This window comes from Ruegeria sp. AL2, from assembly GCF_056540845.1.
On the sequence record NZ_JBQFXM010000011.1, the window covers coordinates 55,757 to 109,965 of the forward strand.

Sequence of the window (54,209 nt, forward strand, 5' to 3'; positions counted from 1 at the left end):
GGATCGCCAAAGGCGTCTTTCAAAGGTGCGGCCAACCCTTCGACTTCTATTCCCCGGTAATCCGGTACAGGCGCAAACTCTGCACCCGCAAGATGCTGGAATTCCAGTGTCGTATACGGTCGTTTCCACAACCACTCGCGATTCTCGACGGCCCACAAATCGGCGTTTGGAGGGGTTTCGTCGGTAAAGGCATAGAAATGCAGATCAAAGCCATGGGGGGCCACCTCCTGCATTGACAGCAAGGACATACCTTGCGCGCGCCAAAACGCGTCCTCACCCGCGATATCACCGGTCCGAAGGGTTATCTGACCGATCCGGGCCTGCGCAAACGGAGCATCCGGATCTACCACCTGCGCCGGTTTGTTGCCTTCGAAATCATATTGCAGCAATTCGATGACAAACCCATCGGGATCAGCCAGATGGCACATGTACCCGATATCCAGAAACTGGCTCGGCGCGCTTACCGCAGTACCCAGCGCGCGCAAATGCGCTGCCGCAAGATCGACATCAGGGACGGTAATTCCGATCTTCCAATATCTTTGGCCCCGGTCATGGGTGTATCCGCCGCCACCCGGCAGCAGCAGAAGGTCCGCATCTTCCGAGTTGTAGCCGACGCGGCAACCTGACACCTGCGGGTCAACCCGCATACCCAGAACGTCGCGATAGAATACGGCCAGTCTTTTCGGGTCAGTGACCCGCAACCGAATGGCCGAAATCCTCATGAACACATCCTTGCGATGTCCGCGGCGATAACGGGGTCAGCGTTCACGCTGTCTGTCACAAGCTCACGCGCGGTTTGCATCAGGTGATCGGGTTCGACGATCCGATCAACCAGACCAAAGTCATACGCCTCTTGCGCGGTGATCTTCTGACCTGCCATCAGGATCAACTTGGTTCTGGCCGGACCCACCAATGCCGCCAACCGTTTCGGATCGGACGGTTGCGGCAGAAACCCCAGCTTCATCACCGGATAGAAAAACTTGGCTGTCGGCACCGCAATGCGAAGGTCACAGGCCAAAGCCATGCCATTGGCCCCACCAGCCAAAGTTCCGTTCAACGCGGCAATGGTCAGGCAGGGCAATGCGGCGATGGCACCGGACAGTCTTTCCCAGACGTCAGAGGTGGCCAGACCGGCGCGCGCCTCGTCCAGATCGGCCCCGGCGCTGAACACTTTGCCCGCGCCCGTCAGGATCAGCGCCCGCGCGCTGGTTGCGGCCTCGGCAATCCCGGCCAGTTCATTCAGCATCGCTCCAGTCAGGGCGTTTGCCTTTTCGGGATTGTTGATCGTAACGACCCACAGGCCATCCTGTTTCGTCAGGTCGATCATATCAGCCCGACCCTTTTTCGGATGTCTTCCAGGCGCAGCGAGATTTCCTTTCCCAAGTATTCATCCGCGTCCTTGGAACACATCCACAACAGGGCACGCGCTGGCCAGTCTGCGGGAATATGCGCGTCCCAATCCAGTTGACTGACCGGATTGATGCCGCTTGCCTTGATGGACCGCTGCATATCCGTGGCAACCGTCCCCGGCGACAGCCCCATTGCGCGAATGCCGTGTTGGGCTTCTTCCAGATGCAGGCATTCCGTCAGCATTTTTGCCCCGGCCTTTGACGCGCAATAATGGCTCCACGCCTCAACCGGGTTGGACGCCGCGCCGGACGAGACGGTCAGAATGCTTCCGCCCCCGGCGGCCCGCATCACCGGCAATGCCGCACGCATCCCGTAGAAAACGCCTTTGAGGTTGATGTCGATGGCTTTGCTCCAGGCCTCAGGATCGGCGTTGGAAAGATGAAAGATCGGATCGATCACACCGGCATTGCCAATCAGAACATCCAGCCCGCCGAACCGATCCACACATGTGGCCACAGCCTGCTCGACCTGCGCGAAATCGCTGACATCGCAGGCCAGCGCGATGGCCTGATCACCCAGTTCAGCGGCCAAGGCGTCTATCTGATTTCGGCTGCGGGCCACCAATGCGACATTGGCACCGGCTGCGGCAAAAACGCGCCCCGCTTCGGCCCCGATGCCGCGGCTGGCCCCGGTTATCAGAACTGTTTTCCCCTGCATTCGCCTCTCCTCACGCATTGTTATTGATCCCGGCAACAGCCGTAACGCGGAAACGGGGAAATGGTCCAGCCCTTGCCCCCTTGACGATAGGTGCCACAACCCCGACCATGCGCCGCAAATTGATCAAGAAGGGTTACCTTATGTCCGTTTTCCTCCACCGCAGCTGCGGTGCTGTTCTGGCCTATGCCGTCGCGACCCAGGGCGCGTTCGCCGACCTTACAGCAAATGATGTCTGGTCCGACTGGCAAAGCTATTTCACATCAATGGGCTACACCGTTACAGGAGACGAAAGCATCGCCGGTGACGTCACCACAATTTCGAACATGACACTTTCTTTGACCTTTCCGGAAGAAGACGGACAGTTCCAGATGGTCATGCCGGAAATGACGCTGACCGAAAATGGTGACGGAACCGTTACCATCGGATTGCCCGAGAGCTTTCCCATGGACGTCACGGGAACAGCCGACGATGAAGAGTTTGCAGCCAAAGTGATTTATTCGCACAGCCAGCTGAACATGGTCGTTTCGGGTACACCCGAAGACATGACTTATGACTACACCGCTGACAAACTGGGCATTGCGCTGGATTCGATTGAAGTTGATGGCGAACCGCTGCCGAACGAGGTTTTCAGCATCGCGGTCGAAGCAGGTGATCTGGCCGGTCGGTCGCGGATGCAAATCGGCGAACACCGAAACATCACTCAGACATTCAACAGCGATACGCTGACCTATAACCTGAACTTTCAGGATCCGGAAAGTGGTGAAAGCGGGCTGATCAATGGCCAACTGGGCCAACTGGCCTTTGAAGGCGAAAACGTGATCCCACTGGATTTTGACATGTCTGATCCGCAGGCGTTTTACCAAGCGGGTTTCGCCTTTGATGGCACGTTTACCTATGCATCCGGCAGCACCGATCTGAGCGGGACCAGCGAAGGACAGGCGTTCTCGATGAACAGCACCTCGGAGGGTGGGCACTTTGCCGCCAGCATCGACGCCGAGCGCATCGCCTATGACATCGCGCAGAACAGCACCAAACTGGCGGTGACAACAGCGGATCTGCCGTTCCCGATCGAGTTGTCCATGGCCAGTGCAGGGTTGAACTTCGAATTCCCGATCCAGCAATCGGACGAAATACAGCCCTTCGCCTTTGGCCTCAACATGACCGATTTCACCATGTCTGATGTCCTGTGGGGCATTTTTGACCCGGCAGGCGCGCTGCCCCGCGATCCGGCGACAATCGCGCTGGAAACGACCGGCACGGCAAAAGTTCTGATGAACATCTTCGATCCGGAAATTGACGTTGAGTCGGATGAGACTCCGGGTGAGTTACATTCGCTGAAAATCAGCCAGCTTCTGGTTTCGTTGGTTGGTGCCAAACTGACCGGTGATGGCGATTTCGCCTTCGACAATTCGAACACAGAAGAGTTTGGCGGAATGCCTAGCCCAAGCGGCGTGGCGAACCTGAAACTTGTTGGCGCCAATCAGCTGATCGATACGCTGATCGGCATGGGCCTCATTTCGGACGACGATGCACTGGGCGCGCGGATGATGATGGGTCTGATGGCTGTCCCCGGCGATGAGCCTGACACCCTGAACTCGACCATCGAATTCACGGAAGACGGTCAGATTTTGGCGAATGGCCAGCGTATCAAGTGATACCTATCTGAAAGGGCCGCGCAGTGCGGCCCTTTCCATTCCTGTGAACCTTGTGCCAAACCCGGTAGCGGCATGGATTTATCCCGATCCACACAGCACAATCCGGTCACAGGTCTTGCGGGGCGGGCGGTGCAAGGCTAGGTCCTTGGCAATCAACCCGGAGACCTCATGACCCGCTCACCAGAAGAAATCAGCCAACAATTGCTCGATGTTGCTCGCCGGGCAGGCGCAGAAGCGGCAGATGCCATCGTTCTCGAAGGGTCCTCGGTCTCGGTCGATGTGCGGGGCGGAGCACTGGAACATGCGGAACGCTCGGAAGGCGCTGATCTGGGGTTGCGTGTGTTTCTGGGCAAGCGGTCAGCCATTGTGTCCAGCTGTGACAGCCGCCCGGAAACCCTTGCGGCGATGGCCGAACGCGCCGTGGCCATGGCAAAAGAAGCGCCCGAGGACCCCTATTCCGGGCTGGCGGACAAAAGCCAACTGGCCTGTGACTGGGATATTCAGCCACTGGAATTGCTGGACTCCGCCCCGGCCCCGTCCGCAGAAAGCCTGATGCAGGATGCGCTGGCCGCCGAGGCCGCAGCACTGACAGTAAAAGGCGTCACGCAGGTGTCGGATGCCGCTGCAAGCTACGGAACGCACCGGGTGCATCTGGCGGCTACAAACGGGTTTTCCGGTGGGTATGAGCGCAGCAGCCGATCCATCTCATGCGTTGCGATCTCGGGTGAAGGCACCGGGATGGAGCGCGACTATGACGGTGACAGCCGGACGTTTCAATCCGACTTGCGCGACGCGGCTGAGATTGGGCGCAAAGCAGGGGAACGCGCTGTGCAACAGGTTGGCGCGCGCAAACCGGCGACCGGCAGTTTCCCGGTGTTGTTTGATGAACGTATCTCGTCTTCGCTGATCGGGCATCTTCTGGCCGCCAGCAATGGGGCCGCGATTGCGCGCGGCGCGTCTTGGCTGAAGGATTGCCTGGGGCAAGACGTGCTGCCCGCGCATCTGTCACTGATCGAAGATCCGTACCGCCCGCGTATCTCTGGCTCGCGCCCATTTGATGCCGAAGGTCTGCCCACGCAGCGCCGGGTGATCGTGGAAAACGGTGTCCTGACGGGCTGGACACTGGATCTGTCGAGTGGCCGCAAGCTGGGAATGGACTCAACAGGCAACGCTGCGCGCGGTGTGTCCGGCCCACCCTCACCCAGCAACTGGAACCTGAGCCTTACGCAGGGAACCCGCAGTCGCGACGATCTGTTGCGCGATATGGGCACCGGTTTGCTGGTCACGTCCATGATCGGATCGACGATCAACCCCAATACGGGCGACTATTCCCGTGGTGCATCAGGTTTTTGGGTCGAAAACGGTGTGATCACGCATCCCGTCAATGAATGCACAATCGCAGGCAATCTGCGTGATATGCTGCGGCGGATCATTCCCGCCAATGACGCCCGCCCATATTTGTCGCGCGTGGTCCCGTCGCTGTTGATCGAAGGAATGACACTTGCCGGCAACTGATCTGCCCCTTCTGATTGAGGCCGCGATTGAGGCCGGCAAGATCGCTACACGCTATTCCGGGACGCAGGCACAGCGTTGGGACAAACCCGGTGGCGCCGGTCCGGTGACCGAGGCCGATCTGGCCGTCAACGCGATGCTGGAAGAAAAGCTGTGCGCTGCGCGACCGGGCTATGGCTGGCTCAGCGAGGAATCCGAGGATTCGCCCGAGCGGCTGGACCGCAGCAATGCCTTTATCGTCGATCCGATTGACGGCACCCGCAGCTTTACCGAAGGCGCGCGCACCTGGGCGCATTCGCTGGCTGTTGCAGTGGATGGCATTGTGACTTCCGCCGTAATCTATCTGCCGATGCGCGACTTGCTTTATGCTGCCGCGCAAGGTCAGGGCGCAACTCTCAACGGGCAAAAGATCACGACGTCGAAAACGTCTGAGTTATTGCAGTCGCAGGTTCTGGCCGCCAAACCAAATCTGGACGCACAGCACTGGCGCAATCAGAATGTTCCAGCCTTCCACCGCGCGTACCGACCCTCGCTTGCCTATCGCATGGCGCTGGTCGCGCAGGGGCGGTTCGACGCCATGCTGACCCTTCGCCCCAGCTGGGAATGGGACATTGCCGCTGGTGATCTGATCATCCGAGAGGCAGGCGGCGTCTGTTCAGACCGTTTGGGTCAACCGCTGATCTTCAACAATGCCCACCCCAGGCTGAATGGCGTTATCGCCGCCAGCACTGCGATCCACGCGCAACTGTCTGCTCAGCTGGACCCGATCGGGCCCGGAATCGGCGCATGAGCAAACCGCGCTCATTAAGCCTTGCCGCTTATCGGGTGCTGTCCTGGAGAATGCGGAACGGCGTTGGTGTAAAAACCGACCTGCCACGCCCCGAAGGCGAGGTCGTGTGGATGCACGTCGCCACGCCAGACCGCCTGCGGGCGGTGAGTGATTTTTGTCGCCGGTTGCTTCAGTCCCGATCCAAGCTGCATTTTCTACTGACCGCTCCGCCGGACGCGGATCTGTCTGCCTGGCCGGAATGCAGCTTTCCCCTGATCAACCTGCCTCAGGAACAGAGCGGGGCCGCGCGTGACTTTATCGAGTACTGGCGCCCAGGTATCGGGATTTGGGTCGGCGGTGATTTGATGCCCAACATCATAACCCGAGCCGATGAACAGGCTGTACCCCTTGTGTTGTTTGACGCCCAGTTTACCGTTGCACTGTCCCGGAACGCGCGCTGGCTGCCAGACATAACCAGAGTGACCTTTAGCTGCTTTCGCAAGATACTGACTGCAAATTCTGAAACCGCCCGTCACATCCGGAGACTTGGCATCCCGTTTTCAACAGTCGAAGAATCGCCGCCTTTGCGCATCAGCCCAAATCCAAGACCTTGGCCAGAAGACGAGCTGATCGAAACCAACCACACGCTTGCAGGGCGACCTGTTTGGTTGGCTGCCTGGGTGCAGGACAAAGAGTTCATTTCGGTTCTGACAGCACATCGTCAGGCATTGCGCCTTTTGCACCGGCTGGTTCTTGTACTTCACGTCGCCGACGTTCACGAAGCTGCCCCCCTAAAACGGAGGCTGGAGGCGATGGATCTACGCTGTGTTAACTGGGACGATGGCGACTTGATCGAAGACAGCACGCAGGTCGTTCTGACTGCGGACCCAGAAAATCTGGGGTTGTGGCACCGTGTGTCGGCAGTGACGTTCATGGCCAGTTCACTGGAACGCGGTGCAGGCGGTCAGGACCCGTCCGACGCAATCGCGCTGGGGTCTGCCATAATTTCAGGACCATTCGTGCATCGCCATCACGAGCTTTACGCCCACCTGCAACAGGCAGGCGCAGCCAAGGAGGTCAAGTCAGCAACCGAGTTGGGCGATGCCGTCGTACAGCTTCTGGCACCGGACCGCGCCGCTGAAATGGCTTTGGCAGGATGGCAGATAATCACCGAAGGTGCGCCGCAGGCAGACACCCTCATCGAAATGGTGCAGGATATTCTGGACGAGAGGAGCGCAGATCATGCGGGCACCTGATTTCTGGAACACTCCTCCGGACCAGCCGGATCTGAGGGCACGGCTGCTGGCCCCGCTGGGCCGCCTTTATGCAGCGGCGACTGCCCGCAGGATTGCCTCGAAATCAGGGGAAAATCCCGGTGTGCCCGTGATCTGCATCGGCAATCTCAATGCAGGTGGAACCGGGAAAACGCCCACCGTGATCTGGACCCTCGAACAGCTTGGTAACGCCTGGCACAAGCCGCATGTCGTGACACGAGGACATGGCGGGTCACTGGAAGGCCCGGTGCAGGTCGATCCGGGCAGGCATACCGCAGCCGAGGTGGGGGACGAGCCGCTGTTGCTGGCGATGTTTGCCGAGGTCTGGGTTGCCAAGGATCGGGCGGCGGGTGCGCGTGCAGCGGCCGCGGCGGGGGCAACGGTGATCGTTCTGGATGATGGTTTTCAGAACCCTTCGGTCGCCAAGGATTTCTCGATTATCGTTGTGGACGCCCAGCGCGGATTTGGAAACGGATTATGCCTGCCAGCCGGTCCACTGCGAGAGCCGGTCGATATCGGCCTGCAACGGGCCGACCTTGTGCTGTCCTTGGGTGAAGAGGCGGCACAAAAGGTGTTTGCCAACAACTGGAAAGACCGGTTGACCGTTCCTCATGTCACCGGGGCAGTCGAACCCCTGCAAACCGGTATGGATTGGTCAGAAACGCGTGCGTTGGCGTTTGCAGGAATCGGCTATCCCGAAAAGTTCTTCCAAACCCTGCGTCGGTTGGGTGTGGATCTGGTCCGGGCCGAGGCGTTGGACGATCACCAACCGTTGACACAGGCCCTGATGACCCGGCTGGAAAACGAGGCGCGTTTGCTGAGCGCTCAGATGGTCACCACCGAAAAAGACGCCGTTCGCCTGCCGCCCGCTTTCCGAAGCAAGGTGATCACTTTGCCGGTTCGGCTTCAGATTTCAGACGCCGACGTGGTCAGGGACATGCTTTTGAAAACCGTCCCTTCACCAAAGTAACTCAGGCTGGCCCCCGGTGGCGCCAGCCGGGTTCGGGTCAGCTGCCGAGCTCTGCTTCGATCAGCTTTTTGAAGTCCGCGTAGGACTGATTGTCAACTTTCTTGCCGTTCACGATGAAGGACGGGGTTGCCTGAATTCCATCGCGTTCAGCGTTTTCCTGATACCACGCGGCCAATGTCCGCGCCTTGGTGCCATCCTGCAAACAGGCCTCAAGCTGGTCGCCATCAATACCTGCCAGACGACCAATCTTGCGCAGTTCATCGACGATCTCGGCCGGGCCACCTGCGCGCGTCCATTCTGCCTGACCTTCGTAAATCAGATCAGTGATGCCAAAGAATTTCTCGGGGCCGGCACAGCGGGCCACCATCGACGCCCACAGACCGTAGCGATCAAAATAGACCTCACGATAGGTGAACTTGACCTTGCCGGTGTCAATGAAATCCTTCTTGAGCTGTTTATACGCGCTCTTGTGGAAATTCGCGCAATGCGGGCAGGTGTAGGATGCGTATTCGATGATTTCGACAGGCGCCCCTTCGGCCCCCTGAACCATGTCAATGATTGTGGATGTATCCAGGTCCGCCTCTTGCGCCTCGGCGGCACTGACCAGCGGAAAACTTGTGTTGGAATTTGACAGCGACACCCAATAGCCGCCAGCGGCCACGGCGACGGCCGCGCAGATTACGGTTGCAATACGGCTCATTCTCAGCCCTTTCTCAGCGTTTCTGTTTGGATAAAACGTTGCGCCCAAGACGTTCAAGGGCCGCGCGCAAATCTTCATCATTTACACTGCGTGACACTTTGTCTGCCTCGGCAGCAATCTCAGGTGCAATCTCGGGTATTGCCTGTTTCGGTTTATGGTCGAAACTGGCCTGCCCCTCGGCAAATCCGGTCGGAGCGGTCTGGGTGATCCGGACACGGCTGATGGCATTATAGCCGTAGACCGCGTTCACTTTACCACGCAGCTGTTCCTTCTGCATTTCCAGCATCGGGGCCTGCGGGCCTGTGGTCAGAACGGTCAGGGTCGCGCCGAAACCGCCTTTGCCATAGCCGACACTGACTGGGCGCGCGATGGCGGCGGTATCCTGACCCACGATCTCGGCCCAATGGGTCAACAGACGTGAGACAGCAAAGCCCCGGCTTTCCCCGGCGCGCCTGATCTGGTCATTCAGCAAAGACGCGGTGCGCTTGAACCCGCGGGTTGACGAACGTCTGCGTTGCATCTGGTTTCCAACTCCTGCGCCGCTATTGTAATAGGCAGAACACCGGGTGCCAGCGAAACCTGACAGGGAGACGAATAAAACTTGCGTGATTCCTTTGAATTCACCGCCAGCGCTGCGCTTCTGGAGTGGTATGACCACAACGCTCGCGCCATGCCATGGCGCACAGGACCGGCAGAGCGCGCCGCCGGGGTACGCCCTGACCCCTATCGGGTCTGGTTATCCGAAGTGATGTTGCAACAGACGACTGTAGCAGCGGTGCGGGATTACTTTCTGCGCTTCATGACACGTTGGCCTACGGTTCAGGCGTTGGCCGCCGCGCCGGATGAGCAGGTCATGGGGGAATGGGCCGGTCTTGGCTATTACGCGCGTGCGCGCAACCTCTTGAAATGCGCCCGCGCTGTGACACGGGATCACAATGGTCATTTCCCCGATACATATGATGCGCTGCTGACGTTACCCGGCATCGGCCCTTATACGGCTGCGGCAATCTCGGCCATCGCCTTCGATCAGCCTGAAACGGTTCTGGATGGCAATGTCGAACGCGTCATGGCCCGATTTTACGACATCCACGCGCCGCTGCCCGGCTCGAAACCCCTGCTGAAGGAAAAAGCCTCAGCGCTGACACCTTCTACTCGGCCCGGTGATTACGCACAGGCGGTCATGGATTTGGGGGCCACGATATGCACGCCGAAATCCCCGGCATGTGGCATTTGCCCGCTGCGCGAACCATGCGAAGCGCGGATCGCGGGAACACAGGCTGATCTTCCCCGAAAAACACCGACAAAGCCCAAACCCACCCGTCGCGGTCACGTTTATATTGTGCGCATGTCAGATGGGGCCATGCTGCTGGAGCGCCGACCGGACAAAGGTCTGCTGGGCGGAATGCTGGGCTGGCCCGGAACGGAGTGGGCTGACGATCCGGTCGAGCACCCCCCGCTTGCGGCAGATTGGAAAATGGTGCCGGGCGAGGTGCGCCACACCTTTACGCATTTTCATCTGATTTTAAGAATCTGGGCCGCGGAAACCACCGGTCAGGATGTTCCCGAACACTTGATCGCAGTGGGAAAGCACAGCTTCCAACCCAGCGACCTGCCCACGGTGATGCGCAAAGCCTATGATCTGTGGAAAGGACAATAAGACCGCTGTGCATTCCTTGGCCTCGCGGCTAGGCTGTTCCCATCTAGCAGGAGCACCAGAGATGACCGCAACAGTCTCGTTGGCACGCTGGCAATCAGCATCACCCTTCTGGGTGTCCCTGCTGTTGATCCCGCTGATCTGGTTCACTGCTTTCGCGGGCGGATGGTGGGTTTTGCTGATCCCGATCTCGACCTGGTGGGTCTTTGCCGTGCTGGACCGGATCACCGGGCTCAACGTGGAAAATGCGGACCCCGAGACGCCGGACGGCGATCTGCAACGGTACATCCTGCTGACCAAGCTTTGGGCACCCCTTCAGTTCCTTACCCTGTTTGGCCTGATCTGGTACGCGAGCCACGGCAGCCAGCTTTCGACGCCTGAGAAAATCGGCCTGTTCTTTGGCATGGGTGTTATCTCGGGTACGGTCGGTATCAATTACAGCCACGAGCTGATGCATCAGAAAAGCCGTTGGGAACGCTGGCTGGGCGATATCCTTCTTGCAATGGTGCTTTATTCTCATTTCCGGTCCGAGCATCTGCTGGTCCATCACCGTTATGTAGGAACGCCACGCGATCCGGTGACGGCGCGATACAACGAAGGGTTTCACCGCTTTTACCCTAGGGTGTTGCGGCAAAGTCTGGTCTCGGCCTTCATCGCCGAACGCGGAAAACTGGCCCGCAAGGACCGACCCTGGACCGACCGCTCCAACCCGTTCTGGCGGTACTGGGCGTTGCAATTGGGGATGCTGGCACTGGCGTCGCTGATCGGAGGCTGGTCAGGTCTGGCCCTGTTTCTGTTGCAGGCCGGTGTCGCGATCTGGCAGCTGGAATTGGTCAACTACGTGGAACATTACGGCCTGACCCGGAAACATCTGGGGGACGGGCGGTATGAGCACGTCCTGCCCAGGCATTCCTGGAACGCCTCACAGAAGGCTTCAAACTGGTTGCTGATCAATCTGCAACGCCATTCGGATCACCACTACAAACCAAACCGCCGGTTTCCGCTGCTTCAACACCACACGCCCGAAACGGCACCGCAACTGCCCTATGGCTATCCCGTCATGACTGTGGCTGCGATGATCCCACCGCTGTGGCGGAGGGTCATGAACCCGCGGGTCCGGGAATGGCGACGCCAGTACTACCCCGAGATCACCGATTGGCACGCGTATAACAAGGCCCTGAACCCGGTATCTGATGCGTAACCGATGCGCAGCCCTGCCCATCAGGCTCGACGCTTAGGGTGCTGTTCTGGTGGGGTGTACGGTCCTCAGCCTTTCATCACCCAGATATCCATCGGTGTTTCCACGCCGCGCACGGATTGATCGGTAAGCTCTGCAAAACCAGTCATGGCGACCGACGCAGACTGGTTTTCCTCTGCAATCCGCACGCGCACGGCATCACTGACCACGATACGCGCCTGTAAATCACGCGTCAGCGCCTCGAGCTTGGCTGCGACGTTGACGGCATTCCCGATGACTGCAAATTCAAGCCGGTTCGCACCAATGTCGCCCAATACGACCGAGCCATAATGCACCCCAATCCCGACGCGGATTTCAGGCTCTCCCGCCCGGCGGCGTTCCAGATTCCATCGATCAATCACGCTGACCATCGCGCGTGCGCATCCCAGCGCGTTGCTTGCATCCAGCGGCGTGGGCACCGGGGTGCCAAAGGTCGCCATCAGACCATCCCCCAGGTACTTGTCTAGGGTTCCGTGGTGGCGAAAAACCTCGGTCTCCATGCGGGCGTGAAAGCCTCGCAGCACTTCGATCACATCATAGGGGTCACGCCCGGCCGCGTATTTTGTAAACCCGACGATGTCGATGAACAGAACGGCCACATTCTCTTTTCGGACCCGTTTCAGCGGCTCGTCATTCTGACTCAGCTCCTCTACCACGTTGGGCGAGAAATAGCGTGACAAGTTGGCCCGTTCCCGTTCCAGCCCTGCGTTGCTCATCAATAGCCGGTTCAGCCGCTGCATCGAAAGGCCCAAAGTCACGGCCACCATCATGAACACGGTCACCTGCTGGATGCGCTGAGGCGCCATGAAACTGTTCGGATCCAGAAGCTCGGCAACATCCGGGTAGCCTTGCAGGGCGGCAGCAACTTTTTCGCTGATCCCCGGAATAGGCGTTGCGACCCACGACGCAACGATCCAACCGATCGTCCACATAATCGCCGTCCAGGTTCCGATGGCGATCACGGTCCGCCAGGAATAAGCCAACGTGCCTGCGGCCAGAATGACGAAGAAGTACTGAAAGTTGTCGAACCGGTATTGCATGGCCAATGGCCTGACATCATCGCTGAAGGGATTGGGCACGATCATCCCGAGCGTCATGATCAGCAGGTCGACGAAAATCAAAAACAACTCGCCCCGCGATTGCCCGACACGACCTGCACGGCGGATCAACCACCCGTTGCCGCAGATCAGCAGCAGAATGAAGTGATACCAAAGCACCTCCCATTGCGGGTTCAGAAAAATGAGCAGCACCGCAGTCAGCGCCATCGCCACCCATCGCGCACGCACAGCCAGTTCCAGACCCTCGCGCTTGTGCCGTTCCAACGCAGCCTCGGTATATTTGTTGTCCAGATCAAACGCATCGGGCTGGGTGAAAAACAGGCTTCGGCGGGGCTGTGCGGTCGTCTCGGTCATGGCCGTGGTCTTTCTTGCAGAGGCTTGGCAGCCTTATGCAATCACTGTTGAAGGCAAAACAAAAGACCCCGCCGATTGATCGGCGGGGCAAGGCATAGTGCCATGTGTCAGGCCACAGGCACCGGCGGTGTTCGTGAATTCAATTGTGCATTTCTGCGCGGATCTGTTGCCGCAGGATGTCAATCGGTACGGTCTTGCCGTCCCGTTTGAAGCACCAGTATGTCCAGCCGTTGCAGGACGGTGCGTTTTCCAGATGCGCGCCGACCTGATGGATTGACCCTTTGACATTGTCACCCACCAGCGTTCCGTCCGCACGCACCTTCGCCTTGTGACGTTGGTTCATGGAATAGAGCTCTTCACCCGGGCGCAACATTCCGCGTTCGACCAGCTGACCGAATGGCACGCGTGGCTCGGCACGTTTGCTGGCACTGACTTCCAGAGCTTCGCGATCAAACTTGCGGACCTTGGCGATGCGTTTTTCAGCCACCTTGCGATAGCTTTCCTCTCGCTCGATACCAATGAACTCGCGCCCCAACATCTTGGCGACGGCCCCGGTGGTTCCGGTACCAAAGAACGGGTCCAGCACCACATCGCCGGGGTTGGTCGAGCCGACCAGCACGCGGTGCAACAGCGATTCCGGTTTTTGCGTCGGATGCGCCTTGTCGCCGTTTTCGTCCTTCAGGCGCTCATGCCCGGTGCAGATCGGCAGCACCCAGTCGCTGCGCATCTGCACACCTTCGTTCAGAGCTTTCAGCGCCTCATAGTTGAAGGTGTATTTCGCGCCTTCGCGCTTGGACGCCCAGATCATCGTTTCATGCGCATTGGTGAACCGCTTGCCGCGGAAATTCGGCATCGGGTTCGACTTACGCCACACAACGTCGTTCAGGATCCAGTATCCGGCATCCTGCAGCGCTGACCCCACGCGGAAAATGTTGTGATAAGACCCGATCACCCAGATCGCACCATTGGGTTTCAGCAGACGATGCGCCGCCTTCAGCCATTCGCGCGTAAACTGGTCATACGCTCCAAAACTTGCGAACTGATCCCAGTGATCATCCACCGCATCGACCTGCGAATTATCCGGACGATGCAACTGACCTTTCAATTGCAGGTTATACGGCGGGTCCGCAAAAATCAGATCCACGGACGCCTCGGGTAGACTGTTCATCACATCGATGCAGTCCCCGGAGAGAATCGTGTTTAAAGGGAGCGCTTTTGCGCCCTTTTTGGTGGTTGTTGTCATATCACTGCCTCAAGTGTCCACGGCGCTTTTGCGCTCATTTGGTTGAGACAAGGATGAGTCAAAGTCGATTCGCCGTCAAATTCTTTTTTGAATCAGCAACTTACGATTTACTCTTGATACAAGATATTGTGCACCGGTTTGAACGAACGCCTATGGTGTGGGGTCACGCCAAGATTTCGCAGCGCTTCCTTGTGTTGTTTTGACGGATAGCCCGCGTTGGTTTCCCACCCATAACCCGGATGCTGTTGCGCTAAATCCACCATCACCTGATCGCGCCAGTTTTTCGCCAGGATCGAAGCAGCCGCGATCGACACCGATCGTGCATCGCCCTTCACAACGGCCTGTGACGGAATTCTCAGACCCTGCGGTATCAGGTTGCCATCAATCAGCACAAAATCAGGTGCCGGGGTCAACGCCTCCACCGCGCGCATCATCGCCAAGTGCGACGCCCTCAGAATATTGACCTCATCAATTTCGGCGACAGAAGCTTCGGCTGCCGCGAACTCAGCAGTGTTTCGAATCTCAGCGTCCAGCGCAGCCCGGCGTTTTGCGGTCAGCTTTTTTGAGTCATTCAGGCCATCAGGAAAGTGCTGCGGGTTCAGAATCACGGCGGCAGCCACAACCGGCCCGGCCAATGGGCCGCGCCCGACCTCATCCACGCCGGCGATACGGATGTGGCCCATGTCCAGCAGCGCCTGCTCAAGTTCGAAGTTTGGCATTGTCATTCCCTTGGAAAACCGCGTTTCGCGTAGCACCGCAAGAAGAAAAGAGAGGACGGCCCACACCACCCTCTCTCTCACGGCACTTCTTTGGCACCGTTCCTGCTCAACCCAAACTACTGATAAACGACGCGGTATCCCTTCTGGCGCAGGCATGCAGGTTCATAGGCCTGCCTGACCTTTTTGCCATTCCAGAAACCGACCTTGCACTCTTGCGGCAGGCTATTGGCATGTTTGTAATGTTTCTCGAGACATTTCGGCCCAAGCAGCGGATGATCCTGCGAATACCCATCATAGGTGCGCAGGCAGCGCTGGGGCAGGTCGTAACGCGCCACATGCGGCGGCAACGGGCGCACTGGCTGCGCCACATATGGTGTATGGGAATAGGTCTGTTGACGCGTCGCCCGGTCCTTTTTCTTTTCCTTGTTATAGTAATGAACACCGGCACCGATAATTGCGATGGCCGCCAGCCCCCCAAGAATGTCCTTTGCGTCGGCCGCCTTCGCCTGAGAAGCTGAAACACCGGTAATCGCAACTGCGGTTGCAATGATCAAAGCGATGAATTTCTTATGCATGATGCCTGTCCTTTCGGATGTTCGTGCGACCGTATGACGGACCGCGTGCTGATTGCCCTGAAAGTGGGGGCACCTGCCCCAGACAAGCAATAACGGCCCGGTGTTATCGGATATCAGGGGCCGCAAACCCCTTGGGTTATTGAATATCGCGACAACTCATGCGCAGGATGCGGCCTATGAAACAGATCCTCTCTTCTCTGACCTTTGCGGCCCTGTTATCGCTTGGTTCTGCTGCGACAGCGGCAGATTGTTATGCGGACTACAAAGCCAAGAAGGACAACCCGCTGCGTTTGCATTACGGCGTCATGCAGGTCACAAACTGCGACAAGGGGCAGGCCCGGGCAGAAATCGCCCAGCGCCTGGGCGCATCAGGTTGGACCTTGCTTGAAGTGCAGTCCGTTTTCGGGCCGGAAGGGTTGGATCAGAGGAAAGGCAATGCCGGACAATTCTATCTCCGTTTCTGATGCACGCCGGTCGGGTGTCCGCCTGGTTGTGCTGGGCATCGCGGCCATTGTCGTCATTCTGATCACCGCTGCCGTTTTCCTGTTCTGGACCTTGCCGGACGCAAATGCGTTCAACGCTCGTGTCGAACGGCTGTTTGTCGAGGCCGATCTGACGTCACAGACCGAGATTCGCCTGCTTGAAATTCTGGCCCAATCGGGCACCGCCTTTGCTGACACCCTGTCCAGTTACCGGATGGTGATCTATGTGTTGCTGGTTTTTGCCAGCGCGATGATGATCTCGGCGTTGGTCTTTCTGGTGATGCTGGTCTTGTTGAACCGGCGCATGGCGCAGATCGAACGTACCGGCATTCAGGTGACGTCGCTGCTGATCAGTCGCGAAGAAAACACTGTCTACCTTAACAACATGGATTTCAAACTGACACCCGCCGCCATGGAAACCCTGTCGATTCTGGCGGAATCCCGGTTGGATGACGAGGTGTTGTCCGGCGCCCAGATCGAGGCCATGATTTCCGGTCGCGATGCTGCCGATTGTGACGAAGCCGCTGGCGCAACACGGATCAAACGGTTGCGCGATGCGCTTGGCAACCAGATGGTTAGCGAACTGCTGGTCAAGAATATTGCCAAGAAGGGGTACATGCTGTCGATCGAGAAGGACGTCATTCAAATGGTCTGATGTTTTGACGCGTCGCTCGCACCCGGTAAATTCCCGTTGCAGCCTCTTGGAATGTCAGATGGAAAACCCCATTCTAAACAAACCCCAGGCAGAGGAGGTCGCTTATGAACGTCCACGCCGCGCCACAGATGAATGGATATGGAATCTCGGTTGAGTCGCTGGATGGCAGGATTGCCATTTACCGGAACGACATTCTTTTGGCTGAAAGCACAAACGCAAAGGTGATGTATGAAACGCGTTTGCCGCCAACGATTTACGTTCCCCGCGCAGATGTATGTGTGGATCTGAGCGAAGAAACAGACCTGCAAACATTCTGCCCGTTCAAAGGCACCGCTACTTACCACGACATCCAATTGGCCTCGGGGCCTCTGACCAATTCCGTCTGGGCTTATGAACAAGCCCTGCCGGAAAGCGCGGATATCCGGGGATGTATCGGGTTTGTGTCCGGCGCCTACACCCGGATTGACCTGGGCGACAATCGCCTGCGCGAGCCGGACGACGGCAATATCAGCGGACCTCTGATCGACTGGCTGATGCGCGGTGCTTCGGCCGCGACTACGCCCGAAAGCTTTACCAAGGCATTGGCCGAGAAGATGCTGGAGCACGGCATCGCCATCCAGCGGCTGAGCATTCTGGCATGGTCCTTGCACCCCCTGATCGCGGGCAAACACTATATCTGGGAAAAGGATCAGGACGAGATTCTGACCCGCGCCCCGACCTACGAAATCTATGATCACCCGGCTTTCATCAACAGCCCGTTGCGCCATGTCTCGAACGGGTTAGGCGGCGTACGGCAAAGGCTGAACGACGATAACCCGCATAACAGCTTCCCGATCATGGAGGAGTTGCGGGCCAAGGGTGCCACCGACTATGTCGCGATGCCGTTGCCCTTCTCTGACGGGCGGACCAACGTTCTGACGCTGACCTGTGACCACCCCAACGGCTTCACCACCGAGAATCTGGGCCTTGTGTTCGAATGCTCCTCGGTGCTCGCCCGCTTTTACGAAGTGTTCATGCAACGCGAGAATGCGCAGGTTTTGCTGGAAACATATGTTGGAAAACGCTCTGGCGCACGCGTTCTGGGGGGCGAGATCCGGCGCGGTGACGGGGATGAGATCGACGCGGCAATCATGTTCTGTGACCTCCGCAACTCGACGAGCCTCGAAGAGAAACTGGGTCGGGGCACGTATATCAGTGTTTTGAACGAGTTCTTTGAAACCGTCTCGGGTATCGTTCACGAGAACGAAGGCGAAGTTCTGAAATTCATTGGTGACGCTGTTCTGGCGGTATTCCCGGCAACCGATGAAAACGCCAGCGCGGCCCGTGCCAACGCACAGCGCTCGGCAATCAATATCGTCGAAACATTGGGTGAGTTGCGCAAAGCAGGTACCGGCTTACATTGCGACTGTTCGATTGGCGTGGCTTATGGGCGCGTCACTTATGGCAATGTGGGCTCTCGTGAACGTCTTGATTTTACGGTTATTGGACAAGCGGCCAACATAGCCGCGCGGTTGGGCGAATATGGGAAAACCGAAGGGCATCGCATAGTCGTTTCCGAAGATATCGAGCCTGCCTGTTCCAACGCCTTGCCATTGGGCGCGGTCAACCTGCACAACGTGTCTCGACCCGTTGTATGCTACGCTTTGCACACCACGGCCGACGAGATTTTGAACGGTTAACATGTGGTTTGTGCAGGTTAAACGAGAGACGTCGGATACTTGATTGCGGCCCGGGCTTTTGCCCCGCGTCTTCTGATCACACAGCCCCAAGCAAGATCAAAGCGGTCTGCGCTGGCGAGATCGTACTCTGAAGACCCGCGATTTGACTTCTGGCCAGATAGGTGTCGGTCAGTTTCTCAACTGCTTTCTGGTCCGAAAACTGTGCCAGATCATCCGATCCAGTCAGATGGAATAGCCGGCTTTTGAACTCGACCAATTGTTTGTCGATATCCAGTTGGGCGAATGACTGTGGCAGCCCAAGCGCCGTTTCCATCATTTTGCGCAGTGGTGGCAATCCCATAAGATCGAACCATTTCGTATCTGTACTGCTTCCGCTTTTCGCCAGATCAGACAGCTCGCGCTGGGCATAGAGCGAAATGCGCATCGTCTCATCCGACTGTCCGACCGCAACCTCAAACCGCGCAGACAGATTGGCCTGGGCTATCTTTTCCATATTGGTAACCAGCACCGTTTTTCGAACAGCCCCCGGGCCAAACCCGAAAGCATCCGAAAATTCCCGGTACCGTTTATCCGCCAAACGATTGGACAAAGCGTCCTCCGCCTGTGTTCCATCCTCCAGAATTTTCCGGATAAAGAACCGGTTGTCCACATCCGCCTCCAACCCAAAGGCACCCAAAGCGACCTGCAACAATCTGCGGTTCGAAACCAACTGTTCGGCGGTCTTCACTTTCCCAATGTTGTCCAGGAAATACTTCGTCTCCCTCTCATTCACTGCCGAAGACGAGAAACTTTGAAACTGACCTTGATAAGTACGTTGCAGAAACCGCCAGCCGACGATCCCGCCAGTGGGGATGACCGGTTGAAAGCTCATTGCTGATAAGCCATCAACCGTTCTTCGCGCGGAAGAAGCGAGCGAAGTGACTTGAGGCATTTATAGTATTGCTCGGCCACCAGCGCGTCTGTTGCCTCGGACAACACACGGCGGCTGTCTGTATCTGTTAAAACCTGGCTCAGCTCTTCCACGCTGCGCAACAGGTGTTGACGTGCCCGAACCGGATCCATGTCTCCGGACAGAACAAGCTGTGCGGCATAGCAGACACGGCGCACCGGAGTATTTACTTCATCCGGATGTATCGCATCGCGCAGCCGCAGGACATTGGCCTGCGGCGTCATGATCGAAAACCGGCCACGGCGGTCGCCGTTTTCAATCACAACACCATTGATCAACACCCTTTCCTTCGGGGCGAGTTTCAGAACCAGCCCGCTCATCACGTTGCGCTCATCTGGCGCAATCCGCGCAAAATCGCCGTGTTTATTTCAAGCAATGGTTCGATGGATGCGCCGTCCGCTAAAATGCGGCTGCTGTGCAGTTCCGTAAACTCGGCAAGGTAGAAGATCCTGGCGCGAATATCGTTTGGCAACGCGTTTGCCGAATCCGCGACACCTGTTGCCATCACGCCCCATAACCGGCGGTTCTCGTGAACGGCTTGAACAAACGCTGAGAAATCCGTTGCCTTGCGTGCGGTAGCCGCCTTGAGACGCCGCGTAATCCTGGAAATTGCCTCATATTCAGTGTCACGGGGCGTTCGCGTCGGCGCGGCGGCTTGCGCATAAGTGTATTGAGCGAGGGTTTGCGGGGTCACTTGAATTCCTTCCAAAAAGCCGTCGTCAGGTGGTCACGACCGGGGTGCGATAATCGCGCCCCGGACCGCGTTGCGTATTAGCGGAACAGCGACAGGATCGACTGCGGAGCCTGGTTGGCAATCGAGAGCGACTGTGTTGCCAGCTGCTGCTGTACCTGAAGGGCCTGCAAACGCGCCGAGGTTTCTTCCATGTCAGCGTCGACCAGCGCGCCGATACCGGATTTGAACGAGTCAGAGAGATTCGAAATGAACTCTTTCTGGGTCTCGATACGCCCCTGCGCCGAGCCAAAGGCGGCCGAAGCATCAATCGACGTATCGATAAGCGATTCGACGGCCGCCAACGCAGCGGTTGCCCCCGCACCTGTCGACACATCAATACCTGCCAGCGCGCCCAAACCACCGGCACCCGCATTCACGAACTGAGCCGAGAACGAAATGTCAGATCCTGTGCCGTTTGTAAACGACAACGTACCCGCAGTTCCGGAGTCGTAATCGACGGTCAGACCGGTAATTCCAAGCTCTTCGATCTTCGATTTCAATCCGACGGCAACAAGGTCACCGGTCGTTGTCGCGGCAGCATCTTCCGCAGAAACGGTATAGGACACAACCTGATCGTTAATGGCGACGACAACCTTATCTCCGGCAGCGAAAGCGCCACTGGATTCATCGGTAACCAACGCCGTCGCAGCCGTTGCACCATTGTCAATGGTTGCCCCCACGCGGTCGTTGCCGGTCGATGCACCGGTAGAGCCGTCGAAAACCTGTTTGGTGACATACCCACCGGTCGACAGGTTCTGCCCCGAGACCGAGATTGACGACGCAGTCACCGCCCCGGTGTTGTCACGATCCAGCGATGCAAGGATCGAGGCAGAGCCGGTCGAGCCGTCAACAAGGTTCAGACCGTTGAACTGGGCAGCGCTGACAACCGATGCGATCTGATCCTTCAGTGCGGTCACATCGTCATTGATCTTACCGCGATCAACGTTGTCTTCCTGCGCCGCGACGATCTTGCTTTTCATCTGAGTCAACAGGTCGGTGACGGTTTCAGACGCATTTCGCGCAACAGCTACTGTCGATTCGCCCAGCGCGAGGCTGTCTTTGATCGCGTTGAAGCCCTTGACGTCGGATTCCATCACTTTCGAGATCGCCCAAACCGCCGAGTTGTCCTTGGCTGTCGCGACGTCCTTACCGGTCGAAATCGCGTTCAGGGTCATTGCCAGGTTCTTGTTGACCGACTTGAGAGTTTGCAGCGCAACCATCGCGCCATTGTTTGTCAGAATGCTGGACATAGCTTTTATCCTTTTGCCTTCGGGCCATTTTCGCCCATGTTCACCCCACAGTATCTGCGGGCATTGGTGTCTTTCTGACTTGTGCGACGCGCCGCGTGGCTGTTCGCGCCACCTGATGCTTCCAGGTGCAGCATCACTTTTGAGCCCGATCCCCTAACGGAGTGCTAAAACGCCCGAACCAGAAGTTTCAGATTTGAATCAAACCCAGGCCTATGCGCGCTTTTCCAGCTTTGCCGTGTTACGAACGGGAAATTCACTTCGTTGCCCATCCGCGCCGTAAGCGCTGAATTCCTGCCGAACCCGCCGCAGTTCGGCCATGCGGCTGGCCACGGCCCGAATCCCGTCGGCGGCACTGTTCAGCAATGCCTGATTGCGTTCGACTTTCTGCTGCACCCGCATGAGTGCATCGCTGTTCAGCACCTGAAGGTCGTTGATCGCGCCAATCAGTTTTTCTTTTTCCGGCACCATATGCGTCAGACGATCCAGATCACCCTGGACAAGCGCCGCACGCTCCAGATCCAGAACTTCTTCCAGAGATTTGATCAGTGCCATGTCGACCTCAGACGTCATCGGTTTTCTCCATCAAAGATTTCAGCAGAATTTCTGATAAGCCCACTCCGCCAGCCCGGGCCAGTTGCCGGGCCTGATGCTGAACTAGAAACGAAGAGAACTGGTCTTCACCGGCCCCGCCACCAAAGGACTGGCGCGTTTTGCCCAATCCGGCGGACTTCATCATTTCGCTGAGGAATGCGGCCTCCAATTCGATGGCCGCTTCTTTTAGTCGGGTCTGGGTCAAGGGCGTTTGAACCGCCTGGGGAAATGTCGAAACCTGCATGGTATTCTCCGAAAATGCTTCGAACTTTCTCGATCAAAGGTGAAAGCGGTTAAAATAAACGTAACTTCCTGCGGGCAGAGTTCTGATCAGTCACACGGAGCCAGAGCAAAATGCCCAACCCACTAACGCTGGCGACCGCAGCGCCAACAGCAACTGCGAAACCCAATTCGCCCGCAAAAGAACCGGGTCGTGCTGCCGGGGTGGGCAGTTTCGAGGACATCCTTGAACAGGGAAACGAAACAAGTCCCGCCACTGACAATACGGTTTTGGACGCTTCTATCGAAACCACCGACGAAACTGCCGAGATTGAGGTGGAGGCCATTCTGCCAAACACGGCTGAGGCATCTGTCGTGGCGATTTCACCTCGGGCACCAGAGTTGGCAGATAACATTTCACCGCAGACCGAAATTGTCGGAACGTTTGAAACGCCTACGGCGAATACGGTGCATCCCGCGCCGTTTATACCTGCTAGGGCGGATATCCCCGCAACGGGCACGACAGAACCGGAACAAACCGTTGCGTCAACGGGTTTACCCCGTCAGACCGACATTCAACCCTTTGTGCACGGACAACCAACCGAAAGGCAGGTTCACGCCGCTTCGACCCAGGTCGTGCCTGCCCAAAAACCCACAGAGGCTTTGCCTGTTTTGGGCCAGCCACCCCAATCTAAGGACCAGACAACCGGGGTGAAAACCGAACCGCTCCTTGAAAGCACAAAGGCGGCGCCCGAGACAGCAGAAATCGCTGCCACGCCCAAGCCGACAAATCCAAACCGCGCGACACCCGTTGCGCAGCTTCAACTGATCCTCAACTCAATCGAAGCGGAACAGGCGGCACCGGCGCAGGAGGTTGACGCGGGGTCCATCGCCTTAGACGAACCCGTTCAGCAAGCCCCCCGCGAGGTGGCACAACACACGGCGATGCCCTCTCCGTCCGCCCGTGCTGAAATTGCTCGTGCTATAGCCGGGCAATTGGCGGCAACGATTCAGACCCGACCGGGAACCGGCATCATGGAAATCTCGCTAAGCCCCGAAGAACTGGGGCGTGTATCCATTGTGCTGAACGGTAGGGATGACGGGCTCCAGATGACAATCGCCACCGAACGCCCGGACACGATGGAACTTATACGCCGCCACCTGTCCGTTCTTACGGAGGAGTTTCAGAAACTGGGCTATGGAAACCTGAACATCGATCTGGGGACTCCGTCGGATTCAGGTGCACGGGATCAACCGGCAAATGAATTCGACGCTCAGGCCACACCGGAATCCGAACTGGTTCGGAACGTACACCTCGCGCAAGCCACGCCACATCCACAAACTCCTGCTCCGGTCAGGGGCATCGATATGAGATATTGAAAGATGATCACACCCGTCACTGCCACACAGGCTGCCACATCTCAGCAAACTGCCGGTCCGTCCCGAAGTTCTGCGATCACTTCGGATTTCGAAACGTTTCTGTTGATGCTGACCGCGCAAGCCCAGAATCAGGACCCGCTGGAGCCGATGGACTCAACCGAATACGCATCGCAACTTGCGCAGTTTTCGATGGTTGAACAACAGGTTCAAACCAATGACCTGCTTTCCGCCCTGACCAGCACGCTTGGCAGTGTCAATCTGAACGACCTTGCAAGCTGGGTCGGAATGGACGTCAGATCTGCCGCGGGTTTTCATTTCAACGGCCAGCCAGTGACCCTGTTTTCGCGCGCGGATTCTGACGCGGACGCAACCAAACTGGTGATCCGTGATCATGAAAGCACAGTTGTCGACACGGTTTCTGTTGCCACAACGGCGACGGAGTTTGCTTGGGCAGGTGTAAGTTCCTCGGGTGATCCGATGGCTGCTGGCAACTACACCGCGACGCTTGAAAGCTACAAGAATGACCGGCTGATTTCCGAGAAACCCGTCGCTGCCTATAACCGCGTCGTCGAGGCGCAGGTGGGAGAGGATGCTGTTCTGCTGACCCTGCAAGGCGGTCAGGTGATTCCCGCAGATCTGGTCACGGCTGTTCGAACGGGCGCTTGATCTGTTGGGCTGGACGGGCCAAAGGTTGGCAACTTGACTCGCCAGAAGAAGTGAAAAGACCTCTGCCCAACCTGCCTGCCCCCCCTCATGATCTGGTTGAACACCTCAGCTCTCTTGGGCTGGTCAACATGTATGCGCAGTTCGAAATCCTGTATGGCGGTCGGACCAACAGGGTTTGGAAAGTGCTGGGGGACGACGGCGACAAAGTGCTGAAGCTTTACAGCCCGACCCTGCGCAACCCCTTGTTTCGAAATGATGCAAAGCTGGAAACCCTCTGCCTTAAGGCGCTTGGTCCGACCGGTTTTGTGCCAAGGCTGCGCGCCGCAGGACAGCACAAGGACGCGCATTGGGTGTTTTACGACCACGCACCCGGAACACCCTGGCGGAATGGCTCGGACAAGGTTGGTGAACTGCTGCGCAGGCTGCATTCGCTGCCCAACACCATTCCAGCGCCTGCCGGGTGCAACGGCAGCGCGGATCTGATGGCCCATGGGTACAGAATTCTGCAAGGGTGCAGGTCAGAAACCAGAAACGAACTGGCAGTAATGCAACCCTCGATATCTGTCCCTTCCACGACCAAGACTTGCCTGATCCATGGCGACCCGGTCGCTGGGAATATTCTGGTTGCATCCCGCGGCCTGACCTTGATCGACTGGCAATGCCCTGCCTTTGGCGACCCGTGCGAAGACCTTGCGATGTTTCTGTCCCCGGCGATGCAAAGGCTTTACCGGGGCTCACCTTTGTCGGACGCGGAAGAAGTTCAGTTTCTGTCCGCCTATCGCAGACCTGAGATTGTTTCCCGTTATCAACGGCTCAAGCCATGGTATGCTTGGCGCATGGCCGCTTATTGCCTGTGGCGCGCGGAAAACGGTGCACCCGACTATTCCGAAGGCTTGAAACTGGAAATCGAAACCCTGAAACCGAACGAATTCACCTGAGGTCCGAAAGCGCAAACAAGGCGTATGCCGGTGGCATCAATGCGCGACGCCAGCGGCCCAACGGAAACCGTTCAGGAGTTTGCCTCATCGGGGCTGGCAAACGGGCATCCTTGCCCAAAGCCAGCCGTGCCAATGCGCGTCCGCTGTATGTGCCCATAGCGACGCCGTTGCCATGATACGCAAATCCGGCAAACATGCTTGGCTGCATGGGCACGGCACCAACAAAAGGCATCAGGCTTCGCGAGAGGCACACCATACCTGACCAGATATGAGTCGCCTCAACCGCCGCCCAGGCCGGGAACATGCGTTTGAAATCCTGTTGAACCTTTGCCCGGATCGCGGCCTCGGACCGGGGCGACGATAACAAACCGCCTCTCATTCCGAACAAAAAGCGCCCATCCGGCATCAGGCGAAAATAGTGCAGAAGATTACGCGTGTCGTAACATATCTGGTCCGAGTTCCAGCCCTGCGCCGATAGTTCAGCCTGGCTAAGCGGGCGCGTTACCATCACGGTCGATTGCGCGGGCAAGTAGCGTCCGGACATCCAATCGGGGATGTCTTCGCTAGAATACCCGTTGGTACAAATCAGCACGACCTGAGCGTTAACCTGCCCTGCGCTTGTTTGCAGTCTGAAGCCGGTCGTTGTTTTTTCAATGTTCAGAACGGGGCTGTTCTGAAAAAAATTCACACCCGAAGCCGCCGCAGCGCTTGCCAACCCGAACAGGTATTTCCGGGGATTGAGCCCAAAGCCGACCGGCAGAGTATACCCTCCGAAGAATGCACCACACATACCAAGCGCTGGCAAATCAGCAGCTTGGTGCAGAATGCCGGTCTCGTCCGCGTGTCGGCGCAGGACATCCATCGCATGTCGCGAATGGGCCAGTTGGGTCTCACCATTGGAATGCGTATCCGCATCTATCCGATGCCGCGCCAGCAGATCGGCAACCAGCTGGACCGCGTCCTGTTCAGCCGTCTCATAGGCCTGCGCCGCTTCGCGGCCATAGCGGCGCACCATGGACTTTTGCCCTAGCTTCGATCCGCCAAGACAGCAGAAACCGCCATTGCGACCTGATGCGCCCCACCCCGGTGGGCCTGCCTCGAGCACAGCAACCGAGGTCGCGTTTTCAGCCAGATGCAAAGCCGCTGAGACCCCTGTAAAGCCGCCACCGACGATGGCGACATCAACGTTCAGATCGCCCTGAAACTCTGGCCAGTTCGGGTTTGCAATGGTCTCGTCCCACCAGCAACCATCACGAGGACCCGCACCATAGGTGTATTCGGGAAATATCCGTTTCATTCGGTGCGCGCAGCGGCCTGCTCGTCCTGCCGTTGACGCATCATGGCGCGCTTGGTCACAAGTGAGGCCGTTATCACCCCAACCGTCACGACCGCAATCATGATCGTCGACAGCGCGTTTATCTCGGGGCTGACGCCCAGCCGCACGGCCGAAAAGATCTTTATCGGCAGGGTCGTCGCCGACGGGCCCGATGTGAACGACGCGATAACCAGATCATCCAGCGACAATGTGAAAGCCAGCAGCCAGCCCGAGATTACCGCAGGCGCGATAATCGGTAGGGTGACCAGACCAAAGGCCTGCGCGGGTGAACAACCCAGATCCAAAGCGGCTTCTTCCAGCGATTTGTCGAATGTCACAAGCCGTGACGAGACGACAACCGACACAAAACACATCGAAAATGTTGTGTGAGCCAGAACGATGGTCAGGATACCCCGGTCCAGCCCGATCCCGATAAAGAGCAACAGCAGCGACAGGCCGGTGATCACCTCGGGCATCACAAGCGGAGCGTAGATCATGCCGGAAAACAGTGTCCGACCAAAGAACCGCTTGCCCCTGACAAGCACATAAGCGGCCGCAGTCCCCAGAATGGTTGCCAATGTCGAAGAAAACACCGCAACCCGGACCGTGACCCATGCGGCATCCAGAAATGCCTCGTTCTGAACCAGTTCGCCATACCATTTGGTCGAAAACCCGGCCCAAACCGTGACCAGCTTGCTTTCGTTAAAGCTGAAGATGATCAGGATGATCATCGGAATATACAGGAACGCAAAACCCAGCGTCAGCGAAACCGTATTGAACCAGCTTAATCTGTTCATCCGTCAGCCTCCGCCTGTTTCTGCTGGTTGCGCTGGAATAGCACGATGGGAACGACCAGTATAAGCAACAGCACGATCGCGACGGCACTTGCCACGGGCCAGTCTCGGTTCGAGAAGAACTCTTCCCACAACACCTTGCCGATCATCAGCGTGCCGGACCCACCCAGCAGTGACGGGATCACAAACTCGCCGATCACGGGGATCATCACCAGAAAACAACCTGCGATGATGCCCGGTCTGGACAGTGGAACGGTGACCAGCCAGAAGGCTTGTGCCCTCGAGCAGCCCAAATCCTCGGCCGCCTCGATCAGCGAGCCGTCCATACGTTCCAATGACGAATAAATCGGTAGGATCATGAACGGGAGATAGGTGTAAACAATACCGATATAGACGGCAGTCGAGGTGTTCAGGATCGTCAAAGGCGTCGAAATGATACCCGTCCACAGAAGCAGTTGATTAAGGTACCCTTCATTCGACAGAATGCCCATCCAAGCATAAACCCGGATCAAGAATGACGTCCAAAAAGGCAGGATCACCAGCATCATCAGCGTTGGGCGCCATTCCTCGGGCGCACGGGCCATCCCATAGGCGATGGGATAGCCAACCAGCAAAGTCAGGAAGGTTGAGATCAAAGCGATCTTGACGCTGGACAGATACGCTTTCCAATACAGGTCGTCCTCGGTCAGCCAGACGAAGTTTTCAAGATCAAGCTGGCTGAAGAACTCTTTGATCCCCGCCCAACCAGCGGAAAAATCCAGTGTCGGTGTGTAGGGCGGGATCGCAAGCGCGGTATCCGACAGCGAAATCTTCAGAACGATGAAGAATGGCACCATGAACAGCGCCAACAGCCAGACATAAGGTATGGCGATCAGAACAGCGCGGCGCATCAGTCGACCAGCAGAACCGCAGCGGTGGCCGTCCAGGACAGCCAGACCGGGTCTTCCCAGGTGAATGAACGGCGCGAGATGCGGCGGGTGTTGGCCGTCTGCGCCTTGATGATTGTGCCGTTTGCAAGTTCAACGTGATAAGTGGACAGATTGCCCAGATACGCGATGTCATGAACCTTGCCTTGCACCGCATTCACTGCATCCGCCGGACGCTCAGCCGAGATTGTCACTTTTTCCGGCCGGATCGCCAGATGACACAACTGACTGTTTTCAAAGTTCTTCGCTGACGCGGCAGTCAGCGGCGCTTGCCCTTCGGCCCAGTCTACCTGATAGGTATCTTCTCCGACAGATGTCGCGCGCCCTTCAATGATGTTCACGTCCCCGATAAAATCAGCGACATAGACCGAGGCAGGATTTTCATAAATCCGGTCCGGAGTGGCAACCTGCATAAGCTGACCCTGATCCATCACCGCCACACGGCTGGCGACTGTCATGGCCTCTTCCTGATCGTGCGTAACGATCACGAATGTGGTGCCGGTTTTTTCCTGAATATCCATCAGTTCGAATTGGGTATCCTGGCGCAATTTCTTGTCCAGTGCGCCCAGCGGTTCATCCAGCAGCAAAAGCTTGGGTGCCTTGGCAAGCGAGCGCGCCAGCGCCACACGCTGCCTCTGCCCACCCGAAATCTGATGCGGTTTACGGCGGGCGAACTGTTCAAGCCGGGTCAGGCGCAGCATTTCTTCGACCCGGTCTTCCAGATCATGTTTGGGCATTCTGTCCCGGCGCAGGCCAAAGGCGATGTTTTCCCAGACGCTAAGATGCGGAAAAAGGGCATAGGACTGGAACATCATGTTTACGGCACGCTTATTGGGCGGGATTGGGTCGATATCCTTCCCTCCAAGCAGGATTTGGCCTTCGGTCGGTGTTTCGAACCCGGCCAGCATCCGCATCATCGTCGTTTTGCCACATCCAGACGGACCAAGCAGGGCAAAGAACTCTCGCTCGAAGATATCCAGAGACAGGTTGTCGATGGCAGTAAATTCACCAAAACGCTTGGTCACGTTTCGGAACTGGATCAAGGGTTTCGCCTGCGGGTCATCCCATGGCGCAAAGACGTCAGAATTCACTACGGCCCTCGTTCGAATAGCTGAAAAGAGAGGCAAGGCGGCGGCGCCGCCCTGCCGGTGCAATTCGGATCAGGTGCCCGATTTGACCTTGGTCCACAGACGCGTCACGACCCGCTGCGTTTTCGCCGGATAAGGTGTCGTGATGTACAGGTTCTGCATCGTGGCATCATCCGGGTAGATGGCCGGATCGCCGATCACGTCCTCTTCCAGAAATTCCTGAGACGCTTTGTTGCCGTTGGCGTAATACACATAGTTCGATGCCGCCGCCATGTTGTTGGCGTCCAGAATGAAGTTAAGGAACGTGTGTGCGCCTTCGGGATTTGGAGCATCGACAGGAATTGCCATCTGGTCGAACCACATCAGTGACCCTTCGGCGAAGGGGTGATACTCGATCTCCACCCCGTTATCTGCCTCTGCGGCACGGTCGCGTGCCTGAAGGATGTCACCCGACCAGCCAACAGCAACGCAGATGTCGCCATTTGCCAGCGCATTGATATATTCCGAGCTGTGGAATTTCTGGATATGCGGGCGGACTGCTGTCAGAACCGCTTCGGTCTTGCCGATCACGTCCGCGTCGTGGCTGTCAGGGTTTTCTCCAAGGTATTGCAGCACCATGGGAATGATCTCGGCCGGGGCATCCAGGAAATGCACACCGCAAGTGGCCAGCTTTTCCATGTTCTCGGGTTTCAGGACCAAGTCCATGCTGTTCAGGGCAATGTCGTCGCCCAGAACCTCTTTGACCTTACCGACATTCACGCCGATCCCGGTTGTTCCCCACATATAGTTGATCGAATACGCGTTGTCCGGGTCATAACCGGCAGTTCGCTCTTCGATTACATCCCAAAGGTTTCCGGCGTTCGAAAGCTTGCTTTGGTCCAGCTGCTGAAACGCGCCGGCCTGGATCTGGCGCTGAAGGAATGTACCTGACGGTACAACCACATCATAGCCCGAGCCACCGGCCAGCATCTTGGTTTCCAGAACCTCGTTGCTGTCGAACACGTCATAGATCAGGGTCAGACCTGTTTCTGCTTCGAACTTGCTCAGCAGTTCTTCGTCGATGTAGTCGGACCAGTTGTAAACACGCACCTCTTCGGCAAATGCCGCCGAAGTCCCCAATGCGATGACCGCTGTCATGGTCAGCGTTTTGATTGTCATATTCTTCTCCCTGCAAGTGTACGGGTATTTTCCCGTTTTTTTGGATTTGATCAAGTTTTGCGTTTTCCCTCGATCCAGCGTATGGTTTCACGTGGCCAGTCACCTGACAAGTCAGGCTTAGTCGAAATAGGAAGAACCAATTGGATTTGATCAAAAATAAGGCATATGCGCCGTCGACCGAAGGGGGCAAACAACCCGCGCATGAGCAGGTTTACCAAACACTCAGATCACAGATTCTGTTCGGTGAACTGGTCCCAGGTCAGCCCGTCACAATCCAGGGTCTGACTGATTCGCTGGGTGTTGGGATGACTCCGGTCCGCGAAGCGATTCGCCGGTTGATCTCGGATGGAGGGTTGGTTTTCCAGGGCAATCGGCGCGTCAGTGTACCGTTGTTGAACTCCAACGATATTGAAGAGATGATCTTCGCCAGAATTTCAATAGAATCAGAGCTTTCCAGACGTGCAACCGCCAACCTGAAAACGCAGGACATTGATCACTTGGAACGCCTGGACAGGCATTTGGATCGCATGATCGCCGATGGAGATGTCGGTGGCTATCTGCGTTTGAACCAGGCTTTTCACGAAACGCTGTATTCTTACGCAAACGCGCCGATCCTCAGTGACCTAGCCGAAAGACTTTGGTTGCGGTTTGGCCCCTCTTTGCGTGTTGTCTGCGGGCGCTTCGGCACGCAGAGCCTTCCGGATCGGCACAAGGACATTATTGCCGCTTTGCGCGTCGGTGACGCTGAAATGACCGCAAAGGCAACCGCCCAGGACATCGAACAAGGCATGGACCTGATGGCGGAAGCATTGACGTCCGTCTGATTCAGCCTGATTCGATTGACACGAAAAAATTTGATCATATTGTGTTCGCCAACTGCGTTCTTGAAGGAGATTCTCCGATGTCTATCATCACCAACCATATGCCGACCGCCGAGTTGCAGGCGCTGGATGCGGCGCATCACATTCACCCCTTCTCGGCCAATGGTGCGCTGGGGAAGGAAGGGGCGCGCGTGATCACACGTGCCACTGGCGTTTATCTGACTGACAGCGAAGGCGAAGAAATTCTGGACGCGATGGCGGGCCTGTGGTGCGTCAATATCGGGTACGGGCGTGATGAGCTGGCTGATGTTGCCGCGCGCCAGATGCGCGAGCTGCCCTATTACAACACCTTCTTCAAAACGACCCACGTCCCGGCGATTGCTTTGGCTGCCAAGATTGCAGAACTGGCTCCGGGCGACCTGAACCATGTCTTTTTCGCAGCAGGCGGGTCCGAGGCAAACGATACCAATATCCGCCTCGTGCGCACCTACTGGGCCCAGAAGGGCCAGCCTGACAAGAACATCATCATCAGCCGAAAGAACGCCTATCACGGCTCATCCGTGGGCTCGGCCTCGCTGGGTGGTATGGCCGGGATGCACGCACAGGGTGGCATTCCGATCCCGAACATCCACCACATCAACCAACCCAACTGGTGGGCCGAAGGCGGCGACATGTCGCCCGAAGAATTCGGTCTGGCCCGCGCGCGCGAGCTGGAAGAGGCGATTGAGGAGTTGGGCGAAGACCGGGTAGCCGCCTTTATCGCCGAGCCGGTTCAGGGTGCAGGCGGTGTGATTGTCGCGCCCGATACATACTGGCCGGAAATTCAGCGTATCTGCGACAAGTACGATATCTTGCTGATAGCTGACGAGGTCATCTGCGGATTTGGCCGGACAGGCAACTGGTTCGGCTCTGAAACCGTTGGCATCAAACCGCATATCATGACCATCGCCAAGGGCCTTAGCTCGGGCTATGCGCCCATCGGCGGGTCCATCGTGAACGACGAAATCGCCGAAGTAATCGGCGGTACCGAATTCAACCATGGCTATACCTATTCCGGCCACCCGGTCGCGGCTGCCGTGGCATTGGAGAACCTGCGCATCCTCGAAGAAGAGAAGATCGTTGAGCATGTGCGCGACGTTGCCGCCCCCTATCTGAAAGAGAAATGGGAAGCACTGGCAGATCATCCGCTGGTGGGTGAGGCTAAGATCGTTGGCATGATGGCATCTATCGCGCTGACCCCGGACAAAGCAAACCGCGCCAAATTCGCATCCGAACCCGGCACGGTCGGCTATATCTGCCGTGATCGGTGCTTTGCCAATAACCTGATCATGCGCCATGTCGGCGACCGGATGATCATCTCACCCCCGCTGATCCTGACGCCTGCGGATATCGACGAGATGTTCGTGCGGATCTACAAGTCGCTGGACGAAGCACAGGCCGAGATCATTGCGCAGGGGCTGATGAAAGCCGCATCCTAACTCAGCGATTTATGCATCTTAAAAGGCGGTCCATATGGGCCGCCTTTTTTTGTCATCGCAACCGCTCCAGCAGGTTTGGCGTGGGGTATCCGTCCGGGACCAACCCTTGCGCCAGTTGATACGCTCGAACCGCGTTGATCGTATTTGGTCCAGTGCGCCCGTCGACACCCTTTGTGTCAAAGCCCGCATCCGTCAGACGTGTCTGAAGTTCCTTTTTCTCGGCAAAGCTCAGCACCCGATCGCCGCGCGGCCAGTCAGATTGAAACGGTGCGCCCCCCGCAAGCCGGTCGGACAGATACCCGATGCCGATCACATAGGCATCGGCCCCGTTATACGCCTCGATCACGTTGAAATTGTCAAAAATCATCAGCGCGACGCCCTGACTTCCAGCCGGAAGCAGGATCGCGGCCTTCCCATGATCCGGCACGACGGTGCCATCCCGCGCCACGACACCCCTTGCAGCCCATTCGGACGGCATCAGCGTAAAATCACGACGGGCTGAGGCGTAATCGAAATCCGTGGGCAGACGCACCTCCACGCCCCACGGCTGACCCTTCGTCCAACCTTGCCGCGCCAGATAAGACGCCGCCGAAGCCAGCGCATCCGTCGGGTCATCCGACCAGATGTCGCGCCTGCCATCACCGTCGAAGTCTACCGCGTGATCCAGATATGACGTGGGCATGAATTGCGTATGCCCCATTGCGCCCGCCCAACTGCCAAGCATGTTGCCGGCACTGATATCACCAGCCTGCACAATCCGCAGGGCAGCGACCAACTGCGTTTCAAAGAATTGTGCCCGCCGCGCATCAAAGGCTAGCGTCGCCAATGAACGAAGCGTTGGACTGCTGCCGCGATAAGACCCGAAAGAGGTTTCAAGTCCCCAGATGGCTGTGACCACCTCTTTTTCAACGCCGTATTCAGCCTCGATCCGGTTCAACACCTGCCGATGCCGCTGCAGGGCGGCGCGCCCATTCGACAGGCGCGTTTCCGAAACTGCGGTCTCAAGATACTCCCAGATGGGTTTCGAAAACTCCGCCTGATCACGATCCCGTTCCAGGACATCTTCGTCATAGCTCATGCCCGAAAACACCTGAGTCAGTGTTCCCTGCGAAATGCCCTGCCGTCGCGCGCGGCCCTGAAACGCGCCGAGCCAGGTCTGAAACCGCGCTGCTGTCGCAGAAGCCACGGGCAAGGCCTCAATCATCGGGCGCGGGACCGGACGGATTGATACGGTCACATCCGCCGAAACCAGTTGCAGCGCATCGCGCGATATCCCGCTGTCTGCCCATCTGGTGTTCTCTGTTGTTTCCGCCTGCACTATGGATGCCCACAATGCGACGGTCATGACGCCGCCTACGCATTTTCGCATTCCGTTTTTCCTGATTACTGCTCGACCACAGGGTAGCGCAAAATCGGAAATTCACAAAGAGCTCAGACGTTCGCCTCACGCTCCTGCGCGGCACGCTCTGCCCGAATGCGTTCCAATGCTTCGCGCAGCAGGGGCACGCGGTTCGGCCTGAAACTTTGTTCCGTCACTGACATGTCCTGCAAGCGATCCAACCGGAAAACGCGGAAATCCTGTCGCAGGTGGCACCAGCCCAACAACACGTTCGAGTGATCCAGATAGACGATGCTCAACGGGTTGACGCGCCTGTGCGTAGCATCGCCTTTCGCGTCCGTATAGAAAAACTCAACCGCGCGCTCATCCCACGTCGCCTGCCGCAGAGTGGCCACGTCAATCGTGGGTTCAGGCGGGCGGTTGAACCGCGTAGCAGCCAGAACCGCATGGCTCAGCCGGTGGGACTGGCGTTGCGGCAAGCGTCCCTGAAGTTTCCGCAGGGCCGTGCCCGCTGCGCCCGACAAAGCCGGATCGCCAATCACCTGAACTTCGCGCAGGCCCAGAACCAACGCTTCAAGCTCATCATCAGTGAACCCCAATGGGGGCAGGGTTGCGTCCTCGATCAGCGTAAAGCCAAACCCCGCTTCGCCATCGATCACGGCACCCAGTCCGCGCAATGCATCAATATCCCGATGAATTGTTCGGGCCGAAACACCCAAATCCTGCGCCAACTGTTCGGATGTTCTGGGCGAAGGGCCAGAACGCAGGGCTTGCATCAGTTGGAACAAACGGGCGGTGCGGGACATGATGTATTATAGCTTATCCCTAATGACAGAAACTGTCATTAGGCCCCGATACTCAGTCAGCACCCCATAACACGGAGCCTTATAATGCTGACCCTTCTCACCTTCCCCTCTGCCTTCGGCCTGTTCAGTGCCAGCCCCTTCTGCGTCAAGACAGCATTGATGCTTCAGCAGTCCGGCCAGACCTGGCAGCGCTCGGACATGCTTGACCCCCGTAAGATGCCCCACCAGAAGCTGCCCGTTTTGCGGACGCCGGAACGCCTGGTCCCGGACAGCGACCTGATCCGCGATTGGTTGGAACAGCAGGGCGCGGATTTCGACAAAGGGTTGACGGATGTCGAAAAGGCGCAGTCTCGCGCCCTGGTGCGCATGGCCGAAGAGCATCTGTATTTTCACATCGTTCTGGATCGCTGGGGCAATGACCAAGTCTGGCCAATCTTACGCGATACGTTCTTTACCGGAATTCCGGCTTTGATCCGAAAACCCGCATCCAATGCGATCCGGAAATCCGTTCTGAAGGGAATTACGTCACAGGGAATCGGGCGATTTTCGCTGTCCGAACGGCTGGACCGGATCGAACGTGACCTCGAGGCGATCTCGGCCTATCTGTGGCAATCCTCTTTCCTGCTTGGGGACCGGCCGACATCGGCTGACATGAGCGTTGGTCCAATGCTTGCCGCGATGCGCGCCACACCTGCGGACACCCCCCTGACCCGCCGGATCAAACAGGATAACCTGCTAAACAGCTACGTGGATCGGTTGGAACAGGCGATACCAATTGCATGAAACCCTTTGAAAACCCTTTGGTCGCTTCGGCCTTTGAAGCCCTGCCCCCGCAAACCCGTGCGGGGGCTCTGGCCTTGCGGGCGCTTGTGTTTGACACGGCAGCCTCTCTGCCTGCCGCCCCCACGGTGCAAGAGGAACTGCGCTGGGGTCAGCCCGCCTATCTTGCGCCCAAGGGGTCAACGATCCGGCTGGGCGCGCACAAGTCGGCAAGTTTCGCCTTGTTTGTGCACTGCCAAACCCGGTTGATAAGCGATTTCACATACGCCTTTCCGGGCGAGGACCAGATAGATGGGAACCGTGCCGTTCTGTTTGATGACACTACACAAATCGATCCAACACGCCACGGATGGCTGATTGCCCGGGCGTTGGCCTATCACCTCTGACGGCGTTTGCGTTCGACCTTGCGCTTGATCTTGTCCTTCTTGCGCTTGGTGCTGATCGCTTTGCGCCGGGATGATCGCCCTTTTGGCCCCTGTCCGCGCGGCAGGGTCTGGTCGTCAATGGACAGCAGCTCCAGCTCCAACCCGCCGGTCACTGGTGTCGCTTCGGTCAGTCGAACGGTGACACGTTGACCAATGGCGATAGTCAGCCCCGTGTCCGCCCCCATAAGTGTCCCGGCCTCGCGGTCGAAATGGAAAAACTCGCGCCCAAGTGATCGCACCGGAACCAAGCCATCCGCACCGGTTTCGTCCATTTTGACAAAAGCACCAAACCGGGCAATTCCGCTGATCCGCCCTGTGAATTCATTGCCGACCCGCTCGCTCAGATACGCGGCCAGATAGCGGTCAGTCGTGTCCCGTTCAGCCATCATCGAGCGGCGCTCGGTGTCCGAGATATGAGTGGCCGTTTCTTCGAGCCGGGTAATCTCGTCTTCTGTCAAACCGTCCGTGCCCCAACCGTGGGCCGAGATCAGCGCCCGATGCACGACCAGATCGGCATAGCGCCGGATAGGAGAGGTGAAATGCGCGTAGTTCCGCAGCGCCAGCCCGAAATGGCCGAAGTTTTCTGGGTTGTAATATGCCTGTGCCATTGACCGCAGAGTGGTCAGGTTGATCAGTTCCGCATCCTCGGTCCCGGCGGCGGCGTTCAGCAGCGCATTCAGGTGGCGGGTTTGCAGCACCTGCCCCTTGGCGAGGTTCAATCCGGCAGCCTGCGCCGTTTCCCGCAGGCTTTCCAGTTTCTCGGGCGCGGGTTCCTCGTGCACGCGGAACAGCAGCGGACGGCGCTTGGCGATCAGTGTCTCCGCAGCCGAGACATTGGCGAGGATCATGAACTCTTCGATCAACCGATGCGCATCCAACCGGTCACGGAACGCCACGCTTTCAACATGACCCGTTTCGCTGAGCACGATCTTACGCTCGGGCAGGTCCAGTTCCAGCGGCTGTCGCACAGCCCGCGCTTTCTTCAGCGCGGCATAGGCGGCATAAAGCGGTTTCAAGACCGTCTCCAGCAATGGCCCGGTGCGGTCGTTCGGGTTGCCGTCGATGGCCTCCTGCACTTCGGCATAGTTCAGCGACGCGACCGAACGCATCAACCCCCGCACGAAACGATGACCAATCTTGTTACCGTCCGCGTCAATCTGCATCCGCACAGCGATACAGGCACGCGGGACGCCTTCATGGAGGGAACACAGATCACCCGACAGCCGATCAGGCAGCATCGGGACCACACGGTCAGGGAAATAACTTGAATTGCCCCGCTTGCGCGCCTCGCGGTCCAGGGCCGAGCCGGGCAGCACATAAGCAGCAACATCGGCGATAGCGACCCAGATCACATGTCCACCAGGGTTCTTGGGGTCTTCATCCGCGTGCGCGTAACAGGCATCATCACGATCGCGCGCATCCGAAGGGTCGATGGTCAGCAGCGGCATGTCCCGCAGGTCCTCGCGGCCCTTCAGGCCAACGGGTTTGGCATTGTCTGCTTCTGCAATGACCTTGTCGGGAAAGTCATCCGGGATACCGTGCTGGTGGATCGCGATCAGCGAAACAGCCTTGGGCGCGGTCGGATCACCCAGCCGTTCAACGATGCGCGCGCGCGGCAGGCCCATACGGTTTTTCGGCCCGGCCTGTTCGGCCTCGACTAATTCGCCGTCTTTGGCACCATGCACCGCGCCATCGGCAACCAGCCATTCAGTCTGGCCTGCCTTGTCGATAGGAACGATTCTGCCCCCTTCGGCCCCTTTACGGAATATGCCCACGATCTTGCGCGGGTTGGTCCCGATTCGGCGGATCAGGCGGGCTTCGTAATTGTGATCTTCTTCGTGCACGACGGTCAGGCGGGCCAGAATGCGGTCACCCTCACCCAGGGCCGGGTCGCTGGCCCGCGCGATGATGAGAACGATGGGCTCGACGCCTTCGCCATGCCATTCCAGTGGACGGGCAAACAGATCACCATCGGCATTCGGGGCCTTCACCTGCAAGACACTGACAGGTGGAAGACGGTCTGGATCGCGATAGCTGCGCTTGCGTTTTTCAAGATGTCCTTCGGCCTCAAGCTCTTTGAGGATGCGCTTGAGGTCAATGCGATCCGCGCCCTTGATACCAAAGGCTTTGGCGATGTCGCGTTTCGAGGTCAGGGTGGGGTTCGCCGAGATCCAGTCAAGGACCTCCTGCTTGGTGGGGATGCGAGTCATGCTTCCGGCGTAGCACGCGTTTGCGACCGCGTCATGACCAAAAAACCTCAGGGTTTCAGATCAGCGACCGTATCCACATCGCGCAGCTGGTCCAGCAGGGTCACACGGCAGTTTGGGATTGAGGCAAGTGTGTCGGCCAATGCATGTTCTGTGGACCAGCGCACATCGTGGAACAGACCTGCGGGCAGCGCGCCATAGCGCTGCGCACCGACCAGCCAATAGCCGCCATCCGGCGCGGGGCCGAACACCATCTGGGTTCGCCTAAGCGCTCCAAAAGCGCGGGCAATATGTGCACGCGAAATACCCGGAATATCCGCTCCGATCAGGCAAACCGGCCCCTTGGGCATTCCGCGCAACATCCGTCTCATCCGGTCCCCCAGATCGCCGGACCCCTGCGGCGCGCGCGGCAGATCAACGGGCCAGATACGGCTTGCAAGACCTTCTGCATCGGGCGACACGGCCAGCACGATCTGCCAGCGAGGGTCACGCAGCTTTCGGATCAAAGCGCGGGTCTGGTGCCGAAACCACCACGCGGCACCAACCATGCCGATATCACGCCCCAGCCGCGTCTTGACACGGCCCGGTCGAGGTTCCTTGACCATGATCACCAATGTGCGCTGCATGGATCAGGCGAAATAATCCGTCAGGATACGGGTATAGATCGATTTGAGTTGCTCGATCTGCACAACCTCAACGCACTCGTCCACCTGATGCATCGTGCGTCCGACCAAGCCGAACTCCACCACCGGACAATGGTTTTTGACAAAGCGCGCATCCGAGGTGCCGCCGGTTGTCGACAGTTCAGGCGTAACGCCGGTTTCGGCTTCGACCGCTTTGGCCACCAGATCCGACAAAGGCCCTGGTGGGGTCAGAAAACTTTCACCCGATATGCTGATCGTGACACCGATGTCGACACCGTATTGGGCTGCCACCTGATCCGCCTCTGATTGCAACCAGTCACTCAGGCTGGCCCCGGAATGCAGATCGTTAAAGCGGATATTGACCGCGCCGCTGCATTGCGACGGGATCACGTTGGTTGCGGCGTTTCCGGTGTCGATGGTGACAACAGCCAGTGTTGAGGCGTCGAAATGGTCCGTGCCCTGATCCAGTTCATGGCTGGCAAGCCGATCCATCAGCCGCGCCATGGCGGGCAGAGGGTTTTTGGCCCGATGGGGATAAGCCGAATGTCCCTGCACACCTGTAATCTTAAACCACGCAGTCATTGAGCCCCGGCGACCGATCTTGATCATCTCACCCATTTTGTTCGGGCATGTTGGCTCACCCACCAGACAGACCGACATACGCTCACCCGCGCCTTCCATGTAATCGAGAAGCGCAGTGGTGCCGTCCAACGCATCGCCTTCCTCATCACCAGTAATCGCCAGAACAATTGCCCCATCCGGCGGGGTGTCACGCACGAAATCCATTGCGGCAGCCGCAAAAGCCGCAACACCGGATTTCATATCGGTAGTACCGCGCCCATACATCACACCATCCCGCACTTCGGCCCCGAAGGGCGGCGCAGTCCAGGCAGCTTCGTCGCCGACAGGGACGACGTCTGTGTGACCGTTAAATCCGAAACTACGCGCATGACCTTTCTGCCCCCAACGCGCGAACAGGTTACTGATGCCGCCGCGATCGACGCGCGTGCATTCGAAACCTGCCTCCGACAGCACTGTCTCAAGCAAAACAAGTGCTCCGCCCTCTGAAGGTGTGACCGAAGGGCAACGGATCAGTTCGGCTGTCAATTGGACGGGATCAGTCATGCGGGGACCTCTGTAACTGTGTCTGACGCGGGTTCGCGCACAGATTCAACGATTTGGCCGGTTTTCCAACCCCAATCCGTAAAAAAAACGGTCATCCGAATATGTAGATGTCAAAGCGGCACCCCAATAAAACATGGAACTTTACCCTGCGACCACCTTGCCGCCCGCCACAAATTCGCGTTACAGGGCCGCGAAACAGGTGAATTGAATATGAAGCGCGTCCTCTTCGCACTGATCTGCCTGACTTTCGCCGTCATCGCACAGCAGAGCCTGGCACAGTCCCTTTCGGTCACAACAGTGACCCGCCCGCCGTTTTCCTATGTCGAGGGCGGCCATGAAACCGGTTTTTCCATGGATTTGCTGGCGGCCCTGGCCGAGGCTCTGAACTGGGACTACACGGTCAACCGCGTCGACGCGTTTTCTGACATGTTGGGTGCCGTGCAGAGCGGATCTGCAGACCTTGCCATCGCCAATATCTCGATCACCGCCCTGCGCGAAACGCAAATGGACTTCTCTCAGCCGATCTTTGAAGCGGGTCTTCAGATCATGGTGCCCTCGGACGCGGTACGAAAGCCTTCGATTTTGCAGGCTCTGCTATCGAAAGAACTTTTCATCGCTATCGGGCTGGCCTTTGCCATTCTCCTCGGTGGCGGCATGCTGATGTGGAGCTTTGAACGCCGTGCCCAACCCTATTTCGACCGCAACCTTAACGAGGCGTGGTTCCCATCGTTCTGGTGGGCACTCAATTTGGTTGTGAATGGCGGGTTCGAAGAACGAATGCCGCGAACACCGTTCGGTCGTATGCTGGGGGTTACCCTGGTGGTGTCATCCTTGTTCATCGTGTCGGTGTTTACCGCCCGCATCACCTCGGTCATGACGGTGGACGCGATTACCGGCAGCGTGAATTCGGTGAACGACCTTTACGGCAAGAATGTCGGGACAATCTCGGGGTCTACAGCGGCGAGCTTTCTGAACCGGCGCGAGATCGAATTCACCGGCTACCCCGGACTGAACGAGATGCTGGACGCCTTCAAAGCCGAAGAACTGAATGCCGTCGTGTTCGACGCGCCGATCCTGTCCTACTTTGCAGCTCATGAAGGGCGGCGGATTGCATCGATGACAGGTGGCGTCTTCCTGCGCGAGAATTACGGCATCGCATTTCCGACCGGATCACCGCTGGTCGAGGATGTTAACCAGGCATTGCTCGGCCTGCGCGAAGACGGAACCTATGACGAAATCTATCGCAAGTGGTTCGGGTCGCGAAACTAAGCTTGTGCTTCGTCTTCGAAAAACGGTGTCATCTGCGCGACGATCACTGCGTTTTCATCCAATGCTCTTTGCATCAGCGCACGTTCGTCCGGCTCGATATCGTGGCCTTGCGCTTCACGCTCGGCCAATGTGCCATATCCGGTAACATCCAGCGGTGCGGTGTCTGCCTGCTTCAGGATCGCAACCGTCTCACGCACGGCCTCGGCCTCATCCACGCCGCTGGCATAACACATCAGTGCCGCGCCGGTCGCCCCATCAGGCAGGCCGTCGCCCTCCTTGCGGCCAATCTGGACCAGAAGGGTATAGACTTGCTGACGTGAGGGTTTCTTTTGCTTCTCCATGCACCGGGCCATAGCCCCGCGCCGGTTCGCGGTCAAGCAGCCAACAATTGCAGGAGCCCCGCCTTGCGCCCATAGTACCCAGAATAAACCGATCCCGGATACCAAAGGACGCCTTCATGCCCTACCCAGATTTCATAACGAGATTTCCCAGCCTCGACGTACCGTTCCCCGACGACGTGGTGCAAACGGCCGTGATCCGGTCGGATGCAGGATTGGTGGCGTTCTTCACGTTTCTTCAGGATTTCGAATTGCCCTTACATTCTCACAAAGCCCAATGGGGCACAGTGGTGGAGGGTGAGATTGAATTGACCATCGACGGGCAGACCCGGACCTACCGCCCGGGCGACAGTTATTCGATCCCATCGGGCGTGGAACATGGCGGCAAAATCAAGGCTGGCACGCGGGTAATCGATGTTTTCGAGGAACCGGACCGATATCCGATCAAGGGATAAGCTGGGTGAGAGACTCAGTGAACGCCAGTCTCGACCTCCCTCATTGATTGAAGGCCTCCGGCCCGAAAAACTGTTGAGTTGAATCCGGCGGCGACGGTGAAACCGAAAGTGCTGAGATAAAAACAGGAAGCACAGAAGTGGAAGCCATGCAGGGCGAGAACCGCTAAGCAGCACTTCAAGCCTGATCACGGCCACGAACCTCGTATCTGGTTCAACCGACCTGACCCAAAAAACAAAAGGCCGGAGCAGTTATGCCCCGGCCTTGCGCGTTAATCAGAACGATCAGTCCCGCAGCAATTCGTTGATGCCCGTTTTCGAGCGGGTCTTTTCGTCAACCCGCTTCACGATCACCGCGCAATAGAGGCTGACATTGTTCTTCGACGGCATGGAACCCGCGACCACAACCGAATAGGGCGGAACCTCGCCATACATGACTTCTCCGGTTTCGCGGTCCACGATCTTGGTGGACTTACCAATGAACACGCCCATCCCAAGAACCGAGCCTTCGCGGACGATACATCCCTCCACCACTTCCGAGCGCGCGCCGATAAAGCAATTGTCTTCAATGATGGTGGGACCAGCCTGCATCGGCTCAAGCACTCCGCCAATACCAACGCCACCCGACAGGTGCACATTCTTGCCGATCTGTGCGCAGGATCCGACGGTGGCCCAGGTATCAACCATCGTGCCTTCGTCAACATAGGCCCCAAGGTTCACGAAAGACGGCATAAGCACCACGCCCGGTGCGATATAAGCGGATTTGCGGACAACGCAGTTTGGAACCGCGCGGAACCCGGCAGAACGCCACTGGTTTTCACCCCAACCGGCGAACTTGCTGTCCACCTTGTCCCACCAGCCGCCGTCCTGCGGACCGCCCGGCTGGATTTCCATGTCCTTGATACGGAAGCCCAGCAGAACCGCCTTTTTGGCCCATTGGTTTACGTGCCAGTCACCGGATTCCAGCTTTTCCGCCACGCGCAACGAGCCACTGTCCAGCGCATTCAGCGTATCCTCGATCGCCTCGCGCTGCTCGCCTGTGGTGGCGGGCGTGATGGTCTCGCGTGCCTCCCAGGCGGTTTCGATGGCGGCTTCCAGTTGCGCGTTGGACATGGGGTGTCTCCCTACAGAATCTGTTCACGTTGATTTGGCCTATACGCAAGCCCGACCCATGGCGCAATGCGACGTAGACGAGCCCAATTGCGTCTGAGGCTCAGGGTCATCAGCTTGCGCGCCGGATATGGCGGGTCAGGATCGCCGTTGCTGTGGCCATTTCCTTGCGCTTCAACGCTCGCGCAATGGCCGCATGATCCGTGTCAGCCCGCTGCACCCATTTCAACCGCCATTGCGCGAACAGATGGCGTGCGCTTGCGATATGCAGATCGTCAATTGCGTGCAAAAGCCGAGGCAGCCCGCAAGGTGTCAGGATGGCGCGATGGAACGTTCTGTTCAGAGCCTCCCATTGCGGCATCGACTGTGCCTCGTCACAGGCGATGCGTGCGTTTTCGATCTTTTCCAACGCGACCGGAGACATGTTTTGTATCGATTGCTGCAACGCCAGCGTTTCCAAGGCCACACGCATTTCGATCACCTCCCGAACCTCTGCCGGGTCTAACGCTGTAACACGCATTCCCTTGCGCGGTTCATGCCGGGCCAACCCATGCGCCTCAAGCCGCAACAAGGCTTCGCGCACCGGAACATGGCTGGTATCGAAGGTTCGGGCAATATGGTCCTGCCGCAGCTTTTCACCGGCCGCTAATTCTCCGGTGATGATCCGCTGGCTGAGGCTTTGGTAAATCGTGTCGGAGATCATTGCAGTCATGGATTATAGATAAAATCCACCATCCACATCCACAACCCGATAATTCACTCAGCGAACGGGTCCGGCGCGATATTTGCACCACAAACCAGAACGGCCACGCGCTCACCCGGTTCAGGTCGATACGCACCCGAGGTCAAGGCGGCCAATGCGGTCGCGCCCGCAGGCTCTACCAGAATGCGATGCGCGCGCCAAAGCGCTTGCTGTGCCGCCGCGATGGCATCGTCTGACACCAGAACCGAACTCATACCCTGTGCCAATTCAAAACAAATTTCGCCGATCCGCCGCGCGCCCAGCGCGTTTGCGGCGATGCCCGACACGGAAACATCAACCGGCTCACCAGCGCGCAACGCTGCATTCAACGCGCAGGACGTTTCCGGCTCGACCGCCACAACCTTGCGCGCGCCACCGAACCAGGCCAGCGCCCCGGCGATCAGCCCGCCGCCACCAACAGCGACCAGTACCGTATCCGCCTGCAAGCCCTGGGCGTCCCATTCCGCAAAACAGGTTCCTTGCCCAGCCACCGTGGCCGGGGCGTCATAAGCATGGATCTGCATTGCCCCCGTCGTCGCCTCATGCTCCTGCGCTGCGGTCAGCGCGTTCGCGTATTCACCGGAAACAACGCTCAGGTCGGCGCCGGTTTGCCGGATCAGTGCGATCTTGGAAGGGCCTGCCAGTTCCGGCACAAATATCTTTGCAGGATAACCCAGCGTCTGCGCTGCATAAGCCGCCGCCGCACCATGATTGCCACCGGATGCGGCGACCACACCCGCGGGCGGCACATCCGAGCTGAGCAGCGTATTGAACGCACCCCGCGCCTTGAAACTGCCTGTATGCTGCATGTGCTCGAGTTTCAGCTCAACCGGATAGCCGGGAATGTTGCTTTCCATAACCGGGGTCACTTGCGCATATCCCGCGATGCGGTCCCGTGCTGCCGATATTTCACTTTTCCAATTCATTCTCGTCTTTCCGTGACTGGCACTCTGCCCGCGAACCCTATAGCTGTTTGTCAAACACGCAAGCAGGGATCGATCACCGATGAGAGAAGACCGTCACAGTCCGTTTCGCGATGCGCAGACCGACCGCTCGACCGCGAAAGAGGTTCCGGACACACCGCAAACACGCTCTCCGGCCTACCGTCTGGCTTTCGCGGATGACGAGTTTCTGTGCCGGGACGAGCTGCGCCCTGTACGCTTGCAGCTTGAGTTGCTGAAACCCGAAATGATCATGACCGAGCGTGAGATCGCGTCGACCATCGTAATGTTCGGCGGCGCCCGCATTCCCGAACCCTCGCAAAAGCACACCGCGCGGACAGAGACTCTGGCCAGCCTCTCAAAATATTATGATGAGGCGCGTGAGTTTGCCCGGCTGATGACCGTAAAATCAAAAGAAACCGGCTGCCGCGAGAATGTGATCGTCACTGGCGGCGGCCCCGGTGTGATGGAAGCTGGCAATCGCGGTGCACACGAAGCGGGCGGGTGCTCGATCGGGCTGAACATCGTGCTTCCGCACGAACAGGCGCCAAACAGTTTCGTGACGCCAGAGCTCAGCTTTAATTTCCACTATTTTGCGATCCGCAAAATGCACTTCCTGATGCGCGCCCGCGCCATCACCATCTTTCCCGGTGGGTTTGGGACGCTGGATGAACTGTTCGAATCCCTGACCCTGATCCAGACCGGCAGAATGGATCGCGTGCCATTCCTGCTGTTTGGCCGCGCGTTCTGGGAGAAGGTTATCAACTGGGACGCACTGGCGGATGCCGGTACGATCTCGGAGGAGGATTTGGACCTGTTCCGCTTTGTCGATACCGCGCAGGAGGCGGCCGAGATCATCGAGAACTGGGAACCCGCCCCGCCCCGCGACGAAATTCCGGGGCGCTGAGCGATGAAACCCCCAAAGACAGGCGAAATGCTCCACCTACGTGGCAACGCGTTGTCAAAAGGCGAACCCGTCGCCCTTCCACTGACGCAAAGCAGCATGTTCCATCTGCCGGGCGCGCCGGACGGTCACCCGACCTATGGCCGTGTCGATAACCCCACCTGGGTACATCTTGAGCATGTTTTGTCCCATCTGGAAGACGCGCCTTGCCTCAGTTTTCCTTCAGGGATGGCCGCAATTTCTGCGGCTCTTTTTGCAACTGTGCAAGCCGGGTCGCGCCTTCTGATTCCTTCGGACGGGTACTATGTCACCCGTCTGCTGGCCGACCGGTTCCTTTCGCGTCTTGGCGTGACAATTGAAGAGCGCCCGACCACTGCGTTTGCCGCAAGTGGTTTTGACGGGTTTGACGTTGTGTTCGTCGAAAGCCCTTCGAACCCTGGTCTGGACATGATTGACCTGAAAGCCACAGCCGAACAGGTGCGGTCTGCTGGCGGGGTGACGATTGCCGACAATACGACGATGACGCCGTTGGGTCAGCGCCCGTTGGATTTGGGCATCGACGTGGTCGTGTCGTCCGACACCAAAGCGATGGGCGGGCATTCCGACATGCTGATGGGCCATGTGGCCAGCCGCAACAGTGACATCATGGAACGGGTCGAGGAATGGCGGAAGGTCTCCGGCTCGATCCCCGGACCGAATGAGGCATGGCTGCTGCATCGCGGGTTGGAAACGCTGGATGTCCGGTTCGACCGGATGTGCAACTCGGCTCAGGTAATAGCAGAACGGTTGGCAGGTCACCCAGCGGTCAAACAGGTCCGCTATCCCGGACTGGCCAATGATCCATCACACGCACTGGCGCAGGCACAAACGGCACGGTTCGGATTTCTGCTATCCTTGACTTTGGAAAGCGAAGACAAGGCCGAAGCCTTCATCAACACCTGCCCGCTTTTGCGCCCCGCCACCTCCTTTGGTGGTGTTCACAGCTCGGCCGAGCGCCGCGCGCGCTGGGGCGATAGCGTCGACCCGGCCTTCATCCGCCTGTCCGTTGGATGCGAACCGGTGGACGAACTGTGGCAGGCGATCGAGGCCAGCCTGAACGCGCTGTGATTACTTCTTCGCGGCACGCAGGTCCTTGAACACGTAGATCGGCAGTACCACGCTGGCGATCAGCGCCCCCAGCCAGACAAGCAGCGTCGCCGCCAGTAGGTTCGAGATACCACCAACAGTCAGCCCCGACGCGATAAGGTCGGTCACCAGCAGGCCCACAAATGTTACGACCAGGGCAATCCCGCCTTTCAACGCTGGCGCTTTCTTTTCGCCAAGCTTCAGTATCAAGGGCTCGGCGATCACCTGAACGACAGTGAAAACGATCACAACCACGATAAAAGAGATCGGTTTGATCGCGAAACCGGACAGTATCAGCGAAGCCAGCAACAGCCCGATGGCATTGCCAGCCAGCAGGGCCAAAGCGGATTTGATTCTGCGCGACATGGGATGGCCTCCGTCTATCTACAATCAGAAATATGAAGATATTAGCAGGCTTCTGAGTTTTTTCGAGACAATTCAATCGCCTCTTCCTTTTGACCCGTTGAAAACACGTGGTAGAACACATTCATCAAGATCAGACCTGCCCTGACCCGCGAGTGTGAGATGAGCGACGATCCCTATTCCGTCCTTGGCGTCCCGAAAGACGCCAGCGCCGACGAAATCAAGAAAGCCTACAGGCGTATTGCCAAGGAATGCCACCCGGACCTGAAACCCGGCGATGCCAAGGCCGAGGCTAAATTCAAGGCCGCCGCCGCCGCGTATGACGTGTTGAAAGATCCTGAAACCCGCGCCCGCTACGACAATGGCGAAATCGACGCATCGGGTCAGGAACGCCCACAACAACACTATTACCGGGACTATGCCGAGGCCGCTGGAAACCCCTATCGCGGGCGTCAGGCGGACCCGGACGACATGTCGGACATCTTTGCCGAATTCATGCGCGGCCGCGGTGGATTTGGCGGCCAGCAAAGACATGAGTTTCATGCGCCAGGGCATAACCTGAACTATTCCCTTCAGATCAGCTTTCTGGATGCCGTGTTTGGCGCCAGCCAGAAACTGACCCTACCAGACGGTAACCGGATCGAGGTCAAGATCCCCGCCGGTATAACCGAGGGTCAAACCATCCGTCTGCGCGGCAAGGGTGCTCCGGGTTATGGCGAAGGCCCTCCGGGGGATGCGTTGGTGACCGTCACGGTCGCCAAACATCCGGTGTTTGACCGTCAGGGCGACGACATCCATATTACGCTGCCGATCAGCATAGATGAGGCCATTCTGGGCGGCAAAGTCGCCGCCCCCACAATCGATGGCGGTGTAAACGTCAATGTTCCGGCGGGCACCAGCAGCGGTAAAACCCTTCGCCTGCGCGGCAAGGGGGTGAAGAAACGCGGCTCATCCCAGCGCGGCGACCAACTGATCGAATTGACTGTCTCGATGCCCGACAAGATCGATGATGACCTCAGGCAGTTCATGGAGACCTGGCGCGAAACGCACCGCTACGATCCGCGGAAAGGAATGCCGTCATGACCCTGACCGAAAAGGAACTGATCGAAACCGTCTCGCGCCTGACCTCTGACCGCCTGACCGAATATCTTGCGGCCGAGATCGTGATCCCTGAACAATCGGAGCAGGGGCTGGTCTATCACAGTATCGACGTTGCCCGGCTGGAACTGGCTTGCGAGTTGCACGAGCAATACGACATGGAGGCCGATGCGCTGTCGATGATGATCTCGCTGATTGATCAGATGCATGGGCTGCGCGCCGAACTGCGTGAGGTTCTGAACGCAGTCGAGGCGCAACCCGAGCCGGTGCGCCAACAACTGATCGAAGTTTTCGGCACAGCGCGGTTCCGTCGCAGATAACAGGGTTTTGGGCGCAATGATTATGGCGTAGAAGGCCGCCTTGATCCTTTTTCAGGTAGCTTCCATGACCCAGCCCAGATCCGAGTTGCTGATGCCTGCGGGCAATCTGCGCAAACTTAAACTCGCCATCCTCTATGGGGCAGACGCCGTGTATCTGGGCACGCCGGATATGTCGCTGCGCACCAAGTCTGAGTTTTCGCTGGACGAGGTAATTGAAGGGGTCGAGTTCTGCCACAACCATGGCCGGCGCGCCTACCTGACACTGAACCTGTTCTCGCATAACAAAGACATCCCGAAACTGGACGAATACATCGACACGGTGCGCAAGGTGCAGCCCGACGGGTTGATCATCGCCGATCCGGGCGTATTCCAATACGTCCGCGAGCGCGCGCCCGAACTGCCGCTGCATATCTCGACCCAGGCCAATATCTGTTCGTGGCTGTCGGTGAAGTTCTGGCAGGATCAGGGGGCCGAGCTGGTGGTTCTGGCGCGTGAGGTTTCCTATCCCGAACTGGTCGAGATCCGTGAGAAATGCCCTGATATCAAGTTAGAAGCCTTCGTGCACGGCGCTATGTGCATGACCTATTCGGGCCGCTGCCTGCTGTCGAATTTCATGGCCGAACGCGGGGCCAACCAGGGCAACTGCGCCAATTCCTGCCGCTGGAACTACGGTCTGAAACTGCGCCTCAAGGATGGTACGCATCAGGAATTGCGTATCACCGAAGAAAACGCCGACCTGTTCGAATTCCTGCTGGAAGAAGGCTGTCGCCCCGGTGACCTGATGCCCGTCGAAGAGGATGATCGCGGCTCGTACATCCTAAACTCACGCGACCTCTGCATCATGCCGAAGCTGGACGAGTACCTGAAAATCGGTGTCGACAGCCTCAAGGTCGAAGGGCGCGGCAAATCGGAATACTACGCCGCGATCGTCGCGCGGGCCTATCGTATGGCCATCGATGACTATTTCGCGGATCCCGAAAACTGGGACCCCAAGCCTTACATGCGCGAGCTCGAAACCGTCGGAAATCGCGGCTATACGCTGGCCTTTCACGAGGGTCGGCTGACAAACTATGCACATGATTACGAACACACGGCCTCGATCTCGCAATGGGAATATGCCGGGATCGTCACCGAAGTGACCGAGGATGCCTTTCTGGTTGAGGTGAAGAACAAGCTGGAACCGGGTGATGTGCTGGATTTCGTCTCGCCAGTCGCACGCGACACGGTTCTGCTGCGGGTCTATGATTTCGAACGCGCCCATGATGGCGCACGGTTGGACGTGGTTCATGGCAGCACAAAAACCATCATCCGGTTGCCTTTCACCCTGTTTGATCACGAGGATATCGACGATCTGCGCGCCCGTTTTCCGGTCTATTCAGTGCTGCGCAAGGAACGCGCCCTGACCGACGAACACTGGAGCCGCATTCGCTTTGACAAGCTCGTGCAGGGATTGGAAACCTCCGGTCGCGACAATTCAACAGCTTATGCACGCCGTCGCGATGATCTGGTTGAAAAGATTGGCGAAGACGGTAACGAACGCCGGTTCAAGACAAACCGCATCGGCACGGAAGGATGCTGCGGCAAGGGCTGCAACGGATGCCTGATCTTCTGGCAGGATGACAAATACGCGTTGGCCCGCGAGGTACTGTCCAAACGAAAACAAGGCGAACAGCTCAGCCGCCGTGAGGCGACAGAACTCAAGCTGCCGGGTGAACCGGCTTAGTTTCCCACCCGATATTCTTCGGGGATAAAGAACGTATAGTCGCGATCCGCCACTTGCTCGTGACAGACATGGCAGTACGCGACCTCACTGGCGCGGTCCCCCATAGTATCCCCGAACACCGACCCGTCCGGCAGCACCATTATATAACGCCAGTCAGCGGTGATCGGGCTGGTACCGTCTGGCAATTTTTCCATTATGAACATGGCCCCTGGATGTATGTGACCTTCATCGGTCACCGTCATGCTGTCCTTGGCAAGCACCGATCCCATGGGAAGTTTTTCGCCTTGCTGCAATGTCCCGTAGTTATGTGCCATTCGGTTGGCATACGAGTTTACGTAACGCTGCCCGTGCGTGGCCGAGATATAAGGCGCGTCGTTAAAAAGCGGCCAGCTTTGGTAGTTGAGGATCAGATCCAGTTGCGCCGCGGCATACCCCCGTGCCATGCGACGGCTTAGTGAATGGTAGTGGGCCGCGGCCTCATCCTTGCTCAACTCTGCCGGATTTTCGATCGCAATATGAGCGTTGTGACCATCCGCCGTTGCCAGTCCTGAAGAAATCAGAAGTATCGCGCACGCAATGGCTTTGTGCTGGAGAATTATTCGTAGATAGGAGTCCATTATTACGACCCGCCTGAAAATCAGTTCGCCTGAGCGCCACGTGACGACAGAGTTCTTATTCTAGCGGCTCTGGGATCTCTTACCAGCTCAGGTCCCAGAATCTCACCGCCTTGTGCTTCGATTTGAACCTGCATCCTGCGGCATTGAATCTTTAAAATATAGCAAATTATGCATATTGAATCAGTATCTGAAACATTAAGTTTACAGGCACACTTCATGCGTGCAGGCGGTCATTTTGGACAATCAAAGCACGACCACCCGATCCATGATGAACCGGACAGAAAAACTACCGGGTTAAACCGGCTTCGGACTCAATCTGTTTGCGCGATTTGCGGGCACGTTCGGTTGCCGATTTCAACTGACCGCACGCCGCCATGATATCCTCGCCCCGTGTCTTGCGAATGGGAGAGGCGTAGCCTGCCTGATAGATGATGTTGGCAAAAGCGCGGATGCGGTTGTTCGAGCTGCGCTTGTACGGTGCACCGGGCCATTCGTTGAACGGGATCAGGTTGATCTTGGCCGGAATCTTGTGGCGCTTGATATGGTCGATCAAACGATGGGCATCCTCGTCACTGTCATTCACACCGTCCAGCATCACGTATTCGAACGTGATCCGCTCGGAGTTCGAGGCATTGGGATAGCCGGCCAGCGCCTGCAACAACTCATTGATATTCCACCGTTTATTGATCGGAACCAGAACGTCGCGGGTTTCATCCGTGGTTGCATGGAACGAGATCGCCAGCAGACAACCGATTTCCTCGGCGGTGCGTGCAATTTCGGGCACCACTCCGCTGGTCGACAGCGTGATGCGGCGGCGCGACAGGGATATCCCCTCGGGGTCCATCGCGATCTTCATCGCGTCGCGGACGTTTTCGAAATTGTAAAGCGGCTCACCCATTCCCATCAGAACGATGTTCGACAGAAGGCGCGTTTCATCCTTTGGCGCACCAGGGGTCGGCCATTCGTCAAGATCGTCGCGCGCCATCATGATCTGCCCGACAATTTCGGCAGATGTTAAATTACGTACAAGCTTCTGGGTGCCGGTATGACAAAACGAACATGTCAGTGTACATCCGACCTGAGACGATATGCACAGCGTTCCGCGATCTTCCTCGGGGATGTAGACCACCTCGACCTCGTGCCCACCCGCGATACGGCACAGATATTTGCGGGTGCCGTCCTCGGACACCTGTCGGGTCACGACCTCAGGGATCTCGACCACAAAGTTTTCGGTCAGTTGCGCACGGTACGCTTTGGCGAGATTCGTCATCGCGGAAAAATCACGCACACCCCATTGATAGATCCACTGCCAGATCTGACCGGTGCGCATCTTGGCCTGCTTTTCCGGCGTGCCATGTTCGATCAGAACCTCGCGCAAACGGTCGCGGGTGAGACCGACAAGGTTCACCTTCCCCTCGGGCAATTTACGAGGGAGAGTCATGACGTCTTGCGTGATCGGCACTGTGGGCGACATTGTGGTACCTGCTGGGGCGTATCTTCAAGGATTCTGGCTTGGGATGCGCCTCTATATAGGAACCTGTGCAAAGATCAAAAGGAATCGTTTCAGTCAGTCTGCAAAACTCAACAGTTCTTCAACGCGTGCCCGCCCCAAATTCACCCGGCATGATGTGATTGCGATACCTGTACCCGATCCGCCACCAAACGACGCGCCGACGGCGGTGCAATGCGTATCGCGATAGGTTTCCCAGGCTTGTTGCGCCGCTATGAGGGCAGGTTCAGCCACTATCCGCCCGGTGACCTCATCCAGCTCCTTGGCAGATTGTACCGCCAAATCAAAACTCACCTGTAGCGCACGCGACACCCGTGTTTCCATCTCTCCGACGCAGGATCCGATTTCGACTTGTGATCCGGCGTCGGAACATTCCAACGCCGGGTCGGCGGTTGCAGTGGCTGGCAAAAGCAGTGCAATCAAGATCAGACGCATGGCCGCCTCATTCATCTATTCAGCAGGGGTCAGGCCAGAGTAACATGTTTTGCCAGAAAGGTTTAGATGCAGGTTGGCCCCCTGAATCAACGGAAATGCGGTTCCGCGTCAGACACCCGCGGGTGGGACATAGCAATCTTCGGCATCCAGGGTCTTGACAGGATCGTTCGGTCCGCATTGTTCGCCGGTTACGGGATAAGTCTGGCCCTTGTTTTCACAGGCGCTCAGCAGCATGGCTGATATCATCATCAGCGCGGCAAGAGTTTTGTTCAGCATAGTGGCAACTCCTTGGTTTCTCTTGAACTGATTAGTTCAGAAACCGTCAAGGCTCACTTTGACACGGATCAAGTAAACGCGTTGATCCTGCGTAAAGTTACAACCCACGCTCTAGAGGGAATTACAGTACTGGTCCACGTTGTGATTGAGTTCTGCGGTGTTGAAGGTTCCCCATCTCAGAGGGTTTAAACATAGCTACGACGGAAGCGCTTGTGTGGCATACTGTTTGAATGTGGAGCGTACCGAAAGCGGCGCTTGGTGATACTGCATCCTGACAGGCACGAATAAGAAAAGGCTTACGCAGACCGGTCAACATCGCAGTCTTGGCCTTCAACTCGCCGCGCACAACGCGAGCTGATTGGGTTGATATGCGAACGATCAGTGACCGCAACGCGGGACGAAGTGAGCTTTCGCTGCGAATGTGCCAAGGTCCGCTTCAGCAACCGGGGCTGGTCAAAAACGAATGTTCTTGGCTTCCAGCCTTCTAGGCTGGTGTTGCTGAGAGCTACACGTCGGCGCGCTTCAAGAAGGTCAAAGCAAGACCCAAGGAGACAAGAAGACCGCCACAAATCCTGTCGATCCACAACGCCCCGCGATTGCTGAGAAACTGCACTGAATTTGCGCCCAGGCCTGCATAGGCGGTCATGACGAGCACATCGACCACGATAAAGACTAGCGCCAGCACTACATACTGTTGAAACATTGGCTCTGTCGGTATGAGAAACTGCGGCAGGAACGCTGTGAAGAACAG

General features: G+C 57.7%; 59 protein-coding genes (2 of these 59 running past the window's edge). 24 read left to right on the forward strand and 35 right to left on the reverse strand.

The annotated features are described in order from the left end of the window. The 3 genes in view from ACR0ID_RS13980 to ACR0ID_RS13990 are tightly spaced (each overlapping or abutting the next) and all read right to left on the reverse strand, a layout consistent with a single transcriptional unit that may run on beyond the window. Window positions 1-722 carry the 5' portion of a VOC family protein gene (locus ACR0ID_RS13980; protein ID WP_480606292.1) on the reverse strand. It extends 16 nt beyond the left edge of the window, so the window shows 722 of its 738 coding nt (coding positions 1-722); the start codon lies at window positions 720-722; its stop codon lies off the left edge, out of view. After that, window positions 719-1,327: an enoyl-CoA hydratase/isomerase family protein gene (locus ACR0ID_RS13985; protein ID WP_480606295.1), complete on the reverse strand. Its 609-nt coding sequence runs from the start codon at window positions 1,325-1,327 to the stop codon at window positions 719-721. The genes ACR0ID_RS13980 and ACR0ID_RS13985 overlap by 4 nt, the downstream gene beginning before the upstream one ends. Continuing rightward, window positions 1,324-2,067: an SDR family oxidoreductase gene (locus ACR0ID_RS13990; protein WP_480606297.1), complete on the reverse strand. Its 744-nt coding sequence runs from the start codon at window positions 2,065-2,067 to the stop codon at window positions 1,324-1,326. Before ACR0ID_RS13990 ends, ACR0ID_RS13985 begins: the two co-directional genes overlap by 4 nt. Before the next feature lie 140 nt (window positions 2,068-2,207). Here ACR0ID_RS13990 and ACR0ID_RS13995 point away from each other — a divergent pair, with 140 nt between their 5' ends. The 5 genes from ACR0ID_RS13995 (at window position 2,208) to lpxK (ending at window position 8,247) form a co-directional block, all read left to right on the forward strand. Continuing rightward, window positions 2,208-3,722, forward strand: a complete 1,515-nt coding sequence (locus ACR0ID_RS13995; RefSeq protein WP_480606300.1) for a DUF2125 domain-containing protein — start codon at window positions 2,208-2,210, stop codon at window positions 3,720-3,722. Between the two features lie 168 nt (window positions 3,723-3,890). Then, window positions 3,891-5,237, forward strand: coding sequence for a TldD/PmbA family protein (locus ACR0ID_RS14000; RefSeq protein WP_480606303.1), 1,347 nt, complete (start codon window positions 3,891-3,893; stop codon window positions 5,235-5,237). Then, complete coding sequence (locus ACR0ID_RS14005; protein ID WP_480606306.1) at window positions 5,224-6,024, forward strand: inositol monophosphatase family protein; 801 nt, start codon at window positions 5,224-5,226, stop codon at window positions 6,022-6,024. Before ACR0ID_RS14000 ends, ACR0ID_RS14005 begins: the two co-directional genes overlap by 14 nt. Continuing rightward, window positions 6,021-7,259: a 3-deoxy-D-manno-octulosonic acid transferase gene (locus ACR0ID_RS14010; protein ID WP_480606309.1), complete on the forward strand. Its 1,239-nt coding sequence runs from the start codon at window positions 6,021-6,023 to the stop codon at window positions 7,257-7,259. The genes ACR0ID_RS14005 and ACR0ID_RS14010 overlap by 4 nt, the downstream gene beginning before the upstream one ends. Further along, window positions 7,246-8,247 (forward strand): tetraacyldisaccharide 4'-kinase, encoded by a 1,002-nt coding sequence (lpxK, locus tag ACR0ID_RS14015; protein WP_480606312.1) that lies wholly within the window; start codon window positions 7,246-7,248, stop codon window positions 8,245-8,247. Before ACR0ID_RS14010 ends, lpxK begins: the two co-directional genes overlap by 14 nt. A 37-nt stretch (window positions 8,248-8,284) precedes the next feature. On the opposite strand, the gene ACR0ID_RS14020 is transcribed toward lpxK, so the two are convergent. Beyond that, window positions 8,285-8,947, reverse strand: coding sequence for a DsbA family protein (locus tag ACR0ID_RS14020; protein ID WP_267365070.1), 663 nt, complete (start codon window positions 8,945-8,947; stop codon window positions 8,285-8,287). A gap of 13 nt (window positions 8,948-8,960) precedes the next feature. Next, window positions 8,961-9,467, reverse strand: a complete 507-nt coding sequence (locus ACR0ID_RS14025; RefSeq protein WP_480474162.1) for a DUF721 domain-containing protein — start codon at window positions 9,465-9,467, stop codon at window positions 8,961-8,963. An 81-nt stretch (window positions 9,468-9,548) separates the two neighbouring features. Between ACR0ID_RS14025 and mutY the strand changes: the two genes are divergently transcribed. Both mutY and ACR0ID_RS14035 read left to right on the forward strand, forming a co-directional pair. Next, window positions 9,549-10,604 (forward strand): A/G-specific adenine glycosylase, encoded by a 1,056-nt coding sequence (mutY, locus tag ACR0ID_RS14030; RefSeq protein WP_480606315.1) that lies wholly within the window; start codon window positions 9,549-9,551, stop codon window positions 10,602-10,604. A 61-nt stretch (window positions 10,605-10,665) separates the two neighbouring features. Continuing rightward, on the forward strand, window positions 10,666-11,802 hold the full coding sequence (locus tag ACR0ID_RS14035; protein ID WP_480606318.1) for an alkane 1-monooxygenase: 1,137 nt from the start codon (window positions 10,666-10,668) through the stop codon (window positions 11,800-11,802). Window positions 11,803-11,867: 65 nt separating this feature from the next. Here the strand turns inward: ACR0ID_RS14035 and ACR0ID_RS14040 are convergent, their stop codons facing one another. The 4 genes from ACR0ID_RS14040 to ACR0ID_RS14055 all read right to left on the reverse strand — a co-directional run bounded on the left by ACR0ID_RS14040 (window position 11,868) and on the right by ACR0ID_RS14055 (window position 15,787). After that, window positions 11,868-13,250, reverse strand: a complete 1,383-nt coding sequence (locus ACR0ID_RS14040; RefSeq protein ID WP_480606321.1) for an adenylate/guanylate cyclase domain-containing protein — start codon at window positions 13,248-13,250, stop codon at window positions 11,868-11,870. Window positions 13,251-13,389: 139 nt separating this feature from the next. Next, window positions 13,390-14,493 (reverse strand): site-specific DNA-methyltransferase, encoded by a 1,104-nt coding sequence (locus tag ACR0ID_RS14045; protein WP_209505001.1) that lies wholly within the window; start codon window positions 14,491-14,493, stop codon window positions 13,390-13,392. A gap of 107 nt (window positions 14,494-14,600) precedes the next feature. After that, entirely contained in the window at window positions 14,601-15,218 is a 618-nt protein-coding gene (locus ACR0ID_RS14050; protein WP_480606324.1) for a ribonuclease HII, read from the reverse strand. A gap of 110 nt (window positions 15,219-15,328) precedes the next feature. Then, window positions 15,329-15,787 (reverse strand): hypothetical protein, encoded by a 459-nt coding sequence (locus tag ACR0ID_RS14055; protein WP_480517879.1) that lies wholly within the window; start codon window positions 15,785-15,787, stop codon window positions 15,329-15,331. Window positions 15,788-15,963: 176 nt separating this feature from the next. On the opposite strand from ACR0ID_RS14055, the gene ACR0ID_RS14060 reads away from it, so the two are divergent. The 3 genes from ACR0ID_RS14060 to ACR0ID_RS14070 all read left to right on the forward strand — a co-directional run bounded on the left by ACR0ID_RS14060 (window position 15,964) and on the right by ACR0ID_RS14070 (window position 18,603). Then, a complete protein-coding gene (locus tag ACR0ID_RS14060) occupies window positions 15,964-16,251 on the forward strand; it encodes a hypothetical protein (protein ID WP_480517881.1) in 288 nt (95 codons plus the stop codon). After that, window positions 16,223-16,924, forward strand: a complete 702-nt coding sequence (locus tag ACR0ID_RS14065) for a winged helix-turn-helix domain-containing protein (protein ID WP_267365085.1) — start codon at window positions 16,223-16,225, stop codon at window positions 16,922-16,924. Before ACR0ID_RS14060 ends, ACR0ID_RS14065 begins: the two co-directional genes overlap by 29 nt. Before the next feature lie 104 nt (window positions 16,925-17,028). Continuing rightward, window positions 17,029-18,603, forward strand: a complete 1,575-nt coding sequence (locus tag ACR0ID_RS14070) for a DUF427 domain-containing protein (protein WP_480606328.1) — start codon at window positions 17,029-17,031, stop codon at window positions 18,601-18,603. A gap of 76 nt (window positions 18,604-18,679) precedes the next feature. Here the strand turns inward: ACR0ID_RS14070 and ACR0ID_RS14075 are convergent, their stop codons facing one another. From ACR0ID_RS14075 to ACR0ID_RS14100, 6 genes are all read right to left on the reverse strand, one after another. Further along, entirely contained in the window at window positions 18,680-19,474 is a 795-nt protein-coding gene (locus tag ACR0ID_RS14075) for a DUF1217 domain-containing protein (RefSeq protein WP_480606330.1), read from the reverse strand. Then, window positions 19,471-19,872 carry a flagellar biosynthesis repressor FlbT gene (gene flbT, locus ACR0ID_RS14080; RefSeq protein WP_480606333.1) on the reverse strand — a complete coding sequence of 134 codons (402 nt, stop codon included), beginning with the start codon at window positions 19,870-19,872 and terminating at the stop codon, window positions 19,471-19,473. The genes ACR0ID_RS14075 and flbT overlap by 4 nt, the downstream gene beginning before the upstream one ends. Continuing rightward, window positions 19,872-20,246, reverse strand: coding sequence for a flagellar biosynthesis regulator FlaF (flaF, locus tag ACR0ID_RS14085; protein WP_480555010.1), 375 nt, complete (start codon window positions 20,244-20,246; stop codon window positions 19,872-19,874). Before flaF ends, flbT begins: the two co-directional genes overlap by 1 nt. A gap of 77 nt (window positions 20,247-20,323) precedes the next feature. Further along, window positions 20,324-21,535 carry a flagellin N-terminal helical domain-containing protein gene (locus ACR0ID_RS14090; RefSeq protein WP_480606336.1) on the reverse strand — a complete coding sequence of 404 codons (1,212 nt, stop codon included), beginning with the start codon at window positions 21,533-21,535 and terminating at the stop codon, window positions 20,324-20,326. 210 nt (window positions 21,536-21,745) lie between these two features. Further along, the gene (locus ACR0ID_RS14095) at window positions 21,746-22,105 is read right to left on the reverse strand and encodes a flagellar biosynthesis protein FlgN (RefSeq protein WP_480606339.1); all 360 of its coding nucleotides are present in this window, start codon (window positions 22,103-22,105) and stop codon (window positions 21,746-21,748) included. After that, window positions 22,095-22,370 carry a rod-binding protein gene (locus tag ACR0ID_RS14100; RefSeq protein ID WP_480517891.1) on the reverse strand — a complete coding sequence of 92 codons (276 nt, stop codon included), beginning with the start codon at window positions 22,368-22,370 and terminating at the stop codon, window positions 22,095-22,097. The genes ACR0ID_RS14095 and ACR0ID_RS14100 overlap by 11 nt, the downstream gene beginning before the upstream one ends. A 110-nt stretch (window positions 22,371-22,480) precedes the next feature. Here ACR0ID_RS14100 and ACR0ID_RS14105 point away from each other — a divergent pair, with 110 nt between their 5' ends. The 3 genes from ACR0ID_RS14105 to ACR0ID_RS14115 are packed head-to-tail and all read left to right on the forward strand — an operon-like array spanning window position 22,481 to window position 25,329. Then, entirely contained in the window at window positions 22,481-23,725 is a 1,245-nt protein-coding gene (locus tag ACR0ID_RS14105; protein ID WP_480606341.1) for a flagellar hook-length control protein FliK, read from the forward strand. A 3-nt stretch (window positions 23,726-23,728) separates the two neighbouring features. After that, window positions 23,729-24,391: a flagellar hook capping FlgD N-terminal domain-containing protein gene (locus tag ACR0ID_RS14110; RefSeq protein ID WP_480606344.1), complete on the forward strand. Its 663-nt coding sequence runs from the start codon at window positions 23,729-23,731 to the stop codon at window positions 24,389-24,391. Window positions 24,392-24,441: 50 nt separating this feature from the next. Then, window positions 24,442-25,329 (forward strand): phosphotransferase, encoded by an 888-nt coding sequence (locus ACR0ID_RS14115; RefSeq protein WP_480606347.1) that lies wholly within the window; start codon window positions 24,442-24,444, stop codon window positions 25,327-25,329. On the opposite strand, the gene ACR0ID_RS14120 is transcribed toward ACR0ID_RS14115, so the two are convergent. The 5 genes from ACR0ID_RS14120 to ACR0ID_RS14140 all read right to left on the reverse strand — a co-directional run bounded on the left by ACR0ID_RS14120 (window position 25,322) and on the right by ACR0ID_RS14140 (window position 30,610). Further along, on the reverse strand, window positions 25,322-26,626 hold the full coding sequence (locus tag ACR0ID_RS14120) for an NAD(P)/FAD-dependent oxidoreductase (RefSeq protein ID WP_480606350.1): 1,305 nt from the start codon (window positions 26,624-26,626) through the stop codon (window positions 25,322-25,324). The two genes, ACR0ID_RS14115 and ACR0ID_RS14120, sit on opposite strands and share 8 nt — an antisense overlap. Continuing rightward, the gene (locus tag ACR0ID_RS14125; protein WP_480474178.1) at window positions 26,623-27,441 is read right to left on the reverse strand and encodes an ABC transporter permease; all 819 of its coding nucleotides are present in this window, start codon (window positions 27,439-27,441) and stop codon (window positions 26,623-26,625) included. Before ACR0ID_RS14125 ends, ACR0ID_RS14120 begins: the two co-directional genes overlap by 4 nt. Beyond that, on the reverse strand, window positions 27,438-28,328 hold the full coding sequence (locus tag ACR0ID_RS14130; RefSeq protein ID WP_480474179.1) for an ABC transporter permease subunit: 891 nt from the start codon (window positions 28,326-28,328) through the stop codon (window positions 27,438-27,440). Before ACR0ID_RS14130 ends, ACR0ID_RS14125 begins: the two co-directional genes overlap by 4 nt. Further along, entirely contained in the window at window positions 28,328-29,455 is a 1,128-nt protein-coding gene (locus ACR0ID_RS14135; RefSeq protein ID WP_480474180.1) for an ABC transporter ATP-binding protein, read from the reverse strand. Before ACR0ID_RS14135 ends, ACR0ID_RS14130 begins: the two co-directional genes overlap by 1 nt. A 69-nt stretch (window positions 29,456-29,524) precedes the next feature. Next, a complete protein-coding gene (locus ACR0ID_RS14140; protein WP_480474181.1) occupies window positions 29,525-30,610 on the reverse strand; it encodes a polyamine ABC transporter substrate-binding protein in 1,086 nt (361 codons plus the stop codon). A 140-nt stretch (window positions 30,611-30,750) separates the two neighbouring features. Here ACR0ID_RS14140 and ACR0ID_RS14145 point away from each other — a divergent pair, with 140 nt between their 5' ends. Continuing rightward, window positions 30,751-31,434 carry a GntR family transcriptional regulator gene (locus tag ACR0ID_RS14145; RefSeq protein WP_480474182.1) on the forward strand — a complete coding sequence of 228 codons (684 nt, stop codon included), beginning with the start codon at window positions 30,751-30,753 and terminating at the stop codon, window positions 31,432-31,434. A gap of 77 nt (window positions 31,435-31,511) precedes the next feature. Then, window positions 31,512-32,909, forward strand: coding sequence for an aspartate aminotransferase family protein (locus tag ACR0ID_RS14150; protein WP_480606355.1), 1,398 nt, complete (start codon window positions 31,512-31,514; stop codon window positions 32,907-32,909). A gap of 52 nt (window positions 32,910-32,961) precedes the next feature. Here the strand turns inward: ACR0ID_RS14150 and ACR0ID_RS14155 are convergent, their stop codons facing one another. Next, window positions 32,962-34,278, reverse strand: coding sequence for a lytic murein transglycosylase (locus ACR0ID_RS14155; RefSeq protein WP_480606357.1), 1,317 nt, complete (start codon window positions 34,276-34,278; stop codon window positions 32,962-32,964). A gap of 62 nt (window positions 34,279-34,340) precedes the next feature. After that, window positions 34,341-35,054, reverse strand: coding sequence for a helix-turn-helix transcriptional regulator (locus tag ACR0ID_RS14160; RefSeq protein WP_480484146.1), 714 nt, complete (start codon window positions 35,052-35,054; stop codon window positions 34,341-34,343). 84 nt (window positions 35,055-35,138) lie between these two features. On the opposite strand from ACR0ID_RS14160, the gene ACR0ID_RS14165 reads away from it, so the two are divergent. Beyond that, window positions 35,139-35,837 carry a glutathione S-transferase family protein gene (locus ACR0ID_RS14165; protein ID WP_480555001.1) on the forward strand — a complete coding sequence of 233 codons (699 nt, stop codon included), beginning with the start codon at window positions 35,139-35,141 and terminating at the stop codon, window positions 35,835-35,837. After that, on the forward strand, window positions 35,834-36,220 hold the full coding sequence (locus ACR0ID_RS14170) for a DUF1801 domain-containing protein (RefSeq protein ID WP_480606360.1): 387 nt from the start codon (window positions 35,834-35,836) through the stop codon (window positions 36,218-36,220). Before ACR0ID_RS14165 ends, ACR0ID_RS14170 begins: the two co-directional genes overlap by 4 nt. Here the strand turns inward: ACR0ID_RS14170 and rnr are convergent. Genes rnr through dapE form a run of 3 tightly spaced genes read right to left on the reverse strand, consistent with a single transcriptional unit; the run spans window position 36,211 to window position 40,235 of the window. Beyond that, window positions 36,211-38,469, reverse strand: a complete 2,259-nt coding sequence (gene rnr / locus ACR0ID_RS14175) for a ribonuclease R (RefSeq protein WP_480606362.1) — start codon at window positions 38,467-38,469, stop codon at window positions 36,211-36,213. The genes ACR0ID_RS14170 and rnr overlap by 10 nt on opposite strands. 47 nt (window positions 38,470-38,516) lie before the next feature. Beyond that, a complete protein-coding gene (locus ACR0ID_RS14180; RefSeq protein WP_480517911.1) occupies window positions 38,517-39,092 on the reverse strand; it encodes a TIGR04282 family arsenosugar biosynthesis glycosyltransferase in 576 nt (191 codons plus the stop codon). A 3-nt stretch (window positions 39,093-39,095) separates the two neighbouring features. Continuing rightward, window positions 39,096-40,235 carry a succinyl-diaminopimelate desuccinylase gene (dapE, locus tag ACR0ID_RS14185; protein WP_480474190.1) on the reverse strand — a complete coding sequence of 380 codons (1,140 nt, stop codon included), beginning with the start codon at window positions 40,233-40,235 and terminating at the stop codon, window positions 39,096-39,098. Between the two features lie 210 nt (window positions 40,236-40,445). Between dapE and ACR0ID_RS14190 the strand changes: the two genes are divergently transcribed. Continuing rightward, window positions 40,446-41,504 (forward strand): transporter substrate-binding domain-containing protein, encoded by a 1,059-nt coding sequence (locus tag ACR0ID_RS14190; RefSeq protein WP_480606366.1) that lies wholly within the window; start codon window positions 40,446-40,448, stop codon window positions 41,502-41,504. Here ACR0ID_RS14190 and ACR0ID_RS14195 read toward each other — a convergent pair. Then, on the reverse strand, window positions 41,501-41,845 hold the full coding sequence (locus ACR0ID_RS14195; RefSeq protein ID WP_480474192.1) for a hypothetical protein: 345 nt from the start codon (window positions 41,843-41,845) through the stop codon (window positions 41,501-41,503). The two genes, ACR0ID_RS14190 and ACR0ID_RS14195, sit on opposite strands and share 4 nt — an antisense overlap. Before the next feature lie 116 nt (window positions 41,846-41,961). Between ACR0ID_RS14195 and ACR0ID_RS14200 the strand changes: the two genes are divergently transcribed. Then, on the forward strand, window positions 41,962-42,297 hold the full coding sequence (locus ACR0ID_RS14200) for a cupin domain-containing protein (RefSeq protein ID WP_480606369.1): 336 nt from the start codon (window positions 41,962-41,964) through the stop codon (window positions 42,295-42,297). Window positions 42,298-42,579: 282 nt separating this feature from the next. Here ACR0ID_RS14200 and dapD read toward each other — a convergent pair whose 3' ends face one another. The 3 genes from dapD to ACR0ID_RS14215 form a co-directional block, all read right to left on the reverse strand. Continuing rightward, window positions 42,580-43,407, reverse strand: a complete 828-nt coding sequence (dapD, locus tag ACR0ID_RS14205; protein ID WP_480474194.1) for a 2,3,4,5-tetrahydropyridine-2,6-dicarboxylate N-succinyltransferase — start codon at window positions 43,405-43,407, stop codon at window positions 42,580-42,582. Window positions 43,408-43,516: 109 nt separating this feature from the next. After that, window positions 43,517-44,116: a GntR family transcriptional regulator gene (locus tag ACR0ID_RS14210; RefSeq protein WP_480517915.1), complete on the reverse strand. Its 600-nt coding sequence runs from the start codon at window positions 44,114-44,116 to the stop codon at window positions 43,517-43,519. 44 nt (window positions 44,117-44,160) lie between these two features. Then, entirely contained in the window at window positions 44,161-45,072 is a 912-nt protein-coding gene (locus ACR0ID_RS14215) for a threonine/serine dehydratase (RefSeq protein WP_480554992.1), read from the reverse strand. Window positions 45,073-45,151: 79 nt separating this feature from the next. Between ACR0ID_RS14215 and ACR0ID_RS14220 the strand changes: the two genes are divergently transcribed. Together ACR0ID_RS14220 and ACR0ID_RS14225 are read left to right on the forward strand one after the other, a co-directional pair. Continuing rightward, on the forward strand, window positions 45,152-45,994 hold the full coding sequence (locus ACR0ID_RS14220) for an LOG family protein (RefSeq protein WP_480484157.1): 843 nt from the start codon (window positions 45,152-45,154) through the stop codon (window positions 45,992-45,994). Window positions 45,995-45,997: 3 nt separating this feature from the next. After that, window positions 45,998-47,098 (forward strand): cystathionine gamma-lyase, encoded by a 1,101-nt coding sequence (locus ACR0ID_RS14225; RefSeq protein ID WP_480606373.1) that lies wholly within the window; start codon window positions 45,998-46,000, stop codon window positions 47,096-47,098. Here ACR0ID_RS14225 and ACR0ID_RS14230 read toward each other — a convergent pair whose 3' ends face one another. Beyond that, the gene (locus tag ACR0ID_RS14230) at window positions 47,099-47,482 is read right to left on the reverse strand and encodes a hypothetical protein (RefSeq protein ID WP_267363718.1); all 384 of its coding nucleotides are present in this window, start codon (window positions 47,480-47,482) and stop codon (window positions 47,099-47,101) included. It abuts the gene before it with no gap. A gap of 159 nt (window positions 47,483-47,641) precedes the next feature. Here ACR0ID_RS14230 and ACR0ID_RS14235 point away from each other — a divergent pair, with 159 nt between their 5' ends. The 3 genes from ACR0ID_RS14235 to ACR0ID_RS14245 all read left to right on the forward strand — a co-directional run bounded on the left by ACR0ID_RS14235 (window position 47,642) and on the right by ACR0ID_RS14245 (window position 50,620). After that, the gene (locus ACR0ID_RS14235; protein ID WP_480606376.1) at window positions 47,642-48,562 is read left to right on the forward strand and encodes a DnaJ C-terminal domain-containing protein; all 921 of its coding nucleotides are present in this window, start codon (window positions 47,642-47,644) and stop codon (window positions 48,560-48,562) included. Then, a complete protein-coding gene (locus ACR0ID_RS14240) occupies window positions 48,559-48,897 on the forward strand; it encodes a hypothetical protein (RefSeq protein WP_480474199.1) in 339 nt (112 codons plus the stop codon). The genes ACR0ID_RS14235 and ACR0ID_RS14240 overlap by 4 nt, the downstream gene beginning before the upstream one ends. 64 nt (window positions 48,898-48,961) lie before the next feature. Further along, window positions 48,962-50,620, forward strand: coding sequence for a U32 family peptidase (locus ACR0ID_RS14245; protein WP_480606379.1), 1,659 nt, complete (start codon window positions 48,962-48,964; stop codon window positions 50,618-50,620). Here ACR0ID_RS14245 and ACR0ID_RS14250 read toward each other — a convergent pair. The 5 genes from ACR0ID_RS14250 to ACR0ID_RS14270 all read right to left on the reverse strand — a co-directional run. Next, window positions 50,617-51,237 (reverse strand): cytochrome P460 family protein, encoded by a 621-nt coding sequence (locus tag ACR0ID_RS14250; protein ID WP_480493906.1) that lies wholly within the window; start codon window positions 51,235-51,237, stop codon window positions 50,617-50,619. The two genes, ACR0ID_RS14245 and ACR0ID_RS14250, sit on opposite strands and share 4 nt — an antisense overlap. A gap of 286 nt (window positions 51,238-51,523) precedes the next feature. After that, window positions 51,524-52,711 carry a dual-specificity RNA methyltransferase RlmN gene (gene rlmN, locus ACR0ID_RS14255; RefSeq protein ID WP_480517925.1) on the reverse strand — a complete coding sequence of 396 codons (1,188 nt, stop codon included), beginning with the start codon at window positions 52,709-52,711 and terminating at the stop codon, window positions 51,524-51,526. Window positions 52,712-52,804: 93 nt separating this feature from the next. Then, on the reverse strand, window positions 52,805-53,182 hold the full coding sequence (locus ACR0ID_RS14260) for a lysozyme inhibitor LprI family protein (protein WP_480474203.1): 378 nt from the start codon (window positions 53,180-53,182) through the stop codon (window positions 52,805-52,807). Window positions 53,183-53,290: 108 nt separating this feature from the next. Beyond that, window positions 53,291-53,458 (reverse strand): hypothetical protein, encoded by a 168-nt coding sequence (locus tag ACR0ID_RS14265; RefSeq protein WP_480606382.1) that lies wholly within the window; start codon window positions 53,456-53,458, stop codon window positions 53,291-53,293. Window positions 53,459-53,963: 505 nt separating this feature from the next. After that, window positions 53,964-54,209: the final stretch of a LysE family translocator gene (locus tag ACR0ID_RS14270; RefSeq protein WP_480606385.1), read on the reverse strand. 393 nt of this gene lie beyond the right edge of the window; only the last 246 of its 639 coding nucleotides appear in the window; its start codon lies off the right edge, out of view; the stop codon is at window positions 53,964-53,966.

What these genes read in the sequence shown, in the direction of transcription:
- ACR0ID_RS14000 (WP_480606303.1), top strand. Translation starts at nt 3,891, where the DNA reads ATGACCCGCTCACCAGAAGAAATCAGCCAACAATTGCTCGATGTTGCT.
- ACR0ID_RS14090 (WP_480606336.1), bottom strand. Translation starts at nt 21,535, where the DNA reads ATGTCCAGCATTCTGACAAACAATGGCGCGATGGTTGCGCTGCAAACT.
- ACR0ID_RS14220 (WP_480484157.1), top strand. Translation starts at nt 45,152, where the DNA reads ATGAGAGAAGACCGTCACAGTCCGTTTCGCGATGCGCAGACCGACCGC.
- ACR0ID_RS14130 (WP_480474179.1), bottom strand. Translation starts at nt 28,328, where the DNA reads ATGCGCCGCGCTGTTCTGATCGCCATACCTTATGTCTGGCTGTTGGCG.
- ACR0ID_RS14040 (WP_480606321.1), bottom strand. Translation starts at nt 13,250, where the DNA reads ATGACCGAGACGACCGCACAGCCCCGCCGAAGCCTGTTTTTCACCCAG.
- lpxK (WP_480606312.1), top strand. Translation starts at nt 7,246, where the DNA reads ATGCGGGCACCTGATTTCTGGAACACTCCTCCGGACCAGCCGGATCTG.
- ACR0ID_RS14140 (WP_480474181.1), bottom strand. Translation starts at nt 30,610, where the DNA reads ATGACAATCAAAACGCTGACCATGACAGCGGTCATCGCATTGGGGACT.
- ACR0ID_RS14225 (WP_480606373.1), top strand. Translation starts at nt 45,998, where the DNA reads ATGAAACCCCCAAAGACAGGCGAAATGCTCCACCTACGTGGCAACGCG.
- ACR0ID_RS13990 (WP_480606297.1), bottom strand. Translation starts at nt 2,067, where the DNA reads ATGCAGGGGAAAACAGTTCTGATAACCGGGGCCAGCCGCGGCATCGGG.
- ACR0ID_RS14155 (WP_480606357.1), bottom strand. Translation starts at nt 34,278, where the DNA reads ATGCGAAAATGCGTAGGCGGCGTCATGACCGTCGCATTGTGGGCATCC.
- ACR0ID_RS14095 (WP_480606339.1), bottom strand. Translation starts at nt 22,105, where the DNA reads ATGACGTCTGAGGTCGACATGGCACTGATCAAATCTCTGGAAGAAGTT.
- flbT (WP_480606333.1), bottom strand. Translation starts at nt 19,872, where the DNA reads ATGAGCGGGCTGGTTCTGAAACTCGCCCCGAAGGAAAGGGTGTTGATC.
- ACR0ID_RS14240 (WP_480474199.1), top strand. Translation starts at nt 48,559, where the DNA reads ATGACCCTGACCGAAAAGGAACTGATCGAAACCGTCTCGCGCCTGACC.
- ACR0ID_RS14235 (WP_480606376.1), top strand. Translation starts at nt 47,642, where the DNA reads ATGAGCGACGATCCCTATTCCGTCCTTGGCGTCCCGAAAGACGCCAGC.
- ACR0ID_RS14215 (WP_480554992.1), bottom strand. Translation starts at nt 45,072, where the DNA reads ATGAATTGGAAAAGTGAAATATCGGCAGCACGGGACCGCATCGCGGGA.
- ACR0ID_RS14170 (WP_480606360.1), top strand. Translation starts at nt 35,834, where the DNA reads ATGAAACCCTTTGAAAACCCTTTGGTCGCTTCGGCCTTTGAAGCCCTG.
- ACR0ID_RS14010 (WP_480606309.1), top strand. Translation starts at nt 6,021, where the DNA reads ATGAGCAAACCGCGCTCATTAAGCCTTGCCGCTTATCGGGTGCTGTCC.
- ACR0ID_RS14245 (WP_480606379.1), top strand. Translation starts at nt 48,962, where the DNA reads ATGACCCAGCCCAGATCCGAGTTGCTGATGCCTGCGGGCAATCTGCGC.
- ACR0ID_RS13995 (WP_480606300.1), top strand. Translation starts at nt 2,208, where the DNA reads ATGTCCGTTTTCCTCCACCGCAGCTGCGGTGCTGTTCTGGCCTATGCC.
- ACR0ID_RS14120 (WP_480606350.1), bottom strand. Translation starts at nt 26,626, where the DNA reads ATGAAACGGATATTTCCCGAATACACCTATGGTGCGGGTCCTCGTGAT.
- rlmN (WP_480517925.1), bottom strand. Translation starts at nt 52,711, where the DNA reads ATGTCGCCCACAGTGCCGATCACGCAAGACGTCATGACTCTCCCTCGT.
- ACR0ID_RS14125 (WP_480474178.1), bottom strand. Translation starts at nt 27,441, where the DNA reads ATGAACAGATTAAGCTGGTTCAATACGGTTTCGCTGACGCTGGGTTTT.
- ACR0ID_RS14100 (WP_480517891.1), bottom strand. Translation starts at nt 22,370, where the DNA reads ATGCAGGTTTCGACATTTCCCCAGGCGGTTCAAACGCCCTTGACCCAG.
- ACR0ID_RS14265 (WP_480606382.1), bottom strand. Translation starts at nt 53,458, where the DNA reads ATGCTGAACAAAACTCTTGCCGCGCTGATGATGATATCAGCCATGCTG.
- rnr (WP_480606362.1), bottom strand. Translation starts at nt 38,469, where the DNA reads ATGACTCGCATCCCCACCAAGCAGGAGGTCCTTGACTGGATCTCGGCG.
- ACR0ID_RS14075 (WP_480606330.1), bottom strand. Translation starts at nt 19,474, where the DNA reads ATGAGCTTTCAACCGGTCATCCCCACTGGCGGGATCGTCGGCTGGCGG.
- ACR0ID_RS14055 (WP_480517879.1), bottom strand. Translation starts at nt 15,787, where the DNA reads ATGCATAAGAAATTCATCGCTTTGATCATTGCAACCGCAGTTGCGATT.
- ACR0ID_RS14035 (WP_480606318.1), top strand. Translation starts at nt 10,666, where the DNA reads ATGACCGCAACAGTCTCGTTGGCACGCTGGCAATCAGCATCACCCTTC.
- ACR0ID_RS14180 (WP_480517911.1), bottom strand. Translation starts at nt 39,092, where the DNA reads ATGCAGCGCACATTGGTGATCATGGTCAAGGAACCTCGACCGGGCCGT.
- ACR0ID_RS14160 (WP_480484146.1), bottom strand. Translation starts at nt 35,054, where the DNA reads ATGTCCCGCACCGCCCGTTTGTTCCAACTGATGCAAGCCCTGCGTTCT.
- ACR0ID_RS14020 (WP_267365070.1), bottom strand. Translation starts at nt 8,947, where the DNA reads ATGAGCCGTATTGCAACCGTAATCTGCGCGGCCGTCGCCGTGGCCGCT.
- ACR0ID_RS14210 (WP_480517915.1), bottom strand. Translation starts at nt 44,116, where the DNA reads ATGACTGCAATGATCTCCGACACGATTTACCAAAGCCTCAGCCAGCGG.
- ACR0ID_RS14195 (WP_480474192.1), bottom strand. Translation starts at nt 41,845, where the DNA reads ATGGAGAAGCAAAAGAAACCCTCACGTCAGCAAGTCTATACCCTTCTG.
- ACR0ID_RS14060 (WP_480517881.1), top strand. Translation starts at nt 15,964, where the DNA reads ATGAAACAGATCCTCTCTTCTCTGACCTTTGCGGCCCTGTTATCGCTT.
- ACR0ID_RS14110 (WP_480606344.1), top strand. Translation starts at nt 23,729, where the DNA reads ATGATCACACCCGTCACTGCCACACAGGCTGCCACATCTCAGCAAACT.
- ACR0ID_RS14190 (WP_480606366.1), top strand. Translation starts at nt 40,446, where the DNA reads ATGAAGCGCGTCCTCTTCGCACTGATCTGCCTGACTTTCGCCGTCATC.
- dapD (WP_480474194.1), bottom strand. Translation starts at nt 43,407, where the DNA reads ATGTCCAACGCGCAACTGGAAGCCGCCATCGAAACCGCCTGGGAGGCA.
- ACR0ID_RS14065 (WP_267365085.1), top strand. Translation starts at nt 16,223, where the DNA reads ATGCCGGACAATTCTATCTCCGTTTCTGATGCACGCCGGTCGGGTGTC.
- ACR0ID_RS14230 (WP_267363718.1), bottom strand. Translation starts at nt 47,482, where the DNA reads ATGTCGCGCAGAATCAAATCCGCTTTGGCCCTGCTGGCTGGCAATGCC.
- ACR0ID_RS14045 (WP_209505001.1), bottom strand. Translation starts at nt 14,493, where the DNA reads ATGACAACAACCACCAAAAAGGGCGCAAAAGCGCTCCCTTTAAACACG.
- dapE (WP_480474190.1), bottom strand. Translation starts at nt 40,235, where the DNA reads ATGACTGATCCCGTCCAATTGACAGCCGAACTGATCCGTTGCCCTTCG.
- ACR0ID_RS14150 (WP_480606355.1), top strand. Translation starts at nt 31,512, where the DNA reads ATGTCTATCATCACCAACCATATGCCGACCGCCGAGTTGCAGGCGCTG.
- ACR0ID_RS14070 (WP_480606328.1), top strand. Translation starts at nt 17,029, where the DNA reads ATGAACGTCCACGCCGCGCCACAGATGAATGGATATGGAATCTCGGTT.
- ACR0ID_RS14025 (WP_480474162.1), bottom strand. Translation starts at nt 9,467, where the DNA reads ATGCAACGCAGACGTTCGTCAACCCGCGGGTTCAAGCGCACCGCGTCT.
- ACR0ID_RS14250 (WP_480493906.1), bottom strand. Translation starts at nt 51,237, where the DNA reads ATGGACTCCTATCTACGAATAATTCTCCAGCACAAAGCCATTGCGTGC.
- ACR0ID_RS14260 (WP_480474203.1), bottom strand. Translation starts at nt 53,182, where the DNA reads ATGCGTCTGATCTTGATTGCACTGCTTTTGCCAGCCACTGCAACCGCC.
- ACR0ID_RS14165 (WP_480555001.1), top strand. Translation starts at nt 35,139, where the DNA reads ATGCTGACCCTTCTCACCTTCCCCTCTGCCTTCGGCCTGTTCAGTGCC.
- ACR0ID_RS13985 (WP_480606295.1), bottom strand. Translation starts at nt 1,327, where the DNA reads ATGATCGACCTGACGAAACAGGATGGCCTGTGGGTCGTTACGATCAAC.
- ACR0ID_RS14200 (WP_480606369.1), top strand. Translation starts at nt 41,962, where the DNA reads ATGCCCTACCCAGATTTCATAACGAGATTTCCCAGCCTCGACGTACCG.
- ACR0ID_RS14050 (WP_480606324.1), bottom strand. Translation starts at nt 15,218, where the DNA reads ATGACAATGCCAAACTTCGAACTTGAGCAGGCGCTGCTGGACATGGGC.
- ACR0ID_RS14105 (WP_480606341.1), top strand. Translation starts at nt 22,481, where the DNA reads ATGCCCAACCCACTAACGCTGGCGACCGCAGCGCCAACAGCAACTGCG.